Consider the following 57,671-nt stretch of genomic DNA (forward strand, 5'->3'; position numbering starts at 1 on the left):
GCGACGAATCCATCGGCTTGGTCGGATCCTGGTTGCGCATCTGCTGCGTCAGCAGGCTGAGGAAATCGGCCTGGCTCAGGGTCTTGTCCTTGCCCACGTTGGCTGCCTGCGCAGCGCTGGCACCCACGTTGGAAACATTCATGCCGCTCATGCCGTATGCCTCATAAATCGCCGCCTCACTTGCCTAGATCCAGCGTCTTCTGCATCAGCTGGCGCGTCGAATTCATCACCTCGACGTTGTTCTGGTACGAGCGCGAGGCGGAGATCATGTTGACCAGCTCGTCCACCGGGTTGACGTTGCTGGCGTAGACGTAGCCATTGGCGTCGGCCATCGGATTGCCCGGCTCGTAGTGGGCGGGGATCGCGGCCTGGCTTTCGGTGAGGCCGTTGACCTGCACGCCGGCCGTGCCGTTGTCCTGCAGCTGGCCCAGCACGCGCTGCTTGACCGCCGCGAACAGCGGCTCCTTGGCCCGATAGGCACCCTGCTCGGTGCCGGACACGCTGTCGGCGTTGGCCAGGTTGCTGGCGACGGTGTTGAGCCGCAGCGACTGCGCGGCCATGCCGGAGCCGGCGGTATCGAAAATGCCGAACATGGAGCTCATGGCGTTATCCCGTGATCGCGGTGCGCAGCATGCGGATCTGCGCGGTGATGAAGGCCAGGCTGGCCTGGTAGTGCACGCCGTTGGCGGCGAAGCTGGCCTGCTCGACCTGCTCGTCGACGGTGTTGCCGTCCATGCTCGGCTGGGTCGGGTTGCGGTAGGCAAGCTGGCCGGCCGACTGCGTCGACGGATTGATCTGGCCCGGTGCGGTGGTGGTCATTTCCAGCGCGCCCTGCCCGCCGGTGGCGTCGCTCAGGGCCTTGCGGAAGTCCACGTCGCGGGCGAGATAGCCGGGCGTGTCGGCGTTGGCCAGGTTTCCGGCCAGCACTTCGCTGCGACGCTGCCAAAGGGCCAGCGCCTGGGTATGCATGCCGAACAGATTGTCGGTGGGTACGCTCATCGCTCTCTCCGCGCCGCTGGGACCGCACGGGGCTAGAGGCAATTCGCGTGCCATGGGCTGGAAAGCCCCGCTCTACAAGGGTTTCCCGCGTGCGGCGGAATCACGCCGCGGGGGAAAAGTCGGAAAACCGACGCGGATGGTTGGGCGCGGCAGCGCAGCGATGGCGCCGGACCAGGCTGCAGGCCGCTACGCGGCGGGCAGCCCGGCTCGCGCGCGACGGCTCGCTTTCGCGGCAAGCCTCATGCCGCGGCGAGGATGAGGCGTTGCGTCAGTTGCCGGCTGCCGCGCCTCGCACCTCACTCGGTCATTCGCGCGCGGGAAATTCGGCCCACTTCGGACCACACATCAACGTGGAACCCCGCGTGCGCGGGAATGACGGCCTTGAACGGTATGGCCCCCCACCGGAATCGGCCCGAAAACGGGGACAAGCACCCCCAGCACGCTTCGTGCCGCAGGGTGTGGCGCGTCGTGTCAGCGCGTCAGTTCCAGGCTTCGCGCGTGGAGAACCAGGCGCCGGGCCGGACCCCGTACCTCCCGCCGTCATTCCCGCGCACGCGGCAATCCATCCTGCTTTGGAGGCCAGCATGAAGCGCCTTCAAGCGTGCGCGGCAGTGACAGGCTGGAACGAGCCGGGCGCGCGCCAGGATCAGCCGACGACGGGACAAGCGCCGCCAGCACCCTTCATGCCGCGGGGCGTGGAGCCTCGCGTCAAGGGTTCAGTTCCGGCCGTCGCGCGCCGCGGCGCAAGCCCGCCCGCGCATCCACGCCGTCATTCCCGCGGACGCGGGAATCCATTGGCTTTGAAGCAACGTCAACATGGACTCCCGCGTCCGCGGGAATGACGACCCCGAAGGACCTGCGCCACCGCGGCATGAAGTTCCGGGCGTGTGCCACCAAAAGCCTCAGGCCGGCAGCAGATCCAGTACCGCCTGCGCCAGCAGGTCCGGCTGGAACTTGGCAATGAAGCGGTCGGCGGCGACTTCCTTCACCATCGCCTCGTTGAAGATGCCGCTGATCGAGCTGTGCAGCACCACCTTGAGCCGGCGCAGCTGCGGCGTCTCGCGGATCGCCCGGGTCAGTGCGTAGCCGTCCAGCTGCGGCATCTCGATGTCCGACACCACCAGATTGATGCGCTCGGACGGGTCCACCTCGGCCAGTTCGACCAGCTTTTCCAGCGCCAGTGCGCCGTTCTCCACCAGCACGCACTCGATGTTCATCTGGCGGAACACGCCCTCGATCTGGCGGCGCGCCACCAGCGAGTCGTCGGCCACCAGCACCCGCCGTGGCTGCATCAGATGTGCATCCACCGCGCGCTGCATGTGCGCGGACAATTCGCCGGGCACGCCGTGGATACCGGCCAGCACCTGCTCCACGTCGACCACCGCCACCAGCGCGCCGTCGACGCGGGTGATCGCGTTGACCCGCGCGCCGAAGCCCAGCGCCACGTCCGGCGCCACCAGCGATTCGCCGGCGCAGTGCACCATGTGGCGCAGATCGGCGACCAGGAAACCCTGCACCGTGCGATTGAATTCGGTCACCAGCAGGTGTGCGCTGGCCACGTCCTTCAGCGGCGCGTAGCCGAGCGCGGCGGCCAGGTCGATCACCGCGATGGTCTGGCCGCGGTAGTCGCAGCTGCCGGCAATGAGGTCGTGCGCCCCGGGCATGCGTTCCAGCGGCGGACGGCGCAGCACCTCGCGCACCTTGAACACGTTGATGCCGAACAGCTGCGCGTCGCCGAGCCGGAACAGCAGCATGGCCACGCGGTTGTGCCCGGCCAGCCGGGTGTGTCGTTCGACGCTCTCAAGTAGCGCACCGCTCATGCCGTCTTTCCTCGAATGCGCACCGCCTGCGCGGTGGGTCAACGCCTATCGGCCGGGCATCGCGCGGCTTGAGGCCGGGGGCACCGTGCACGATGGCATGTGCCTTGCTTGCTCAAGTTCCGAGGCCGCCAGCCGATCCCGGGCTGGCCACCTGAAAAGGAAACACTTCTCCATGAGCTTCATCCGCAGTCAGCATCTGGCCGCCTTCGTCCAGGCAGCCGCCAGTGGCGACGAGGCCCAACTCGGCGCCCTGGGCCGCCGCCACCCGGCGCTGGCCCAGGCGTTGGCACCGCTGCTCAAGTTCGCTTCCGGCCGCCCACCCGCCGCGGTGGCGCTGCAGACGATCGAGCAGCAGAGCCTGCTGCTCGGCGCCGCCCAGCAGCTCGCCCGCGAGCAGGCGTCGATGGAGGAGTCCGCGCGCGAGTGCCGCGACAGCGTCGGTCGTTTGACGGACGGCAGCGCCGGTATCTCGACGGCCCTGCAACAAGTGGCCGCCGGGCTGGACAGCGCCGACCAGGCAGCACACGCCAGCGCCGGCAACGTCAGCGAGCTGGACGGCCAGCTGCGCCTGCTGCGCAGCGCGATGGCCGCCATGAGCCGCAACCAGAACAAGCTCGCCGAACAGGTCGCGCAGATCCGCAAGCTCACCGGCGTGGTGCAGGAGATCGCCCACCAGACCAACCTCGTCGCGCTCAACGCGGCGATCGAGGCGGCCCGTGCTGGCGAGGCAGGCCGCGGCTTCGCGGTGGTGGCCGACGAGGTCAAGCAGCTGGCGGAGAAGACCACCCAGACCACCACCGAAATCGAGACGGTCACCGGATCGATCGGCGAGTTCGCCCTGCAACTGGACGGCGATGTACGCCAGGGCGTGCAACGCCTGGAGCGCGCGCAGTCCGGCGTGGGCCAGGCCGACGGTTCGCTGCAGCAGGGCTCGGCCGCGCTGCAGCTGGCGCGCGAGCGCATCGGCACGCTGCGCCAGAACCACGACGCCCAGCACGTGCGCGCCACCGGTGCGCAGGCCACGCTCGGGGCGCTGCAGCGACGCAATACCGAAGCACGCCGGCAGGCCGAAGTGGTGGCGCGTTCCGCCCTGCTCTCGCAGCGGCTTGGGCTGGAGTGGCTCGAAGGGGTCAGCGGCAAGGATCCGGCCAGCCTCAGCCTGACCGTGCGCGAGTCGGCCCAGGGCATGCGCCAGGCGATGGAGCTGGCGCTGGCCGAGCCGGCCGCGCTCGATCGCCGCTGGTTCGACACCGCGGCGTTGCAGCGCGCACTGCAGCGCCTGCTCGCGCAGTACAAGGATCACCCGGCCGGCAACGAGCTGAGTGGCGCCTGCACCCGCCTGGGCGAGCGCGGCACTGCATTTGTCGGCCTGCTGTGCGAGGGCAAGAGCGCCGAGGCCGGCGAGCTCGCACCTGCGCTCGAGCGCGAGCGCGAAGCGCTGGTGAACCAGCTCGCCCTGCTGCTGGCCGAGAGCTGATGCGCCGGCACGCCGGCCCGCACTGCCTCGTGATGCTGGCGCTGTGCCTGGGCATGGCGCCGGCGTGGGCGCGGGCCGGCGGCGCCGACATCAGTGCGTTTGCCGAACAGTGGCTGATCGCGCAGTACAGCCAGCCCGGCAGCACCGTGAAGGCCCGCGCCAGCGCCGTGGACGACAGCCTCGCCCTGGCCGACTGCAGTGGCGCGATGAGCGCCAGCCTGCCGCCGAACATCCGTCCGCGCCCGCGCATGAGCGTGCAGGTGCGCTGCACCGGCACGGCCGGCTGGAGCGTGCGCGTACCGGTCAGCCTGGAGATCTTCCGCCAAGTGCTGGTCACTACCCGGCCGCTGCTGCGCGGCGACGGCCTGCAGGCCGGCGACCTGCGCAGCGAGTCGCACGACATCACCCGGCTCGGCTACGGCTATGTGGAGACCTTGCAGCAGGTGGCCGGCCGCACGCTGGCCCGCCCATTGGCCGCCGGCAGCGTGCTTACGCCCGCGGCGCTGGGCGGACGCGAGATGGTCCGGGCCGGTGACCACGTGCAGGTCGTGGCGGCGCTGGACGGAATCGAGGTGCGCGCCGAAGGTGTTGCACTGGGCAGCGGCGACAACGGCGCCCGCCTGCGGGTGCGCAACGAAGTCTCCGGGCGGGTAGTGGACGCCATGGTGGACGCGCCGGGCGTGGTGAGGGCGCTACCCTGAACAGACGACAAAACTGGGCGGATCGGCCCTAAAGTTCCCGCAGCCACTGCCGATGCAGTGGACACAGGGCCAAAACCGAATCGAGAACGGACCCATGAATACGACCATTTCCAACAACAACCTGCCCAAGCTCGCGCAGGCCAACTCCGCCCAGGGCAACGCCTCGTCGCAGGCGCCGTCCAGCGCCGGCAGCGCCGACGCCAGCGGCAGTGCCGCCGCCTCGGCCGACCGGGTCAACCTGACCGACTCGGCGCGTGCGCTGCAGGAAGCCTCCCGCGCCGGCGACTCGTCGCCGATCGACACCGCCAAGGTGGAGCGCGTGCGCCAGGCGCTGGCATCGGGCAGCTACCAGGTCAATCCCGAGCGCATCGCCGACAGCCTGCTTTCGCTGGAAGGCCAGATGGGCGGCACCAAGCCGACCCCGGGCGCTGCGTGAACGCCATGCTGCAGGTCGAACTGGACAGTGCGCTGAGCACCGTGCTGGACGACATGCAGCGCGCGGTGGACAGCTTGTCCGCCGTGCTCGCGGATGAGCGCGAGGCCCTGCTCTCGGCCGATGTGACCGCGCTGGACGCGGCCGGCTCGCGCAAGCAGGCGCTGATGCAGTTGCTCGAACAGCTCGATGCCGAGCGGCTGCAGCTCAGCCGCAGCGCGCCGCAGACGGCCAGAGAGCTCGAGCCGCGCTGGCAGGCGCTGCTGCAGGTCTTGCGCGGCTGCCGCGAAATGAACCAGCACAACGGCAGCGTGGCGAGCCAGCGACTGGGCTCGGTGCGCCGCGCACTGGCAGTGCTCACCGGCCAGGACGCCGACGGCGGCGTCTACGGCCGCAGCGGAGCGCTGCAGACCAGACCCCGGCTGCAGACGCTGGCCGAGGCCTGATTTTCGAAATCCCGCGGGGCGCGCCGCGCCCTGCACCCGCGCGAAGAACTCTCATGAACGAAGCTGCCGTTTCCGCCCCCTCCCAAGCCAAAGCGGCCAGTGCCCCGGGCAGCGAGATGCCGCTGCCGGTCGTGCGCCTGCCCATGCTCGACGCCAAGCGCCAGCTGTTCGCCTACGAGATCCTGTTTCACCGCGAAGGCATCGACGAAGCCGTGCTGATGCAGCGCGTGCTGTCGACCATTCTGGACGGCGCCCTGACCCGCCTGGTGCGCGGCAACCGCACCTTCCTGCGGCTGTCGCGCGAACTGCTGCTGGAGCAGACCGACGTGCTGCTGCACCAGCCGCGCTTCGGCGTGCTGCTGCGTCAGGAGGTCGCGCAGGACGCGCCGCTGATGGAGCGCCTGCAGCAGATGGCGCAGCGCGGCTGCCTGCTGATGCTCGACGTCACCGACACCACGCTGCAGCCGTCCGCGGCGCTGGAGTCCCTGCTGCAGATCGTGCAGTTCGTGCGCCTGGACGCCAGCGTGATGTCGCCCGAAACGTTGCGCGAGACCACCCAGACGCTGCACGACCGCGGCATCTGGGTCGTGGCCGGCCAGGTCGACGACCACGCCACCTACCAGCGCTGCCTCGAGCTGCCGCTGCAGGCGATCCAGGGCAGGTATCTGCTGATTCCGGAAACGGTGGAGGTGCCGGTGCTCACCGCCAACCGCCTGAGCATGCTGCGCCTGATGCGCGAGCTGCAGGAATCCAACCCGGGCCCGATCGAGCTGGGCGACATCATTCGCGACGACGCCATCCTCAGCTACAAGCTGCTCAGCTGCGTCAACTCGGCCTACTTCTCGCTGCCGCGGCAGTTGAAGTCGGTGCAGCAGGCGGCGATCTTCTTCGGCGTCACCCGCATGCGCAACTGGATCTACACCATGTCGCTCAGCGGCATGGACGATCGCCCGCCGGAGCTGCTGCGCGCGGCACTGATCCGCGCGCACATGTGCGAGAAGCTCGCCTCCGGTGCCGGCATGCCGCGCGACAAGCAGGAGATGGCATTCACCGCCGGCCTGTTTTCGCTGCTGGACACGCTGATGTGCGCACCGATGGAGTTCGTGCTCAGCCATCTGCCGCTGGTGCCGGAGATCGCGGAGGCGCTGGTCGGTGGCCGGGGGCCGTTCGGGCCGCTGCTGGAACAGATCTACGCGTGGGAAGCGGGCGAGCTCAGCGGCCAGCAGGCCCAGCCGCAGCGCATCCAGCGGATGGCCTCGATCTACCTCGAGGCAACGCAGTTCGCCGACCAGGTGTTTTCGCACGCCGAACCCAAGCCGAACTGACCGGATCTCCCGCGAGCCGCGCCGGCATACCTGCCCGGCCCGCCGCAGATCGGCGGCGCGCCGGCGACGCGCGTCAGCCGCCGATGCTGTCCAGCACCAGGTGCCGCCACAGCACCAGCGCGGCCATTGCCAGCATCACCAGCCAGCTCAGCACGATGCCGACGGCGCGCCCGAATGAGCGCCCGCTGTGGCGCGACAGGCCCCACGCGTGCAGCGCCCGCGCCAGCAGCAGCACGATGCCGAAACCGTGCACGAGATCCGCGCGCACCTGGTCCAGCTCGATCACCAGCAGCAACAGCAGCGCGAGCGGCAGGTACTCCACGGCATTGGCGTGCGCGCGGATGGCGCGCGCCAGCTCCGGCAGTCCGCCGTCACCCAGCGCCACCTTGCGCGCGTTGCGCAGCCAGATCACCCGGCCGGCAAGCAACAGCACCAGCAGCACGGCCAGCGCGACGTAGATTCCGGTGATATGCATGCGGTAACTCCCTTGAGAATGTGCTGAGCAAATGGGCCCTGCCCCACCGGCGGTGCCTGCCGGCAAGGCACGAGCAGCGGTGAAGACGTAGGCCGTGGGTCGAGCCAACGCTGCAGGCGCCTGGAAGAACGAAGAACCGAGCGGCCCGAAGGACGCCGTCGCATGGCGAGCCATCGCGCTTGGACCCGTCGCAGGGCAGCTTGCACGAATACCGGAGCGACGATTCGTCCCGCGCCGCGCGTTACGTGGTGCGCGGGCAGGACTGTCGATGCGCCGCCGATACGCGACTGATCGGACCGTCGCTAGTGCTTGTCGGCGTTCAAGCCGAATCCATGACGACGCCAGAGCGGCCAGGCGGCGAGCGCCAGTCCCAGCAAGGCCACGCCGAACCAGCGCAGGCTGACACCGCTGCTGCCGCCGAGCCACATGGCCCCGGCGACCGAGCCGATCACCAGCGCCGAGATGCCCAGCGGGAGCAGCACGTCGCTCACGTGCTGGCGCCGCGTCCACAGCAGTGCGAGCACGCCCAGCGCACCCAGCAACAGCGCCGCGCCGCGACGTGGCATCACCGCTTCGGGCGGCACCGGCAGGTCGGGAAACAGGTCCAGCACCGGACGATCGCCCACCTGCACCTCATAGCCCTTGCCATCGGTGGCGTCGGTGGCCGGCACCAGCGTGTCGCCATCGAGCCGCCCGACGATGGTTACCTCCTGCAGCGGCACCGTGTCCCAGCTCACCCGCAGGTCGCCCAGCCGGGGCGAGTCTGGATGTTCGCTGGTGGTGAGGTAATTGCCATTCACGCTGAAGCTGGCAGCGAGATTGGGCGGCAAGGCCGCCCCGTCGGGCACCAGCTGCCCCGCGCCCGGCAGCGCGTGCATCAGCGCGGGCGACAGCTTGAAGCCGCTGACCTGCACGTCGCTGGCATCGAAGCGGTGCCCTTCGAGCGGAAGCTTCAGCGGATTGGCATGCCCGGCCGGGTGCATGAACTGCTGCGTGTCGACCGCATGGTCGACCCAGTCCAGCTCGTAGGTGGGCTGTCCGCCGACGATGATCTCCCGCCACTGGAACATCTCCACGCGACGGGTCAACACGGGCGTGGCGCCGCTCTGGTTGAACTCGTCGTCGCGCGGTGGCGCCACCACCTGCAGCGGCCCCGCGACCCGCACCATGAAACCGTGCTGGCCGGCTTCCGGACCACTCTGGCGGCCCAGATCGAGCACGTCGCCGCCGTGCCGCTGGGCAGCCTGGCGATAGGCGAGCAGGCCGTTCTCCGTCAACGCCACGAGCCCAACGGCCGCGAGCAGAAGCAACGCGCCCAGCACCTTGAGCACGGCGTTGCCACTGGCAAGCTCACGTGGCAACCGCAACGGGCTCATGCTGCCGCTCCCGACACAGGCAACGCTCCGGCCAGCGCCGGCTGCTCGTGCGCCGTGCCGAAGCGACCGCGGGCGTCGCAGGTGACCTGGGCCAGGGCACAGTCATGGTCATGGGTGAAAAACAGGCGGACGTCGCGCTCGAGCTTGTCCTGCAGGAACTCGCGCTTTTCGTCGATCAACTTTTCCGGCCACCGGTCGTAGCCCATGGTGATCGGCAGGTGCACCCAGTGGCGGCCCGGAATCAGGTCGGCGCAGAACACCACGCCGCCCGCTTCTGCCAGCATCAGCCCCGGCGTGTGGCCGTTCGAATAGTGAAAGCGCACAGCCTCGCCGAACGTCTGCGAGTACTCGCCTTCGACCAGTTCGAGCCGCCCGCTCGCCTGCAGCAGCGCCGGCAGCTCGGGAATGAACGAGGCGCGGTCGCGCGGATGCGGCTCCTGCGCACGACGCCAGTGCTCGGCCCCAACCAGGAATCGCGCGCGGGGAAAGAGCAGGCGCGGCGCTTCGCCGTCCGACCAGGGCGCGAGCAGGCCACCGGCATGATCGAAGTGCAGGTGCGAGAGCACGACCACATCGATGTCTTCGTGGCGTACCCCGACTGCCGCCAGCGAGTCCAGCAGGACATGGCGGTCCTCCACCACCCCATAGCGTTCGCGCAGGGCGGGCTCGAAGAACGCGCCGATGCCGGTCTCGAACAGCACGGTGCGGCCGTCCAGATCCTTCACCAGCAGGCAGCGGCAGGCCAGCGGGATGCGGTTCTGCTCGTCCGGAGTGATCCAGCGCGACCACAGCGCCCTGGGTGCATTGCCGAACATGGCGCCGCCGTCGAGCCGTTGCGAATTGCCGATGATCGAGAAAAATTGCATGCGTCGGCCCTGCAGAATGAAGCGCGCCGACTCAACCGCCGTCGGCGGCGGCGGTCAGCTGGCGGTACTTGAGATCGAGCTGCACGTCGGTCTCGACGTGATCCGGGTCGGTGATGATGCATTCGACCGGGCACACCACCACGCACTGCGGCTCGTCGAAGTGCCCGTGGCACTCGGTGCACAGCGCCGGATCGATCACGTAGAACTCTTCGCCCAGCGAGATTGCCTTGTTCGGACAGGCCGGTTCGCACACGTCGCAGTTGACGCAGGTATCGAGGATCTTCAGGGACATGCGCTTCTTGCTCTGCCGTGCGGCGACCGGTGCGGCGGCGGCCAGAGCCAGCCGCCGCCCGGCCAGGGTATCCGCCGGTTCCGAGAGGCACCGGCGGATACCTGGATGGTGCCGATTACATGGCGACGAAACGAATCGTTGCGCCGGTCGGGGTCAGCACCTCGTTCACGCGCTGCTTCTCGGCCTCGTCGCCGATGAACAACACGATCACGTCCTTGAACGCGCCAGGCTTGGCACCGGCAAAGGCGGCGGTGATGAAGTCGGCGGTCTTGGCCGAGCTGGGGCCGGCGAACACCAGCATGTTGCCCGGCAGCACGCCGCGCGCCACCACGCCCTGCACCGCCTCGAGCTGGCGGGCGTACTTGGCCTGGGCGTCCTCGTCGTCGCCGGCCGGCACCAGGTAGGCGTACGGACGGTCGGCCGTCATGCCCTGCATGTTGGCGGTGACGATCTGGCCGAGGTAGGCGTTCCAGGCCTTGGTGTCGTTGGGATCGGTCGGCTTGGTGACCTTCTGGACCTGCTGGGCCGCCTGCTGGCTGTCATCCTGCTTGTTGCAGGCGGACAGCATCACGGTGCCGGCCAGGGCGAGCGTAACGGCGAGGACGAACTTACGCATGATGATCACCTTCGGTTTCGGGTTGCTTTTTATGCCAGCGCTGACGCATGGCCTGTTGCACTGCCGGATGCACGAAACCGGAGATATCGCCGCCGAGGCGGCCGATCTCGCGCACCAGCGAGGAGGAAATGAAGCTGTACTGCTCGGCCGGGGTCAGGAACAGCGTCTCGACCCGGGGGATGAGGTGCCGGTTCATGCTGGCCAGCTGGAACTCGTATTCGAAGTCCGACACCGCGCGCAGGCCGCGAATGATCACCCCGGCGCCGATCTGGTCCACGAACGACGCAAGCAGGCAATCGAAGCCGCGCACTTCCACGTTGCGCAGGTCCGCCAGTGCCAGCCGCGCAAGCGCGATGCGCTCATGCAGGCTGAAGCCCGGCCCCTTGCCCTTGTTCGGGCTTTCGGCCACGGCCACCACCACCCGGTCGAACAGCGGAGCGGCGCGCGCGACCAGGTCGGCATGACCGTTGGTGATCGGGTCGAAGGTGCCCGGATAGACCGCAAGACGCGTGTTGACCGACGGCGAAGTCACGGATGCTCGAGGCCCCATACAGTGAAGCGTTTAGCTTAACGGATGCGTCCGGGCGCGGCGATAGAGCGCGTGGCGCACTTCGCCGGCCTGTCCCTCGCGGTGCAGCAGCCATTGCGGTGGCAGCTCGGGCACCTGCCCGCGCGGCGATTCCACGTAAAGCCACGCCGACGGGCTGAGCCAGCCGCCCTCCAGCTGCCGCGCCAGCGCGCCCCACAGGTCGGCGTCAAACGGCGGGTCGAGCCAGACCACATCGAACGGCCGCGGCGGCCCGGAAAGAAAGCTGGCCGCATCGGCACCACTGAGCTGCGCATGCGGCACGTTCAGTCGCGCCAGGTTGTCCCGCAGCGCCTGCAGGGCCCGCGGCTGCGGCTCCACGAACTGCACGCTGGCGGCCCCGCGCGACAGCGCCTCGATGCCGAGCGCACCGCTGCCGGCACACAGATCGAGCCCTGAAGCCCCACCGATGACCGGAGCAAGCCAGTTGAACAGCGTTTCCCGGACCCGCTCGGGGGTCGGGCGCAAGCCCGGCAGATCCGGCACGTCCAGCCGCGAATTTCGCAAGCTGCCACCGATGACGCGCAACCGTCCGGGAGCGCCTCTCATGCCGCTGCGCCCTCAGCGGGCAGTTCGGATCGGAGTGATAGCATGCCGCCCATTGTCTTTGAATCCCCCACGCAATGCTCAAGTTCTGGAAGAAAAAGCCCGCCGATACTGCGCCGGAACATGCCCAGCAGGAGCAGGCCAAGCAGGAGCAGGCCGAGCCGGCATCGGCGGCACCGCCCCCCGAAACCGCGGCCGCCGCCGCGGCGGTCGATGCGCCGCACAGTACGACCGGCCATGTCGCGCCGGCTGCATCACCGACAGCAACGCTGGCCGAAACACCGGCCACTGAAGCTGCCGCGGGCGATCCTCCGCCCGCCAGGCGCAGCTGGCGCGAGCGCCTCAGCGGCAGCGGCTTTGCCAAAAGCCTGGGCAGCCTGTTTGTGCGCCACCCCCGGCTGGACGACGACCTCCTGGACGAGCTCGAGACTGCGCTGATCACCGCGGACGTGGGCGTCGAAGCAAGCACGCAACTGGTTGAAGCATTGCGCAAGCGCATGCACGCGCGTGAGTTCGCCAACGCCGACGGCCTGCTGGCCGCGCTTCGCCAGGCGCTGGTCGCCCAGCTGCAGCCGGTGCAGCAGCCGCTGGATGTCACCGGTCACAAGCCGTTCGTGGTGCTGACCGTTGGCATCAACGGCGTAGGCAAGACCACCACCATCGGCAAGCTCGCGCGGCGCTACCGCGACGAAGGCCGCAGCGTCTTGCTGGCTGCCGGCGATACTTTTCGCGCGGCAGCAGTGAATCAGCTCAAGACCTGGGGCGAGCGCAACCAGGTGCCGGTGATCGCCCAAGGCCAGGACGCCGATTCGGCGAGCGTGATCTTCGACGCCCTGCAGGCCGGCCGCTCGCGCGGCAGCGATGTGCTGATCGCCGACACGGCCGGGCGTCTGCACACCCAGGGCGGCCTGATGGACGAGCTGGGCAAGATCGCGCGGGTGCTGAAGAAACTCGATCCGGCAGCCCCGCACGAAGTCTTGATGGTGATCGACGGCACTACCGGGCAGAACGCGGTCAACCAGGTCAGGCAGTTCCGTCAGATCGTGGGAGTCACCGGGCTGGTGGTGACAAAGCTCGATGGCACCGCAAAAGGTGGCGTGGTGTTCGCGCTGGCGCGGGAGTTCGGGTTGCCGATTCGATTTGTCGGCCTGGGCGAGACAGCCACCGACCTGCGCACGTTCGATGCCGAAGCGTTCGTGGATGGCCTGCTGCCGGCCACCCTGGCGCAGGGCTGACGTGGCATCGCGCGACGCCGGCCCGATGAGCCGCAGATGGCGCAACGTGCTGCTTGTCGTCGCGGGGCTGGCCGCAGCCGCGCTGCTGGCCGCGGTGATCGGGGTCTACTGGCTGCTGCAACCGGATCGTTTCACCACGGCGATGCAGGCTCAGGCCAGTGCGCTGGGGCTTGAACTCAACCTCGCCAGCCCCGCCAGCCCCACGTTGTTCCCCCGCCCCGCGCTGGAGCTCCAGGGCATCACGCTGAACGAGCGCGGCGCGAGCATGCCGATCCTGCTGGCCGCGCGCGGCCGGCTCGCGCTGCCCTGGCGCACCCTGCTGGGTGGACCCACGGTGATTACCCGACTGGAAATCGATGCGCCGCGGGTCGATCTGGACGCGCTGCAGGGCTGGCTGTCCCGGCTTCCGGCCAGCGACAGCAGCCGGCCGCCGCAGATTCCCCGCATCGACACCGGCATCCTGATCAGCCGTGCCAGCCTGGTCCGCGGCAATGACATCCTGCTGGAGAATCTCGCGCTGGAAACCGGGCAGCTGATGCCCGGCGAGCCGTTCTCGCTGGACGTGACGGCGCGCGACGGCAGCGGCGACCCGGTGCTGATGCGGCTGCTCACCACGCCTCGCATGAGTGGCGCGAGCATGCAGTTCCAGAACATCGCACTGCACTTGTCGCACGGCGCCAGTGCCACCATCGATCTGCGCGGCAGCGCGCGCTGGCATGGCGCGGCGGACGCCGCCGCCGACCTCACCGGCACTCTCGACAGCGCCAACGCAGGCCGCTATGAACTGGCCATGCAGCTGACGCCAGCGACCACCCGCGATCCGTTACTGCTCCGGCTCAAGCTGGACGGCCCGGGCAACCACGCAAATCTGGAACTGCCACCGCTGGCGCTCGCCGGGTGGTGGTCGCAGCTGAGCAGCGAGAAGGGGCCGCAGCTGACGATCCCGCCCGGTCGCGGCCATGTCGAGGTAGACAAGGCCTCTTTCGGTAATGTCGCCGTGGAAGGCCTGCGCCTCGACATCGGTGATGACGTGCCTGCCGGCGCCGGCAGTAGCGCCGGCGCGCAGCAGGGTCCATGAACGAGCCATTTGCCGAACGCCTGCTGCACTGGTTCGACCAGCACGGCCGCCGGAATCTGCCCTGGCAGCTGCACGGTGCCGACGGCCGACGCGACGCCTACCGGGTGTGGCTTTCCGAGGTGATGCTGCAACAGACCCAGGTCGCGACGGTGATCCCGTACTTCCAGCGCTTCACCACCACATTGCCCACGCTCGCCGATCTTGCCCGTGCCGATGAGGACAGCGTGCTCGCGCTGTGGTCGGGCTTGGGCTACTACCGGCGCGCGCGCTTTCTGCATCAGGCGGCCAAGCGCTGCCTGGCCGAGCATGACGGTGCGCTGCCGCGCGATATCGATGCGCTGCGCAGCCTGCCCGGCATTGGCCGCTCCACCGCCGGGGCGATCTTGGCGCAAGCCCACGGGGAGCGCTTCGCGATACTCGACGGCAACGTCAAGCGCGTGCTGACCCGATATCACGGCATCCACGGTGACCCCGCGCAGGCCGCGGTGGAAAAGCAGCTGTGGCAGCTGGCCGAATCGCAGCTACCGTCGGCGCGCCTTGCCGACTACACCCAGGCGATCATGGATCTGGGCGCCACCGTATGCACCCGCGCGCAACCTGCCTGCAGCGATTGCCCCGTACGCCGTGGATGTGTAGCGCACCGGGACGGCCTCACCGACCAGTTGCCGGCCACCCGCCCGGGCAAGCGCATTCCAACTCGTCAGACGGTCATGCTGGTGCTGCGCGACAGCCAAGGGCGGGTGCTGCTTGAGCGCCGTGGGCCGCAAGGGGTCTGGTCGGGTCTGTGGAGCCTTCCCGAGGCGTCGGACCGGGACGCCGGCTGGCGACGCGCGGCGGAGTTCGCGCGGCTGGAGGATGTCCACGCGCTGCCTCCGTTCACGCACGTGTTCAGTCACTACAAGCTCGCGGTGGAGCCGTTGCTGTACGACGATGTGGCGCCACTGAGTGCAATCGCGGATCGACCGGACCTGCGCTGGAGCGATGCCTCGCAGCGCGAGGCGATGGGGCTGCCGGCCCCGGTGCGCGTGCTGCTGAACCAACTTTGATCTGTTCAGGAAATTCCATGACTCGCACCATTCACTGCAGCAAGCTGGACATCGACGCCGAGGGCCTGGAGTTCGCACCTTGGCCCGGCCCCCTGGGTCAACGCATCTATGCGGAAATTTCTAGGCCCGCCTGGCAGCAGTGGCTGGCGCACCAGACCATGCTGATCAACGAAAACCGGCTCAATCCGCTGGACCCCGCCGCCCGCGCCTTCCTCGCCGGCGAGATGGAAAAGTTCCTGTTCGGTGGCGGAGCGGCGCAGCCGCCGGGTTACGTGCCACCGGACGCGTCTTGACGCGCGCGGGTGCTTCCAGTTTAATGCGCGGCTCCACGACGCACCGGGAGCACAGCGAGGTCGCGTTGGCAGGACCCATACCCTGGCCGGGTAGCTCAGTTGGTAGAGCAGGGGATTGAAAATCCCCGTGTCGGCGGTTCGATTCCGTCCCCGGCCACCATGATGTCGAAAAGCCCGCCTGCCAAGGCGGGCTTTTTCGTTCCTGGCCCGGGGTGGCGGTTCGGGCATGTGGCGAATCACCGCTGGCCCCCTTGAGGGCGACTCCGTGATCAACGTGATGCAAATCGCGAAGCGGCTGTGAACGCTGGTGCTATGTTGGGCGCGATCTCACGATCAACGGCTGTCATCACTCACGCAAAGGGGATTCGCAATGTTCAAGAGCTCGCGGCTTCACATGCTTACGGCGGCTTTACTGACGATCGGAATGTCGACCGCAGCGATTGCCACCGATGCACCCTCCTCAGGACTCGGCCAGTCCTGGCCCAACGCCACCGACGTCAGCGCCAACCCGCACTGGCACGTGTATGTATTCGAGAAGGACGGCGTACGCTACGTGCAGGTGAACGACACCAACGGCGGCGTCCATGGCGCCATCGCCACCGCCGGCGGACAGGTGCTGGTACTGCCGATCGGCAAGGACGCGCAGAACGTCACCACGGCGACCGACCCTACCACCACCGCAACGACGTCGCCGGACACGGTCTACGCCGACGGCACGGTCACCATCAATGCGGCGGTGCAGCCCACGGGCGCCGTGCAGATGCTGGTGACGACCCCGTGCAACGACCCGGTGGAGTGCAGCACCCGGGTGCATTGACGCCACCGTGCAACCGTAGCCCTCAGTCCTGTGATCAGGGCTGGGGGTCGCGGATGATCATGCTGATGCGCCGGCGTTCCACACCTTCGCGGAATTTCACCCGGCCAGAGAATGTCGACACGCGATCCATCACCGCATCGATGCCCAGGCCGCTGGAGGGAAGCCACAGGGCCAGCTCCGATCGCGGCAGAGGTACCGCCTTGCCACCGAACGATGCGGTGACCGCAATCGCGACCCAGCGCTGCCCGGCACGCGAGACGCCGGCGCGCAGTGCCACGGAAACCGCGCTCACCGGGCGCTCGCAGCACAGCTCGAACATCACGTCGCAGACCAGGCGATAGGCCGAGATCGACAGCGCGTCGGAGACATCCTCCAGCGAGCGTTCGCGGATGTCGCACCAGTAGGCCACGCCGCTTTCCGACATCGCCCGGGCAATGGCTCCTTGACGCAAGGCCGCGGCCAGCCCCGAGGCGCGCCGGACCACCGGATTCAGGCTGTCGGCCAGGCGAAACAGCTGCTGCTGGGTCACCGCGACCTTCTTGCGGCAGTCGCGGTCATCCTGGTCGGGCAGCAGGTACTGCAGGCGCGCCAGCAGCTGGCCGTAAGTGCCCTGCACCGCCTCGCGCACGTGCTCCAGCGCCTCCGATGTCTGACGCAGGTGCAGCTCGCCCATGAACATGTTTTTCTGCGCCAGCACCATCGCGCTGTGCAGCTCTTCCTTTTCCCTGCGACCGATGGAATCGAGCGAAGCGATCCGCTCACCGAGCAGCAGCATGGTGGTGATCGCGAACGCGATGAACACCTGGGCCTGCATCGTGTCGGGGTCGGCGATTGCGGGCATGGTCGCAACCACACCGATGCTGGCGAGCGTTCCGCCAATGGCTGCCCCGTGCCAACCATGCTTCATGGCCAGCCACACCACCGGCAGGAACATCGCCATCCGGGCGCTCTGGCGCAGGCTTTCGCTCGAGGCGAACCGCCCCACCAGCACCAGGGCCACCAGGGAGCCGAGCACCATCGCGCAGGCGCCGAGCGACCCTCCCTGCAGGAACGAACGGACCGCCGCACGCCCCGGCTTGCGCTGCACCAGTTCGCGCACGCTCAGCACCAGCGGGGCGACGGTAAGTACGCCCAGAAAGTTGCCGACGAACCAGCGGCCCAAGATGGCGGGGTAAACCAACGGCGCGGCATCGGCGGGCAGCCGGGCCAGCGACAGCACGGCGAGATTGAAGAAGCTCCACAGCACCGCCGCAAACAACGTGCACAACAACAACGGCCGGATACTGACCGACCCGGTCCGGGGCAGGATCACCAACCGCTCGCGCCCCCATCGCACGACCGGTGCGGCAAGGATGATCGGAGGAAATGCGGCCAGCATCGACCAGGCCAGGCCGTACGTGTCCAGGCAGCTGAAGCTGGTCAGCGCAGCCGGACCAAGTTCACCGATGAACAACGCCGGCCAGTACTTGTACGGAGCCAGCAAAAGCACACAGAAACGCAGGCCGGCGAAAAGCACCCAGTGGGAGAAGGACACCTCGCGCAGCGCCAGAAAAACGAGCGCATAGGCCAGCGCGACGGCCACATGCGGCGACCGCTCACGCCACCAACTTCCCTGCTTTTGCATCGTGCCACTCCCCCTGCGCTGGATACTTCCGCTGTACGTCCCCGGCAGACTGACGGCGAGCGACTCGCCGCGAATTAACTGCCAGATCATGGTACGCGCCGCGGTCAAACACAAGCAGCCGCAGCACGTCAAGGTACACGCTTGAGTCCGCTGCATACGCACCGCAAGAAGCCCCTCCCGGACGCTCCCGCGGCACCGCCGATCGCTGGCGCATTCTTGCGCGGGCCGCCCGCTGGCACTGCGACCGCCCGCACGTTCCCGATCACCGCCGCGATACCGTCTCCGGGCCCGCTCCCGCGCCTCTTCCGTAGGGCAGCTGAACCGTTATCGGCCGGAAGATCGTGCGACTTGAGCGCGCCCTGCCCAACGGCGCGGCGCGGCCCCAGAATCACGCTTTCGCCGAGCAACGCCGAACATGCAAAAGAATCCCGTCTTCTACGATCCGAGCGGCAGGCGTGCCAGCCGGCTGTCGCGCGCGGGCCTGGCGGTCGCGGTGATCAGCACCCTGTTCGTGATTGCCTTCGTGCTGAGCCTGTTCATCGGCCCGAACATGCAGGGCCTGCGGCTGGGCCACCACGGACGGAGCCTGCACGCCCTGAGCGGCGTCAAAATGGTGGCTCCCGCGCTCGCCCGTCCGGCGGCGCAACTGGCGGCACAGGTGCGCTCACATCACCGGCGGGCGCGGCTCGCCGGCTCGCACGGCATGGCGCATCCGGCACCGGTTTCGCTGGCCAAGCCGGCCGGCCGCGCGTTGGCGCTCGGCTTCTACGTGAACTGGGACGACAGCAGCTATCCGTCCCTGAAGCGGGCCCTGCCGACGCTGGACTGGGTCATTCCTAGTTGGATGAGCGTCAGTGGCCCTGACATGGCGCTCAAGACCAGCGTTGATGCCAAGGCGCTGGACCTGATCCGCCGCGAGAAGCCTTCCACACCGATCCTGCCGCTGCTGCAGAACGCGGCAAATACGCAGTGGGACGGCCCGGGGCTGGCGAAGATGCTCGCCGATCCCGACCTGCGCCACGAGCGCATCGCGCAGATCGTGGCCTTCCTCGACGCCAACCGGTTCCAGGGCGTCACCGTGGATTTCGAGGAGGTGCCCGACAGCGCGCAGGGCGACCTGAAACTGTTCCTGGGCGAGCTAACCGACGCGTTCGCTCCGCACGGCTGGGGCATCGTGCTGTCGGTGCCGTTCGATGACGAGGCGTGGGATTACGCTGGCTTCGCCAAGATCGTCGATTTCGAGCTGCTGATGGCCTACGACCAGCACTGGGCCGGCAAGGACGCGGGCAGCGTTGCGGCGCAGGACTGGTTCGAGAGCACGCTCGACAAGCGCATGAAGGAGCTCGATCCCGATCAGACCATCGTGGCGCTGGGCAGCTACGGCTACGACTGGGCGCATGGGCAGAATGCCGAAGCGGTGACGTTCCAGGACGCGATGGATCGCGCCGCCGATGCGCAAGCCACCATCGACTTCGACGACGACACGCAGAACCCGCACTTTTCCTACAGCGAGGACAACGGCACCGTCCACGACCTGTGGTTCCTCGACGCCGCCACCGCCTACAACCAGATTCACGACGCCGACGGCTACCAGCCGTACGGTTACGCCGTGTGGCGACTCGGCTCGGAGGATCCGTCGATCTGGTCGGTGATCGGCCGGCCCTATGGCGCGCCCGCACCTGATGATTTGCGCACCATCGGCCAGGGCCAAGACATCGACATCGAGGGCCAGGGCGAAATCCTGCAGATCGCCTCCAAGCCCCAGCCCGGCGCGCGCACGTTCAGCGTCGACAAGGACAGCGGCGAGATCGATGGCGAGCAGTACACCGCGCTGCCCACCTCGTACGTGATCCAGCGCGTGGGCATCCAGCCGGGCAAGATCGCGCTCACCTTCGACGACGGTCCGGACCCGGACTGGACGCCGAAGATCCTCGACATCCTCAAGGCCAAGCACGCGCCGGCCACGTTCTTCATCATCGGCGAGAACGCCGAGGCGTCGCCGCGGCTCGTCCAGCGCATGGTGAACGAAGGTCACGACGTGGGTAACCACACCTTCACCCACCCCAACCTGGGCGAGACCTCGCCGGGCATCACCGCATTGGAACTCAACGCCACGCAGCGCCTGTTCGAAGCGCTCACCGGGCGCTCGATGCGGCTGTTCCGTGCGCCCTACTTCGGCGACGCCGAACCCACCACGTCCGACGAACTGGTGCCGATCGAGCAGGCGCAGGCGATGGGCTACATCGCCGTGGGCCTGCACATCGATCCGGACGACTGGCAGCGCCCGCCGCCCGACAAGATCGTGCAGAGCGTGCTCGACCAGGTGCATCACCAGAGCCCGGATCGCCAGAGTCGCGTGGTGCTGCTGCACGACGGCGGCGGCAACCGCGCCAACACGATCGTCGCGCTACCGCAGATCATCGACGCGCTGCGCGCCGAGGGCTACGAGTTTGTCACCGTCTCCGAGCTGGCCGGCCTCACCCGCGACCAGGGCATGCCACCGCTCACCATCGGCTCGCTGTCGCAGTGGGCGGATCGTTCGGTATTCCTCACCCTCGGCTGGTTCGGCCACTTCCTCAACGCGCTGTTTCTGACCGCCATCTGGCTGGGCGTGGCGCGGCTGCTCCTGCTGGGCGGGCTGGGCCTGCTTAACTGGTATCGCGACCGCCGCCGCGTGGCGCCGACGCTGGACCATCCGCCGCCGCTGGTCTCCGTGCTGATCCCGGCGTTCAACGAGGAAAAGGTGATCGCCAGCGCGATCGGCCGCATCCTCAAGAGCCGCTACGAGTCGCTGGAGGTGATCGTGGTGGACGACGGCTCCACCGACGCCACCGCCGAGGTGGTGCGCGCGCAGTACGCCGATGATCCCCGCGTGCAGCTGATCAGCATCCCCAACGGCGGCAAGGCGAACGCGGTGAACACGGCGCTGCGCGCCTCCCACGGAAAGGTGATCGTGGCGCTCGACGCCGACACCCAGTTCGAGCCGCACACCATCGCGCGTCTGGTGCGCTGGTTCGCCGACCCGGCCATCGGCGCCGTCGCCGGTAATGCCAAGGTCGGCAATCGCATCAACCTCATCACCACCTGGCAGGCACTGGAGTACATCACGGCGCAGAACCTCGAACGCCGCGCGCTGGCCGCGCTGGGCGCAATTACCGTGGTGCCCGGCGCCGTCGGCGCCTGGCGGCGCGAGGCGCTGGAGCAGCTCGGCGGCTTCCCCGGCGACACGCTGGCCGAAGACCAGGACCTCACCATCGCGATCCAGAAGGCTGGCTACAAGACCCTGTTCGATGCCGAGGCGATTGCGTGGACCGAGGCGCCCGACACCGCGCGCGGCCTGGCACGACAGCGTTTCCGCTGGGCCTACGGCACGCTGCAATGCCTGTGGAAGCACCGCGACGCCACCTTCCGCGCCCGCTACGGCGCACTGGGCACCATCGCGCTGCCGCAAGTGTGGCTGTTCCAGATCGTGTTCTCGGTGGTCTCGCCGCTGGTCGATCTGCTGCTGCTGTGGCAGGTGATCGCCACCGGGCTGGACTACCTGCAGCACCGCGGCCAGTTCAACTCGACCAACCTGATCACGATGGCGGCGTTCTACGCGCTGTTCATGGCGGTGGACCTGGGCGCCGGCGTGCTGGCCTTCGCAATAGAAAAGCGCGAGCGCTGGAGCCTGCTGTGGTGGCTGGTGCTGCAACGCTTCGGCTACCGGCAGCTGATGTACTACGTGGTGGTGCGCTCGGTGTCCACCGCCCTGCGCGGACCGTCTGTCGGCTGGGGCCGGCAGGAGCGCAAGGCCACGGTGAACAGGAGCGACGAGGAGGAACCTACCGCGCCCGCGCCGTGAGGCCGTATGGCGGGAAGCAGCCACAGGCTGCCCCGCCCGCCTGCCCCGGCCGCCGCGCCGCAGCCATCACACGCCTTGCAGCGTGTCCGCGGCATCATGCAGCGACACGGTGCGCAGCCTCTGCGCCCGACACCCGAAGGAGGATGCATGGATATCGGCATGATCGGCCTCGGCCGGATGGGCGGCAACATGGCGCAGCGCTTGCTGCAACAAGGCCATCGCGTCATCGGCTTCGACCCGAACGAGAGCGCCCGCCGTGCGCTCGCCGACCACGGCGCCGGCACCGCAACCTCGCTGGAGGAACTGGTCAGCCAGCTGCCCGCCCCGCGGGCGCTCTGGCTGATGGTGCCGGCCGGCGACATCACCGAGCAGACGGTGGCGCGACTGCAACCGCTGCTCGCCGCCGGCGATACCGTCATCGACGGCGGCAACGCGTTCTACAAGGACACCGTGCGCCGGGCCGAAGCGCTCGCGGCGCAGGGGGTGCACATGGTCGACTGCGGCACCAGCGGCGGCGTCTGGGGCCTGACCGAGGGCTACAGCATGATGGTCGGCGGCGACGCGGACGTCGTGGAGCGTCTGCGCCCGGTCTTCGAGGCACTGGCACCCGCAGCAGGCAAGGGCTGGGGCCGCGTGGGCCCGGCCGGCGCCGGCCATTTCACCAAGATGGTCCACAACGGCATCGAGTACGGGCTGATGCAGGCCTACGCCGAGGGCTTCTCGATCCTCCAGCACAAGCGCGAGTTCGCGCTGGATCTGCACCAGGTGGCCGAGATCTGGCGCACCGGCAGCGTGGTGCGGTCCTGGCTGCTCGATCTGACCGCCGATGCACTGGGCAAGAATCCGTCGATGGAGGGCATCGCACCGTTCGTGGCGGACTCCGGCGAAGGCCGCTGGACCGTCGCCGAGGCGATCGACCTGAACGTCGCTGCGCCGGTGATCTCGATGTCGCTGCTGGAGCGGCTGCGCTCGCGCGACGCCGACTCGTTCTCCGACAAGCTGCTGGCCGCCATGCGCAACCAGTTCGGCGGCCACGCGATCAAGCCGGAATGACCGCCGCGTTCCATCCCCGCTCCACCAGGAGAACGCCATGACGCGCAGCAAACGCTCATCCGCCCGCTCAGCCGGCAGCCCGCGCCAGGCGGGCCTCGCCACGCTGGCCATCGACGTGGGTGGCAGCGGGCTGAAGGCGGCGATACTCGACGAAGACGGCGTGATGCTGACGGAGCGCGTGCGCGTGGCCACGCCCGAGGGCGTCGCGCCCGAAACAATGGTCGATGCGCTGGCCGCCCTGGTGGCGCCGCTGCCGGCATTCGACCGCGTCTCGATCGGCTTTCCCGGGGTGGTGCGCGGCGACCGGGTGATCACCGCGCCGCACTTCGGCAACGAGCCGTGGCACGACTTTCCGCTCGCCGAGGCGCTCGGCCGGCGCCTCGGTGACAAGCCGGTGCGCCTGCTCAACGATGCCGACGTGCAGGGCTACGGCGTCATCGAGGGCACGGGGCTGGAGCTGGTGCTCACGCTCGGCACCGGCATGGGTTCGTCGCTGTTCTGCGATGGCCGCCGGCTGCCGCACATGGAATTTGCCCAGTTTCCCTTCCACAAGAAGAAAACCTTCAACCGCTACGTGGGCAACGCTGCGCGGCACAAGGTCGGCAACGCCAAGTGGAACCGGAGGGTGGAGAAGTGCATCGAGGCCTTCCGCACCCTGCTGCAGTTCGACCGGCTCTACCTGGGCGGCGGCAACGCCAGCAAGCTCACGCTCAGCCTGCCGCCGGATGTGCGCATCGTGGCGAACGAGGCCGGCTTGACCGGCGGCATCAAGCTCTGGCAGGACGCAGCGCCCTGAGCGCGCGCGCCTACGCTTCGGCGGGCGCGTAGCTCAATCGACCGTCGATCACCCGTGCCGGCGCGGTCATCGGGTGCGGCCTGGCCTGGCGCGCGTCGACGACGTGCCGCACGGTCCAGCCGCGCACGCAGAGCAGGTCGGCGATCATCGAGCGGTGGCAGCGCCACCACACGGCTTCGGCGCACATCATCGCGGTCGGCTGCGCCGCGGCGATCGCCACCAGCTCGGCCAGGCCCTCGGCGAATTCGGCGCTGGCCATGTGGTCGGCGTAACCCTGGAACGAGGCGTTGCGCCAGCTGGTGTTGGGCGAGTCCGGCTGCACCTTGCGTCGCCCGCCCAGCTGCGGCAGCCAGCGATAGGCAACCCCGTGCGCCGGCAGGCTGCGCTCCAGTGCCTCGCTCATGTAATGCGGATAGCGGCGCGAGCCGGGAAAACGCCGCACATCCACCACCGCGGTGACGCCCCAGTGCGCCAGCAGTGCCAGCAACTCCTCCCACGTGCGGGTGGAGTGGCCGATGGTCCAGAAGGTGCGGGCATCACCGGCATACTGCGCCGCGGCCGCCACCGCTCAGCCGACCTTATGCAGTGCGCTGCCCTTGTGCAGGGCGACGTGGTCGGTACGATCGCTGGCGATCTCGTACTGCGGATCGTCCGGCGTGCAGCGATGGGTGTGGCCCTTGTAGTCCACGTCGTGGGTGTGCACCTTGGTGATGCGGCCGCTGACGTGGCCGGCCTCGGAGTTCCAGCGAACGTGGTCGCCCACGTGGAAGGCGTGGCTCATGCATGCGCTCCGGCTCAGTGGATGGCGATGCATTGAAGCGCGCCGCCCCTCATGCGGCCGTGAAGCGCGGGTGCTGCCCGCCCGGCTCAGCCGGCGACGCCGAAAAGCATGCCGACGCCCGTGGTCAGCGCCATCGCCAATGCCCCCCAGAAGGTGATCCGCATGACGCCCACACGCACCGGCGAGCCGCCGGTGCGTGCGGCCAGGCCGCCGAGCACCGCAAGAAACACCAGCGAGGTGAGAAACACCGACCACAGCAGGATGCCGGCCGGAAACAGCGCCACTACCAGCAGCGGAAGCACGGCGCCGAGAGCGAAGCTCAGCGCCGACGCGCCGGCCGCCTGCAGCGGACGTGCCTTGAGCGTATCGGTGATGCCGAGCTCGTCGCGCATGTGCGCACCCAGCGCATCGTGCTTCATCAGCTGCTCGGCCACCTGACGCGCCAGCGACGGATCCAGTCCGCGGCCGACATAGATCGCGGCCAGCTCCTTGTGCTCGCCGTCGACGTCGGTCTCGAGCTCCTTGCGCTCGCGTTCCAGCTCGGCCGACTCGCTGTCCGCCTGCGAGTGCACGGAAACATATTCGCCAGCCGCCATCGACATGGCGCCAGCCACCAGGCCGGCCGTGCCGGCCACCAGGATGCTCTGCGTGCCCGCATGCGCGGCCGCCACGCCCAGCACCAGGCTGGAGGTGGAAACGATGCCGTCGTTGGCACCCAGCACGGCGGCGCGCAGCCAGCCCATGCGCCCGGTCAGATGGCGCTCGTTGTCCCGATAATGCATTTGCCTTTTCCCCTGCCTGTCGGCCGAACGCGATGCATCCGGCGTTGCGTGTCGCGATGGACTCAGAGCATGCGGCGCAGCGTGTTGTCGCGACGCCCGAAGTGGTGCCACAGCGCAGCGGCGATGTGCAGGCCGATCACGTAGTAGAACACCTCGCCGATGGTGCCGTGGATGTCTTCCCATTGATGGGAAAGCGCGCGATCCCCTGCGCCGAACCGCGGCGGCAACACGGTGAACCCGAACAGCGAGATGGCCTTGCCGCCCACCTGCAGCGTGATCAGCCCCAGGACCGGCTGCACCAGCAGGAACAGGTACAGCGCCACGTGGGTGACCTTCGACAGCACGGCCATCCAGCGATCCAGCGGCGGGCGCACCGGCGGGTCGACGTGCCCCAGCCGCACCGCCAGCCGGGGCAGCACCAGCAACAGCACCGCGAGGCCGGCCAGGAAGTGGGCCGCGAGCACATTGCCGCGCGTGGCGCTGCCGCGCGGGAACAGCTCGAACAGGTTGATGAACACGTACGCCAGCAGCACCAGCGCGAAGATGCTCCAGTGCAGCCAGCGCAGCGAGGCCGCGTAGCGATCGGGCGGCGTGGTCGAGGTCATGCATGGCTCCCTTGTGGCCGGAAGGCGTCGATGCGGCATCTCCGGCGGAGCATGGGATCAGCCGTCGGCGAGCGCCTGGTCCACTATCTTATTCGCCTCGGCCAGCAGGCTCTGCAAATGCTTCTCGTCCTTGAAGCTCTCGGCGTAGATCTTGTAGATCGCCTCGGTACCGGACGGCCGTGCGGCAAACCATCCGTGTTCGGTAGCGACCTTGATGCCGCCGATCGGCGCGTCGTTGGCCGGTGCACGGTCGAGCACGCGGGTGATCGGATCCCCGGCCAGCGTGGTGCCGCGGATCTGCTGCGGTGACAGCCTGGCCAGCTTCGCCCGCTGCGCGTCATCGGCCGGCGCGTCGACCCGATCGGAATGCGGCGCGCCCAGGTCGGCCGTGATGTCGGCATACAGTTCGGCTGGGTCGCGGCCGTGCCGCGCGGTCATCTCCGCCGACAGCAACCCCGGCACGATGCCGTCCTTGTCGGTGGACCACACGGTGCCATCCATGCGCAGCAGCGACGCGCCGGCACTTTCCTCGCCGCCGAAACCCAGCGAGCCGTCGAACAGGCCCGGCGCAAACCACTTGAACCCCACCGGCACCTCGTACAGGCGCCGCTGCAGCCGCGCAGCCACGCGATCAATCAACGAGGTACTGACCACGGTCTTGCCCACCGCGGCATCGGCGCGCCAGTGCGGACGATGGCGGAACAGATAGTCGATCAACGTGGCCAGGTAATGGTTGGGCAGCATCAGCCCGGCGCTGCGGGTCACGATGCCGTGGCGATCGTGGTCGGTGTCGCAGGCGAAGGAGACGTCGAAGCGGTCCTTCATCGCGATCAGGCTGGCCATGGCGTGCTTCGAGGACGGGTCCATGCGGATCTTGCCGTCCCAGTCCACGCTCATGAAGCCGAACTGCGGATCGACCACCTCGCGCACTACCGTGAGGTCGACCCGATAGCGCTCGGCGATCGGGCCCCAGTAGTGCACTCCCGCGCCACCGAGCGGGTCCACGCCCATGCGCACGCCCGCGGCCCGGATCAGGTCGAAATCGATGATGGCCCCGAGATCGCCCACGTAGCTGCTCACGTAGTCGTGTTCGTGCACGCACGAGGCGCGTCGCGCCTGCGCATAGGGCATGCGCCGCACCTCGCGCAGGCCGCCTTCCAGCAGCGCATTGGCACGGTTCTGGATCCAGCCGGTGACATCGCTGTCGGCCGGGCCGCCGTTGGGCGGGTTGTACTTGTAGCCGCCGTCGGCGGGCGGATTGTGCGACGGCGTGATCACCACGCCGTCGGCCAGGTGGTCCGTGCGGCCGCGGTTGTAGGAGAGGATCGCGTGCGACAGCGCCGGCGTGGGCGTGAACTCGCTGCCGGCGGAGATCATCGTGGTGACGCCGTGGGCGGCGAACACCTCCAGCGCATCCTCGAAGGCCGGGCGCGACAGCGCGTGGCTGTCCATCGCCACGAACAGCGGCCCGTCGATGCCTTTCATTGCGCGGTATTCGCAGATCGCCTGGCTGACCGCCAGTACATGGGCCCGGTTGAAGCTGCGGCTGGTCGAGGACCCGCGGTGGCCGGAGGTCCCGAACGCCACCCGCTGCGCGGGCACCGCCGGATCGGGTGCAAGGTCGGCATATGCGGCCAGCAGCTGCGGTACGTCAACGAGGATCGAGGCGGGTGCGGGCTTGCCGGCAAGCGGGCTGAGGTTGGGGCTCATGGTGTCTCGGCTGAGGTCATAAAACATGTATTGGCGCACGCGGAACGTGTACGCGCCGCCTCGGTGGCACGCCAAGGTGCCGCACGCGAATGCGCTACCGCGCTGGCGACTTCGCGCGGTCGCGCAACGTCCGGTAGCGCCGGATCAGTGCGTTGGTGGAACTGTCGTGGCGCAGTTCGGGCTCGTCCGCGCTGGTGATTTCCGCCGCCGTGCGCTTGGCCAGCGCCTTGCCCAGCTCCACGCCCCACTGGTCGAACGAGTCGATATTCCAGATCACGCCCTGCACGAAGGTGCTGTGCTCGTACAGCGCCACCAGTGCGCCGAGCGTGCGCGGCGTCAGGCGCTCGGCCAGCAGCGTGGTGCTGGGCCGGTTGCCCTGGAAGGTCTTGTGCGGCACCAGCGCCTCGGGAGCGCCCTCGGCGCGCACTTCTTCGCCGGTCTTGCCGAACGCCAGCGCCTCGCTCTGCGCCAGCATGTTGGCGATCAGCAGGTCGTGCTGGTCGCCGCCCTGCGCATGGGCCAGCGGCACCAGCGGCTGGCCGAAGCCGATGAAGTCGCACGGGATCAGGCGCGTGCCCTGGTGGATCAACTGGTAGAAAGAGTGCTGGCCGTTGGTGCCCGGCTCGCCCCAGTAGATCGCGCTGGTGGCGTAGTCGACGGTGTCGCCCTCCAGCGTCACATGCTTGCCGTTGCTCTCCATGGTGAGCTGCTGCAGGTACGCCGGGAAGCGCTTCAGGTACTGCTCGTAGGGGAGCACCGCAACGGTTTCCGCGCCCAGGAAATTGGTGTTCCAGATGCCGATCAACCCCATCAGCGTCGGCAGGTTCCGCTCCAGCGGCGCGCTGCGGAAATGCTCGTCCATGGCGTGGAAGCCGGCGAGCATGTCGCCGAAGCCGTCCGGCCCGATCGCCAGCATGGTGGACAGGCCGATCGCCGAATCCATCGAATAGCGCCCGCCCACCCAGTCCCAGAAGCCGAACATGTTGGCAGTGTCGATGCCAAACCTGGCCACCTCCTTCTCGTTGGTGGAAACGGCCACAAAGTGCCGCGCGATCGCCGCCTCGTCCTGCAACGCCGCCAGGCTCCAGGCACGCGCTGCCTGCGCGTTGGCCAGCGTTTCCAGCGTGGTGAAGGTCTTGGAGCAGACGATGAACAGCGTCTCGGCCGGATCGAGGTCGTGTGTGGCCTCTACGAAGTCGATGCCGTCCACGTTGGACACGAAGCGGAAGGTGAGCTCGCGGCGGCTGTAGTGGCGCAGCGCTTCATACGCCATCACCGGGCCGAGGTCGGAGCCACCGATGCCGATGTTCACCACGTTGCGGATCGGCTTGCCCGTGTGGCCGAGCCACGTGCCGCCACGCACCTGCTCGGCAAACGCGGACATCCGCTTGAGCACCGCGTGCACCTCGGGCACCACGTTCTCGCCATCGGTGCTGATCCGGGCGTGCGCCGGCGCGCGCAGTGCTGTGTGCAGCACCGCCCGGCCTTCGGTGCGGTTGATCTTCTCGCCGTCGAACATCGCGGCCGTGCGGGCTTTCAGGTCGCACGCCTCGGCGAGCTTGCGCAGCAGATGCAGGGTTTCGTCATCCAGCCGCTGCTTGGAGTAGTCCATGTACAACCCGGCCGCCTCGGCGGTGAGCCGCTCGCCACGCTCGCGATCGGCCGCGAACAGCTCGCGCAGATGGCGCCCCTTGAAGCGCTCGGCGTGTGCGTGCAGTGCCTGCCACTCGGGCCGCTGGGTCAGGTCGGATATGCGGGATGGGGTCACGGGAAAGATCCGTCATGGAAGAAAAAGGAAAGAGCGCCAGGCCCGGTGTTCGATCGGCGGCGCCGTGCCACGCGTGCAGCGGCACGGTCGCCAAGAGTAACGGCGTTCAGCCGACGCCGGGCGGGGTCGTGGCGTTCTCCGGAATGGGCTCGGGTGCGGGGTCGTGCCAGCCCTCGAGCTCGGTGACCACGCCCGCGGCCGCGGCCGGCCCCCAGCTGCCGGGGGCATAGGGGAGCACCGGCATATCCAGGTCCAGCACCGGATCGACCACCGCCCAGGCAGCCTCCACGCTCTCGTCCGAGGTGAACAGCGAGGCATCGCCGCGCAGCGCGTCGCCAAGCAGGCGCTCGTAAGGTGTCTGCTGATCGGTGATGTCGCGCCGCGCGACCAGTTCCACCGACTGCCCGCGCATGTCCTCGCCCGGGCGCTTCACCCTGGCACCGGTCGAAAGCACCACCTCCGGGCTGAGCCGGAAGCGAAAGTAATTCGACTGTGGCGGCTCGATGGTGTCGAAGATCGCCAGCGGCGGCACCTTCAGGTCGACCAGGATTTCCGTGGCCGTGACCGGCAGCGATTTGCCCGCGCGGATGTAGAACGGCACGCCCGCCCAGCGCCAGGTATCGATATGCAGGCGCAGTGCGGCGAACGTTTCCACGTTGGAATCCTTCGCCACGCCCGGCTCGTCGCGGTAACCGTCGAACTGGCCACGCACCACGTCGTCCGGGCGCAGCGGGCGCATGCCGCGGAACAGGCGCAGTTTTTCCGCCCGCAGCGAGGCGGCGTCGTGGCCGACCGGCGCGTCCATCGCCAGCAGCGCGGTCACCTGCAGCAGATGGTTTTGCACCACGTCGCGAAGCGCGCCGGTTTCCTCGTAGAAACCGCCCCGTCCCTGCACGCCGAAGTCCTCCGCCATGGTGATCTGCACGCTCTGCACGTAGTCGCGGTTCCACACCGGCTCCAGGAACGTGTTGGCGAAGCGGAAGTACAAGAGGTTCTGCACCGCCTCCTTGCCCAGGTAGTGGTCGATGCGGAAGATCGACGACTCCTCGAACGCCCCGTGCAGCACGCGGTTAAGTGCCCGCGCCGAGGCCAAGTCGCGCCCGAACGGTTTCTCCACCACCACCCGCGCGTCGCGGGCGCAGCCGGATTCGGCCAGCTGCTTGATCACGCTCGGAAACAGGCTCGGCGGGATCGCAAGGTAGTGCAGCGGGTGCATCGCGCCGGCGAGTGCCTTGCCCAGCTTGCGAAAGGTATCCGGGTCGGCGTAGTCGCCGTCGATGTAATGCAGCCGGCGACACAACTGCGCGTAGGCCTGCTCGTCCACCTCGCCGGCATGTTCGAGCGATTCACGCGCACGCTGGCGCAGCTGCTCCAGCGTCCAGCCGGCCTTGGCAATGCCGATGACCGGCATGTCCAGCTCGCCGCGGCGGATCAGCGCCTGCAGCGCGGGAAAGATCTTCTTGTAGGCAAGGTCGCCGGTGGCGCCAAAGAACACGAAAGCGTCGGAGCTGTGCGAAGCGGGTGTCATCCGTGGCCTCGTGGCAGGGAAACGGGAGCGGATGTGAGCATCCGTCCGCGCACTATCCACGGCACGCGCATAGATCGCGTTAACACGGGCCGTTGTCGGGACGTCGTTCCGCGTCAGCGCGGCACGGGCAACCGCGGCGCCACGTCGCCCCCTACCGTCCACGCGCGCCCGCCTCGTCAAGGCGATGTAACCGGAGCGGCTGATGCGGCGAATGGTCGCCGGGCCCGCACCCCGCACGCGCGGGGGCGTGCATCGCGTCCGGCGTGGCGACAGGATCGCCGGGCACTTCGACACCAGAGGGTTGCACCATGGTCGCCATCACGCGGCGCTACACTGCCGCTTCCGCTTGTCCTTTCAGCCTGCTCGTGGGGAACGCATGACTGTCGACCAGCAAGACGTGGCCGTTCCGGCCGCTGACGCCGGCGGGGCACCGCCAGCCGCCGCAACGGCATCCACTCGCCTGGTGTACCGGCACACGTGGCCGATCCGGCTGATGCACTGGATCAACGTGATCGCGCTGTCGATCATGTTCTTCAGCGGCCTGCAGATCTTCAACGCGCATCCCAGCCTTTCGTGGGGCATCCGCACCGACCCCGGCAAGGAGATTCTTTCCATGGGCGCGCGGATGGATCCGAACGGACAGCTCGTCGGCGTCACCCGGGTCGGCCAGCACGAGTTCATCACCACCGGGCTGTTCGGCGTGTCCGACGGACCGAACGGCGAGCCGCAGGTGCGCGGCTTCCCCTCCTGGCTCACCGTACCCAGCGCGCGCTGGCTGGCGATGGGGCGGCAGTGGCACTTCTTCTTTGCCTGGGTGTTCGTGCTGAACGGCCTGTGTTACCTGGCTTACTCGGTCGCGAAGAAGCACCTGCAGCGCGACCTCATTCCCACCCGGGCCGACTGGCGCGGCATCGGTCGCTCGATCGTCGACCACGTGAAGTTCAAGCACCCGCATGGCGAGGAAGCGCTGCGCTACAACATCCTGCAGCGGCTGGCCTACCTCACGGTGATCTTCGTGTTCGGCATCGGCGTAGTGCTGATGGGGCTGGCGATGTCGCCGCGACTGGATGCGGTGCTGTCGCCGCTGGTCGAGGTGGTGGGCGGCCGGCAGTCGGCCCGCACGATCCACTTCATCATCGCGTGGGGCTTCGTCGCCTTCGTGCTGATCCACGTGTTCGAGGTGCTGATCAGCGGCGCGTTCAACCAGCTGCGCGGCATGATCACCGGCTGGTACAAGATCGATCTGGCGCCGCCCGCTGCCAAGCGTGCCGCCGAGGCGGAGAAGAACCATGACTGATCGGCGCTCGTTCATCCGCATGGCGATCATGGGTACCGCCGGCGTCATCGTCGCCGGCTGCGACAAGATCTCGCAAAGCGACTGGGGCCCGAAGGTGCTGAACAAGGCACAGGGTCTCAACCGCCGGGTGCAGGCACTGCTGGCGCCGTCCAGCGCGATGGCCAAGGAGTACACCGAGGCGGACCTCTCGCCCGTATTCCGCTCCAACGGCACCGCCATGCCCACCACCGACGCCTACCAGACGCTGCTGGCCAACGGTTTCCGCGATTACCGGTTGCAGGTGGGCGGACTGGTCGATCGACCGCTGTCGTTCTCCATCGACGACCTCAAGCAGATCGAGCAGGTGGCGCAGATCACCCGCCACGACTGCGTGGAGGGCTGGAGCGCGATCGGCAAGTGGCACGGCGTGCGGCTGTCGCACGTGCTGGACAAGGTGGGAGTGAAGTCGAATGCGCGCTACGTGGTGTTCCACTGCTACGACGAGATGGACCCCGGCGAGCCTTATTACGAGAGCGTCGACATACCCGAGGCACGCCACCCGCAGACGCTGCTGGCATGGGGCCTCAACAACCAGCCGCTGCCGATCAAGAACGGCGCCCCGCTGCGCCTGCGCGTGAGCCGCCAGCTCGGCTACAAGCAGGCCAAGTACATCGCCCGCATCGAACTGGTCGACTCGTTCGCCCACATCGCCGGCGGCAAGGGCGGCTACTGGGAAGACTACGGCTACGAGTGGTACGCAGGGATCTGAACGGTCTGCGGGCCTGCGCAAGCGCGGCCCCGTGTCCTCGCTAGCTTCATGACACGGCCGCTAGAGCAGCCGCGTCATGAAGCAGCTGTACGGGTCGTCCACGTAGCCGGCAAACGGCGCGCAGGGGACGAACCCGGCCGCGGCGTACAACCGCCGCGCCGGCGCGAATGCCTCTGCGGTACCCGTCTCCAGGCTCAGCCGGCGATAGCCGCGGCGGCGCGCCTCATCCACGATGTGCGCCAGCATGGCGCGCCCGGCGCCCCTGCGCAGGTGCGCCGAGGCGGTGCGCATGGATTTCAGTTCACCGTGCTCGCGATCGAGTTCCTTCAGTGCGCCGCAAGCGAGCAGCGCGTGGCCCTCCCACAGCGTCCAGAAGCGGATGCCGGGCGCGCGCAGGGCGTCAAGGTCCAGCGCATGAATGCTTTCGGGCGGCGAGTGCAGCGCGACCGCGGCCAGATGCTCGCGCAGCAGCTCCCGCACCGCATCGCCGCGCAGGTCGTCGCGGCGGATCGCGAAGCCCATCAACCGATCCGCGCGTACATCACCGCATGTGCCGGCAACTGCAGCGTGCCGCCGGCAAGCGTGCCCGAGGCAAGCCCGTGGCCATCCACGGTCGCGAGTTTGCCCAGCGCCGAAACGTCTACCGACACCGACTGCGCACCCAGGTTGAATGCGGCAAATACGGTCTCGCCATGCAGCGTGCGGGTGAATGCCAGCACCGGCTCGGGCGCCTCGACAAAGCGGATGTTGCCCCAGCACAGCGCCGGCTGCGTCCGCCGCCAGTGCATGAAGGCGCGAAAACCCTTGAGCGCGGACGACGGATCGCCCTCCTGGTGCTGCACCGAGCGCGCGGCATGGTCGGCTGGCACCGGCAGCCACGGCGCGACGCTGCTGAATCCGGCGTGGGGGCGATCGTTCCACGGCATCGGCGTGCGGCAGCCGTCGCGGCCTTTGAAGGTGGGCCAGAAGGCGATGCCGTAGGGATCGCGCAGCGCCTCGTAGGGCACCTCGGCCTCGGTCAGTGCGAGCTCCTCACCCTGGTAGACGCACACCGAGCCGCGCAGCGAACAGACCATCGCCGTGAGTAGATTGGCCAGCCGCGGCGAGGCATCGCCGTTGCCCCAGCGCGACAGCACGCGCTGCACGTCGTGGTTGGAGATGGCCCAGCACGGCCAGCCCTCGGTCATCTGCGCTTCCAGCCGCTCGACCGTGCCGCGGATGTAGGCGGCGCTGAAATCGTCGGTCAGCAACTCGAAGCTGTAGCCCATGTGCAGGCGCTTGCCGGCCGTGTACTCGGCCATGGTGGCGAGCGAATCTTCCGAGGAGATCTCGCCCAGCGCCGCGGCGTCGGGGTACTCATCCAGCAATGCACGCAGCTGTTCCAGGAACGGCAGGTTTTCCGGCTGCGTGTTGTTGTACCAGTGCCGCTGGAACGCGTACGGGTTGTCCGGGCTGAAGCCACGGCCCACCCGCTCGTGTGGCGGCTTGGGCGGGTTGTCGCGCAGCTGCGCGTCGTGGAAACAGAAGTTGATCGCGTCCAGCCGCAGCCCGTCGACGCCGCGGTCCAGCCAGAACTTCACGCTGTCCAGGATCGCCTGACGCACGGCCGCGTTGTGGAAGTTGAGATCCGGCTGCGAGGTCAGGAAATTGTGCAGGTAGTACTGCTGGCGACGCGACTCCCACTGCCAGGCGCACCCGCCGAACAGCGACAGCCAGTTGTTCGGCGGCGTGCCGTCCTCTTTCGCGTCGGCCCAGACATACCAGTCGGCCTTCGGGTTGTCCCGGCTCTGCCGGCTCTCATGGAACCAGGCATGGTCGATCGAGGTGTGGCTGAGCACCTGATCGATCATCACCTTCAGCCCCAGGCCGTGGGCCTTGGCCAGCAGACGGTCGAAATCATCCAGCGTGCCGAACAGCGGATCGACATCACGGTAGTCGGCGATGTCGTAGCCGAAGTCGGCCATCGGCGACTTGAAGAACGGCGCGATCCAGATCGCCTCCACGCCAAGCCCCGCAATGTAATCGAGCCGCTCGATGATGCCCGGCAGGTCGCCCACGCCGTCTGCATTAGTGTCCAGAAAACTGCGCGGATAAATCTGGTAGATGACGGCGCCGCGCCACCACGGTTGGTTCTGCATGCATAGATCCCGACGTGCGCGCCGACGCCCCCTGTTGGGCCGCGCGTGCTGCCCGAAGGCGGCGATGGCGGGCAGCTTAATCGCCCATCCGGTTGCTTCCGACGGCTCTGCATACGTATTCATCCGCGGCACCGATCCCGCGCAGGCGTTGCGGCACTTGGTGCGGCGCCGCATGTACCGCGCTGCTCGGACTGCACGCCGACGCCATGCGTCTCGACACCGGCGTCTCATGCAGCACTGTTACGACTGGCACCGAGATGGCTTCCGCACGAGCAGGCAAGCCGGCGCCAGGCAAGTGCGCGCGACAACGATCCGAACGTTTGGACGTCCATACGTTTGGACCTTCCGACGCGTGGCGCAACGATGCGGGGGTGCACCATCTCGTGATCGACGGAACCGCCGCCCGGTGCGCTCGATGCCGCATCCGCCGGCGGCGCAGCATGAGGCCGCCGGCGGATGCGCAATGCAAATGCGGCAACGCACCAAGTCTTCCAGGCCCGTGGCCGCATCGCTGGAAACGTTTTCGCGCGCACATCCATATTGCGATGCGTCAGAAAAATTTCCAGCGCCGACAAGGCGATAGCCGCGCTGGCCGCCGTTATGAATACGTATGCAGGTTTGCGCTGCATGCCTAAACGCAGGACTAACATCCCGGCCCGACGACACACCAACTTACGTCGTTCGCAACGGGCAGGTCGACGGGCATCCAACGACACTCCCGGCGAAATCAAAATCGATTTTCCAAGGGGAGGCGTACATGTTGAATCTCAAGCGCAATCTGCTCAGTGCAGCGCTGGCATCGGCCATGTTCATGGTGGCGAACCAGGCGGCAGCCCAGGCGAGCGGCCAGGATCAGTCGCAGCAGGACACCAGCCAGGACACCTCGGCCGCGCCGGCCAACAAGAACGACAAGACCAAGAAGCCGACCGAGCTGGGCGTGGTCACCGTCAGCGGCTTTGCACAGAGCCTGCAGAGCGCGGTCGACGCCAAGCAGTCCTCCAACGAGATCATCGAGGCGATTTCCGCCGAAGACATCGGCAAGCTGCCCGACGTGAGCATCGCCGAATCGATCGCGCGCCTGCCGGGCGTATCCGCCCAGCGTGTGGCCGGACGTGCGCAGGTCATCAGCGTGCGCGGCCTCTCGCCCGACTTCGCCACCACGTTGCTCAATGGCCGTGAAATGGTCAGCACCGGCGACAACCGCAGCGTCGAGTTCGATCAGTATCCGTCCGAGCTGGTCAGCGGCGTGACCGTCTACAAGACGCCCAAGGCGAGCCTGATCGGCCAGGGCCTGTCCGGCACGCTCGACATGCACACCGTGCGTCCGCTGGACTACAAGAAGGACGTGTTCGTGGTGGGCATCCGCGGTCAGCACAACTCGCTGGGCCGCGCCGCCGACAAGAGCGCCTTCGGCAATCGCTTCAATGCCAGCTACATCGGCCAGTTCATGGACAACACGCTGGGCGTGGTGATCGGCTACGCGCACCAGCAGACCCCGATCCAGGAAAACCAGGTGGGCCTGTACGAGCCGTGGCAGCAGGTGGGCGACGGCTGGCGTCCGGGCGTACCGGCCGGCACGTACTTCTCCGACGGCATCAAGGCGCTGCGCCGCACCGGCTACACCAAGCGTGACGGCGTGATGGCCACGGTGGAATGGCGTCCCACCGACACCTGGACCAGCACGCTGGACCTGTTCCACACCAAGGCCGTGCAAAAGGACACCGCCAACCAGTTCGAGGTGAACCTGGGCGACTACAACGGTGGCTACGGCCGCCTGGATGTCACCAATCCCACCATCAACAGCAATGGCACCTTCACCGGCGGCACCGCCGGCAATGTCTACCCGCTGGTGCGCGGCATGTACAACAGCCGCCACGACACCATCAACGCCTACGGCTGGAAGAACGAGTTCAGTGTGGGTGAGGTCTCGCTGGTGGCCGACCTCAGCTACTCCAAGGCCAGGCGTCGCGAGCTGAACCTTGAGAACAACACCCAGCTGTTGCCCGCGCCGCAGCTCGACTCGCTGAACCTGCAGTATTCCGGCAGCGACTTCTCGCAGCTCAACCCGGGCCTGGACTACTCCGACTCGAGCAAGCTGTTCCTCACCAACACCATCTACGGCTCCGGCTACGGCAAGGTGCCGCGGATCAGCGATGAGCTCAAGAGCGCCAAGCTTGGCGCGATCATCCCGAGCCCGGACGCGCTCAGCAGCGTCATCACCGACTTCGAAGTGGGCGTCAACTACGCCGATCGCTTCAAGGAAAAGCACCAGCCCGAGGGCAACATCAACGTGGGCGCCCAGGGCGACACGGCGATCGGCTCGGACCTGCAGTACGGCCTGGTGGACCTCGGCTTTGCCGGCGTCGGCAAGATCCCGTCCTGGTACGTGCCCGGCGCGGTGGCGCGCTACATGACCTTTGCCCCGAACGAGGACGCCTCCTACCTGGTGTCCAAGGCGTGGGAGCTGTCGGAGAAGATCACCACCGCCTACGCGATGGCCGACATCGACACGGTGTGGGGCGTGCCAGTGCGCGGCAACGTGGGCGTGCAGGTGCAGCGCGCCGACCAGTCCTCCTCGGCCAACGTGTTCGAGGCGGCGCAGCCGGTGGGAAGCCAGATCCAGCGCTTCACCAACGGCAAGAAGTACACCGACGTCCTGCCCAGCCTGAACCTGGCCTTCTCGCTCACCGACAGCCAGACCCTGCGCGTGGCACTGGCCAAGCAGGTGGCGCGTCCGCGCATGGACGACCTGCGCGCCTCGCTGGAGTTCGGGGTGGACAACGCCACCGGCAAGCCGGGCGCCAGCGGCGGCAACCCGCAGCTCGATCCGTGGCGCGCCAATGCGTTCGACCTGTCGTGGGAGAAGTACTTCGGCGGCACCGGTTATGTGGCTGCGGCGTTCTTCTACAAGGACCTCACCAGCTACATCTACAACCAGACCCGCGACAACTACGACTACTCCGACCTGGTCGCCAACTACCCGCCGCTGGACAGCGGTCGCCCGATCCTCACCCAGGGCACCTTGAGCGGCCCGTTCAACGGCAAGGGCGGCAACCTGAAGGGTCTGGAGCTGTCCGCCTCGCTGCCGCTGAACATGCTGACCCCGGCACTGGACGGCTTCGGCATCCTCGGCAGCGCCAGCTTCACCGACAGCAGCGTCACCATCCGCTCGCCGGAGAACGCCTCCAGCGTCGGTAACGGTCCGATCAACCTGCCGGGCCTGTCCAAGCGGGTCTACAACGTCACCGCGTACTACGAGAAGAACGGTTTCGGCGCCCGCATCAGCGAGCGCAAGCGGTCGGACTTCATCGGCGAGATCGGCAACTTCAACGGCGCACGCACCCTGCGCTACGTGGTGGGCGAGAAGATCATCGACGCGCAGCTGGACTACACCTTCGGCGAGAACACCAGCCTGCATGGCCTGAGCGTGCAGCTGCAGGCCAGCAACCTGACCAATGCGCCGTACCGCACCTACGCCGGCACCAAGGATCGCCCGCTCGAGCACATCGAGTGGGGCCGCACCTACCTGCTGGGCGCCACCTACAAGTTCTAACATCGATTCGCTGCAACCTCCCCACCCCGCCGGCATGCGCCGGCGGGGTTTTTTTTGCCCCACTCGCACCGCCGGTGGCGCAGCACGCGTGCCGCAACGCACCACGGAAAACCGCGCAGCCGTGCGGATGAATACGTATGCAGCATGCGGCCCGGGTGGCGCTCGCGGCCTACCATCGACCGGGTCGTCCGGTGCCTTGGCGGTACCGGTCGGGGACGCCGTTCCAGCCCTCTCGCCATCGCGATAGCTAGCGATGCCGGGGTCCCATCCGTCGATCCGGAGCCTCCCGTGACACGCCGCATCCTCCTCGCTGTGCTTGCTACCTCGACCCTGCTGGCCAGTGCCTGCAGCCATGCGCCGCCACGCGCCACGCCGGTCGCCGCACCCACCGCGGCGGTGCCAGCCGGCGGACGCGATACGCCGGCCAGCGGCGTGTACTACGAGATCTTCGTGCGCAGCTGGTACGACACCGATGGCGACGGCGTCGGTGACCTCAACGGTGTCACCGCGAAGCTCGACTACCTCAAGTCGCTCGGTGTCAGCGGTATCTGGCTGATGCCGATCAACCCCTCGCCGAGCTACCACGGCTACGACGTCACCGACTACGAGGCGATCAACCCGCAGTACGGCTCCATGGCCGACTTCGAGCGCCTGCTGGCCGAGGCGCACAAGCGCGGCATCAAGGTGATCATCGACCTGGTGATCAACCACACCAGCAGCCGGCATCCCTGGTTCGTCGCCGCGCAGGACCCGCGCGACCCGCATCACGCGTGGTACCGCTGGGCCGGCCCCGACACCGACCTGAGCGCCCGCAGCGCCGCGGGCGACACCGCCTGGCAGACGCTGCCGGACGGCCGCCATTACCTGGGGATCTTTTCGCGCGGCATGCCAGACCTCGATTACGACCATCCGGCGGTGCGCCAGGCGATGGTCGGCATCGGCCAGTTCTGGCTGCGCAAGGGCGTGGACGGCTTTCGGCTGGATGCGGCCCGCCACATCTACCTCGACTTCAAGTCGCAGGAGGGCGATCGAACGATCCTGGCCAGGAATCTGGCGTGGTGGGGGCAGTTCATGCGCGGCGTCCACGCGGTGAAGCCCGAGGCCTACGTGATCGGCGAAGTCACCGACGACCGTTGGCAGCAGCTCGCTCCGTGGTACGGCGCGCTCAGCGCGGTGTTCGACTTTCCGCTCGCCACCCGGCTGATCGATGCGGCACGGGACGAACGCGCGGGAGACCTCGGGGACCTGCTGCAGCAGCGCTACGCGGGGTTTGCGGCCGCGGCCGGCAAGCCGGGCAGCAATGCGCCGTTCCTGTCCAACCACGACCAGAACCGCGTGATGAGCCAGCTCGGCGCAGACGCCGCGCACATGCGCACCGCGGCGGCGATGCTGCTCACCCTGCCCGGCCACCCGTTCGTCTACTACGGCGAGGAGCTGGGCATGCGCGCGGTGAAGCCGGACCCGGACCTGCGCGAACCGATGCGCTGGGAGCGCAGCCCGCGCGCCGCGGGCGAGACGCGCTGGAAACAGCCCACGGCCCGCGACGGCGCCGAGGTGTCGGTGCAGGCCGAGCTGGCCGATCCCGGTTCGCTGCTCGCCCGTTATCTGATGCTGATCCACTGGCGCGAGCAGATCCCCGCCCTGCGCGACGGCACGCTCAGCGCATTCGCCAGCGGCAACCCGCACGTCGCCGGCTGGCGGTTGCGCGACGACCGCTCGCGCGTGCTGGTGCTGCACAACCTCTCCGGGCAGGCGCAGACCCTGGCGCTCGGCGAGCACGCGCCGGCGTTCTCGACCATCGCCCGGCAGACCGGGCCCGGTGCCACGCTGGCCGGATCACGCCTCGTGCTGCCGCCCTACACCTCGGTGATCCTGCAGTGATGCAGGCACACCGGATCTCCCGTTCCCGATGCAAGGTCTTCGCATGCCCCACATCACACCACGTCACCTGCTGCTTGCCTTCGGCCTCTGCCTGGGCACGGCCCTGACTCCGGCCTCCGCTGCCACGGTCGACGCTGCGTTCACCGCCCGGGTGGCGCACGGCGGCCTCACCCTTGTGCGCGGCGACGACCGTATCGCGATCGGCTTCGTCACGCCGAACGCGGTGCGCGTGCACGCCCTGCCGAACGGCGAGAGCAGCCCGGCCTCGATCGTGATCGATCCGACCGCGATGCATGCCGCGCCCACCGACGTGAAGACCCAAATCGCCGGCGGCATCACCACCGTGTCCACCGCCGCGGCCACGCTGCGCTGGAATGCGCGCGACGGCAGCCTGCAGTTTTCCGACGCCGCCGGGCACGTGCTGCTGACCCAGCGCGATGTGCCCGCGCTCATCAAGCGCGCGCTGGCGCTGGATCACGCTCCCGCTGATCCGCTCTACGGCATCGGCGGTTACGACGCCACCGAAGATGCCGGCGCCGGGCTGCTGCGCACGGGCACGCAGCCGATCACCGCCGGCGAACAGGGCCACGCCGGCGCGCCGCTGGTGTGGAGCACGGCCGGCTACGGCGTCCTGGTCGACACCGTCGGCGGCACGTTCACCCTCGCCGACGGCCGCATCGCCGCCAGCGGCACCTCGCGCAAGGATCTGGATGTCTATCTGATCGCCGGCAGCCCGGCGCAGATCTTCGGCGCCGTGGCCGCGATCAGCGGCCGCACGCCCCTGTTCCCGAAGTGGGCGATGGGCTTCACCAACAGCCAGTGGAACATCGACGAGAAGGAGCTGCTGCAAATCATCGACACCTACCGCGCCAGGCACATCCCGATCGACAACTTCACGCTCGACTTCGACTGGAAGGACTGGGGCAACGACTGGGGCGAGTTCACCTGGAACACCAGCAAGTTCCCCGACGGCCCCGGCGGCAAGCTCAAGCAGATGCTGGATGCGCGCGGCATCAAGCTCACCGGCATCATGAAGCCGCGCGTGCACATCAACACCGTGGAGGGCCGCGAGGCCGCCGAGAAGGGTTACTTCCTCAAGGGCAACAAGCCGGCCAAGGATTACTTCTCCGGCAAGCTGGTGCGCGAGATCGACTTCGCCAACCCGCAGGCACGCACGTGGTTCTTCGACCACATGAAGACTGCCTTCGAGTCCGGCATCGTCGGCTGGTGGAACGACGAGGCCGACAACGTCGACATCGACACCCAGCACCTGGACATGCAGCGCGCGATCTACGACGGCCAGCGCGCCATCACCAACCAGCGCGTGTGGTCGATCAGCCGCAACTTCTATCTCGGCGCGCAGCGCTATGCCTACGGCATGTGGTCGGGCGACATCCACACCGGCTTTGCCAGCATGGCCGGCCAGCGCGCGCGCATGCTGAGCGCGATCGACGTGGGCGCGATGCAGTGGGGGATGGACACCGGCGGCTTCACCAAGGGCACGCCGAGCCCGGAGAACTATGCCCGCTGGATCCAGTTCGGCGCGTTCGTGCCGGTGTTCCGCGTGCACGGCGACTCCACCCAGAAGCGCCAGCCATGGCTGTTCGGGCCGGTTGCGGAACAGGCCGCCACGGACGCGATCCGCCTGCGCTACCACTTGCTGCCGTACATCTACAGCTACGAGGATGTCCGCCGCCGCACCGGCGTGGGCCTGGTGCGACCGCTCACCTTCGGCTGGCCGGACGACCCGACCGTGCGCAACACCGTGGCCAGCTGGATGTTCGGCGACAGCCTGCTGGTCTCGCCGGTGGTCGAGCAGGGCCAGAAAGCCAAGTCGATCTATCTCCCCGCCGGCCAGTGGACCGATTGGTTCAGCGGCAAGCGCCACGACGGCGGCCGCGCGGTGACGCTGGCGATCGATGCAACGCACTGGAGCGACATCCCGCTGTTCGTGCGCGACGGCGCCATCATCCCGACCCAGCCGGTGATGGACTACGTGGGCCAGCATCCGGTGACGCAGGTGGACGTGGAAATGTTCCCCGCTGCCCGGCCGACGTCGTTCAACTACTACGACGATGACGGCACCACCTACGACTACGAGCACGGCGCGTACTTTCGCCAGCCGCTGTCGATGCAACGCACCGTCGACGGCGTGCGGCTGCAGACCGGCGCGGTCGAGGGCACCTACAAGCCGGCGCTCTCGTTCTACCTCTTCAAGGTGCACGGTAGCGCCGCCCGCACTGTCAGCACCGATGGCCATGCCCTGGCGCGCGCCACGAACCTCGATGCGCTCGCGCGAGGCAACGCCGAAGGCTGGGCCACCGGCAGCGATCGATTCGGGCCGGTCACGTACGTCCGGGTGAGCGCCGCGCAGGCGCGCTCGCTCGCGCTGGTCTGGGGGCACGCGCCCATGTAAGGCGCGCACGCCCCCTCGGAGGGAGCTGTCGACATGCCACGCGCGGCCAGGGGGGCCGCGCGGCGGGCTCGCTTGCTCCCGATTTGCCCGCGCCATGCCGGCACGGGCCATCACTGCAGGAGAAAGTCGATGTTCGCCAGCAAGGAGTTTTCACCCAAAGGGCTTCAGCACCGCACCAGCGCGCGCCGCGCACTCTGTCTCGCCTTGGCCGCCACCCTGGCGGCCGGCGCCCTGCCGCTCACGGCACGCGCCGCCAGCAACGACAACAACGTGGAGTGGAACGGCCTGTTCCACGACCAGGGACCGCTGTTCGACAACCACATCGAGCCGACGTCGAGCCAGGCGATTACGCTGACCTTCCGCACCTTCAAGGGCGACATCACCAGCGCCACGATCAAGTACTACGACAGCGGCGACAGCGCCTTCCACAGCGTGCCGATGAGCTGGTCGTCGAACGACGCCACCGGCACCTTCGACTACTGGCGGGGCACCATCCCCGCCAGCGCCTCGGAGAAGTACTACCGCTTCCGGATCACCGACGGCAGCGCCAGCGCCTGGTACAACGCCGCCGGCATCAGTTCGTCCGAACCGAGCTCGGGCGATTTCTTCGTCATCCCCGGCTTCAGCACACCTGCGTGGATGAAGAACGGCGTGATGTACCAGATCTTCCCGGACCGCTTCTACAACGGCGACACCGCCAACGACGTGCAGACCGGGCAGTACTGCTACAAGGGCCACTGCACCGAGAAGCACGCATGGGGCAGCACCGTCTATGCCTCCGGCGGCGACAACAACCTGGTGTTCTTCGGCGGCGACCTGGCCGGCGTCGACCAGAAGCTCGGCTACATCAAGAACACTGTCGGCGCGAACATCGTCTACCTCAATCCGATCTTCAGCGCGCCCAGCGTGCACAAGTACGACACCGCCGACTACAGCACGGTAGACCCGGCGTTCGGCAGCAATGCCACGCTGCAGACGCTGCTCGGCGACCTGCATTCCACCGGCAACGGCCCGCACGGTTACCTGATGCTCGACGGCGTGTTCAACCACACCGGCGACGCGCACAAGTGGTTCGACAAGTACAACAACTTCAGCAGCGCCGGTGCCTACGAGTCGCAGCAGAGCGTCTGGTACGGCTATTACGACTTCCAGCAGTGGCCGGGCACCTACGCGTCCTTCCTGGGCTTCGACACCCTGCCCAAGCTCGACTACGGCGCCAGCGGCTCGGCGGTGCGCAGCGCCATCTACGGCTCATCCAGTTCGGTGGTGAAGACATATCTCAAGGCGCCCTACGGCATCGACGGCTGGCGACTGGACGCGGCGCAGTACATCGATGCCGGCGGCAACAACGGCAGCGACGCCACCAACCACCAGATCCTCGCCGAGCTGCGCACGGCGGTGAAGTCGGTCAATCCGAACGCCGACATCCTCGGCGAATACTTCGGCAACGCCGGCCCGTGGACTACCAGCGGCAACCAGTGGGACGGCGCCATGAACTACGACGGCTTCACCCAGCCGGTGTCGGAGTGGATCACCGGGCGTGACTACGGCAACGGCGCGGCCAGCATCAGCGCGTCGCAGTTCGACGCATGGCTGCACGGCACCCGGGCGAATTACCCCGGGCCAGTGCAGCAGGTGATGGCGAACTTCCTCTCCAGCCACGACATCACCCGCTTCGGCACCCGCGCCGCCGGCGACATCTGGAAGACCTATCTCGCGCTGATCTTCCAGATGACCTACGTCGGCACGCCCACGATCTACTACGGCGACGAGTACGGCATGCAGGGCGGCGCCGACCCGGACAACCGCCGCACGTTCGACTGGAACACCGGCACCAGCACCAACAGTGCGGTGGCGCTCACCGGCAAGCTCACCGCCATCCGCAACGCCTATCCGGCACTGCGCACCGGCTCGTTCATCAGCCTGCTCACCGACGACAGCAACAAGCTCTATGCCTACGGCCGCTTCGACGCCAGCAACCGCATCGCGGTGGCACTCAACAACGACAGCACCAGCCACACGGTCACCGTGCCGGTGTGGCAGCTGAGCATGACCAACGGCAGCACCGTCACCGACCTGCTCTCGGGCGCGCACTACACCGTGCAGAACGGCAGCGTGAGCGTGAGCGTCAACGGTCACTACGGCGCGATCCTGGCGCAGTAAAGGGGCTGTCGATCACGAGAAGGGCCGCCTGGCCGGCCCTTCTCGTCAGCCGTGTACGGATGGGTGCTGCGCTGTATCCGGCGTTTCGCACCCGGCCCAGATGCTGTTGGGGTCGCCCTCGCGCGCACGGCGCGCGCTTGCGCGGGCCAGCCACAGGAAAACCAGCGCCAGCAGCAACCCGGTCAGATCCACGCCCAGCACCGCGCCATGCGCCCCCGTCCAGGGATTGCGCACCCACGGACCCGCGTTGCGCGCCAGGTCCAGTAGCGCGGGCAGTGCCGTCATGGCGCTGCAGGCGAGCAGCAGATGGCGCACGGCTGTGGCCAGCGGCCGGATCGACACGTACGTACACGACACGGCGAACATGCCGTAGGCAGCCGCGCGCTGAAGCGTGTCCAGCGGCCACGCCCGTCCCTCGCCCAGCAGCGTGGCGAGGAACGCCGCCGAAATTCCCAGGCAACTGCCCAGACACACGCCGACCGTGGCGCGGCCCATCCAGAGCGTGCGGCGCGGCTGATCGCGGTGGCGTCGCTTGCGGCGCGACTCCACCCACAACAGGTTGCCCGAATAGAACAAGAACGCTCCCGCCAGGCCGAGCCCGAAATACATCCACTGCACCGCACGCCCCCCGAAACTGCCGAAGTGCAGCGCATACATCGACGAGTTGATGCTGCCATTGGCGCTGTAGGCGGGACCCACATGCACCTGGAGCACGCGACCGCTCTGTCCGTCCAGTGCCACCGTGCCGTAGGTGGCCAAGGTGCGCTGGGAGAGCCCACGCACCTCGACCACCGCGTGGCGATCGCCATAGTTGGAGAAGTGCACGTAGTCCGGCTCGAACTCGTCGACACCGGTTGCCAGCGCATGCGCGCGCGCGCGCGTCAGCAGCGCATCGACCGGCAGCATCGGCGCCGCCTCGCCGGCAGCTTCCCGTGGCGGCGCAGTCGCGATCGCCTGGGCGAACATCGTCGGCAGCGCGCCTTCGAATGCCACCGTGTTGAGCAATGCCAGCACCAGCGTGAACAGGCACATCAGCGCGCCGGTGACGGCAAAGATCATATGGAACGGCAGGCTCAGCACGCCGATGACATTGTGTGCATCCAGCCACAATCGCTTGAGGTTGTGACCCGGCCGCAACGCGAACAGGCCCTTCACCAGTCCCGGCAGGTGGATGACGATGCCCGAGACCAGGGCCAGCCCGTAAAGCATGCTGACCAGGCCCATCAGGTAAAGGCCCACCACCGGGATGCCGAGCGAGTCGTGCAGGGCGTAAATGAAATCGGCCAGGCTGCCGGCCGTGGGAGCGTCGGTGTCGCGCTCGAGCGCGTCGGCGGTCGCGAAGTGTTCCTCGCCATCGGCGGGCCAGTACATGTACGGCGGCTGCGCCGTGCCCGGTGGCGGCAGCACCAACCCGAAGTCGGCGCGCGCCTCCGGATGCACGGCAAGGAAGCGGTCGATCAGCGACTGCCGGCTCTCCACCGGCGACGCCGCACTGCGCCACGGCGGGTGCTGCCATGTCGCGATGTCGCCATGAAACACGGTGAGCGCGCCGGCGTAGAACGCCACGAACAGGAAGAACCCGGCCATCACGCCGGTCCACGTATGCACGAGCTGGAACGTGCGCAGCGTCGCTGCCTTCATGGGCCGCTCCAGCTCAGGCGTACGCCTTGCAGCAGCGCAAACGCGGCCGCATTCGCCAGGCCGAGCACCAGCCATGCACGCGCGCCCGACCGGAACAGATAACTCGCCGCCATCACGCCGGTCCACAGCGGAAAGAACGCGATCAGCGCCGCGATCACCCAGCCGGCACCCCGCGCCGGCGACAACGCCATGGCCAGCGCCAGCGTCATCGCGCTGAGCGGGAAGCCGAGCAGCACACCGGCGAGGCAGCGGCCGATCATCGTGCGCTCCGCGCCGCATCGCGCCGTCCGAGCCACCAGCCCAGATAGGGCGCCAGCACCCAGGCCAGCATCACCAGCGTGATGAATGCGGCGATTCCGGCGCCGACGCCCAGGATGCGACACCAGAGCATCACCGACAGCGCCAGCAGGAGTGCGCCGCTCCGCCGCGGCAACCGGGCAAGCGGCGCCCGGAGCCAGTTCTGCGCCGGGCTCCCCAGGTAGATCAGCCACGCGCCGGCTAGCACCAGCGCGGTTGCGCCGAGCAGGCTCATGGCGCGCCCCGTCGGCCGCGCCCGAGCGGGCAGTGGAACGTGCGCTTCGAAGATGACCGGCGGCGCACGGCTCAGAACCGCCAGTCGACGCGAAGCATGGCGCTGGCTGGGGCGCCGTAGTAGCCCTGCGCCCAGTACAGGCTGTTGATGTATTTCCGGCCGGTGACGTTGTCCAGGTTCAGCGTGGCGCTCCACGCCTGGTTGAAGTCGTAACGCGCCATCAGCCCCACCAGCGCGTAGCTGCCCTGGCGCGTGTAGATCTCGTTGCCGGCGGGGTCGAGCGCGGCCTGGTCGCGCGAGATCGCGCTCTGCCAACGCAACGAACCGCCGACCTTGAGTCCGTCGACCGCCGCGACCCGCACGCTGCTCGAAACGCGCAGCGTGCGCCGCGGCACGTAGGTGCGGGCGTCGGCACCCTCGGGGGTGTCGATCTGCAGTTGGGTGTAGCCGGCGCTGAGTTCCCAGTTGCGCGTCAGGCTGCCGGCGACGTCCAGCTCCCAGCCCTTGGCGATGGCGTCGGTGCCGCGGTAGTACGACTGGCCGGTGTCCGCGTGGAAGCCCGCGTATTCGGCGAAATTGTTCTGTCGCGTCCGGAACACCGCAGCGGTCGCGTTGAGGCGCTGGTCGAACCACGCGCCCTTGATGCCCGCTTCGACGTTGGAGCCGGTAATCGGATCGAGCACGCGGTGACCGGCATCGGTTTCGGTCTGTGGATTGAAGATGGCCGCGTAGCTCGCATAGGCGGAATAGTGCGCGCCCAGGTCGTAGACCAGCCCCGCGTAGGGCGTCGAGCGCGTCTGCTGGTAGGCGTGTGCCACGCCGTAGCTCAACCCGTCGCTGTGGATGCGGGTGATGCTGTCCCCGGTGATCAGGGTGAGCGGCTCGCCCAGGCTCCAGCGCGCCGTGACATAGGCGGACTGGCGGCGCGTGCGGAAGTGCGAGCCGTCGCTGTAGGCGTCGAACGCCGGCCGTGGATAGTTGCCGGTCCAGCGATCGATGTCCGGCAGCGGTGTGCCGATGTCGGCGCTGTAGTCGGAGCGTTCCTGATTGGTGTCGCGGGCCCAGTTGGCGCCGATCACCAGCTGGTGGGTGCGGCCGCCAAGCGAAAACGGGCCGCTGGCAAAGAGGTCGGCGTAGTCCTGGCGTTCGACACCGGTGTAGCGCGAGGGGTAGCTGAACAGGCCCAGCCCGGTCCCGGCGTCTGGAGTGCCGTAGATGTAGAACAGCTCGCTGGCGTTGCTCAGGCGGCGATGGTTGAGAGCTGCTTTCAGGTGCCAGTCGTTGCCCAGGCCCTGATCCAGCTGTACGAAGCTGCGGGTGTCGTCGATGTTCCAGTAGGACCAGTCGGCGGCAGGATTGGTTGCGCGATCGTAGTGGGTCGGCGAGCCGTCGGTGTTGTACAGCGCCAGCGCCCCCCACATCGGGTCTTTCGACTTGTCACGCTGCCAGGTGATGCCGGCGGTGAGCATGGTGTCGTCGGCGAGGTCGGCCTCCGCGATGCCCGAAAGCACGTGCTTGTGCGTGGTGTAGCGGTCCAGATAGCTGTCGCTGTCCTGATCGACCGCAACGAAGCGCCCGCGCACGCTGGCCGAGCGGTTCATTGCGCCGGACAGGTCCAGGTCGACCCGCCGGTGGTTCCAGCTGCCCACGGTCACGCCGACATTGCCCTGCAGCTCCGCCGTCGGCCGCTTGCGCACGAAGTTGACCGTGGCCGAAGGATTGCCCGTGAACGACAGCAACCCGTTGGCCCCCCGCAGCACTTCGATGTGGTCGTAGACGGCGGTGTCGATGTCACCCTGCTGGCCGCCACTGGTGAACGGCAGGCCCAGTCCGTCGACCAGGAAGTTGGTGATGTCGAAGCCGCGTGCGCTGTAGTAGGTCCGGTCGGTCTCGATCTTTTCCACGTTGATGCCGGTGGTCCGGGCGAGCACGTCATTGGCGCTGTCGAGGCCGAAATCGTCCATCTGCGCACGGGTGATCACGCTCACCGACTGAGGCGTTTCGCGGATCGACAGCGGCAGGCGCGTGGCGCTGGTCTGCGCCGCGGTGGTGTAGGAGCCGGTGCCTTCGGTGGAGAGGCTGTCGATGGTGGCGGTGGTCAGCACGCCCGGCAGTTCCTTGGCGTCGGCCACACGGGCCCCGCCCGGCACCAGCCGATAGTGTGCAGCGCCCAGCCGTACCGCCTGCCAGCCGGTTCCCGCGAGCAACCGGTAGAGCGCTTCGGCGGTGCGGAACTCACCGCGCAGGCCAGACGAGGACAGATCCGCCGGTACGCGATCCAGCCCGTCCAGTTGCACCCGGCTTTGCCGCGCAAAGGCATCCAGTGCGCCGCGCAGCGAATCGGCCTGCAGCCGGAAACCCTGCACCCGCACAGCGCCGTCGCCCGTCGCCGGTGTCCGGTCGGCTGCCATCGCCGCGCTGGTCGACAGCGACAGACACAGCACCACCGCCAGGGTCACAGCGCGGCGGCGCGAGCTTGCCGGCAAGCGGGATGGGCCGGACAGGTGCGCGGCGAACGGGTCGGACATGGACATGCAAGGGTTCCCTGTAACTGGCGAGAAGGTGACAAATGCGTTGGGCGCGAGTGCGGCGGCGACTGCGCGGCAGAGGCGCAACGGCCAAGGCTTGCTGCGCACGCAAATGATAATTACTCGCATTCAAACATGCAAAGGCGGGCCGCCCTTTCGACCGGCACCGCGGTCCTTACAACGAGGATCCGACTTCGGATCGCCGCATCAGCGAATCACGCCCTGCCGCGCAACCGGTACATCCACAGTCCGATGTACTCGTGCAGGCAGCGCGAGGTCAGCCATAGCGCGCTGCGGCGCGGGTGCCACTCCGGCTGCACGCGGTGGTAGCCCGTCTCGTGGCCGATCGACGGCGCCTCGATGACCTCCAGCCCCTGCCGCCGGAAGCTCGCCGCGGCGCGGGTCATGTGCATCGGCGAGGTCACCAGCAGCACGCGCTGCCAACCTTCGCGGCGTGCAATGGCCGCGGAGTAGCGGGCGTTCTGGTACGTGGTGGCGCTATCCGGCTCGAGCACCAGCGCCGCCGGCGGCACGCCCTGCTCTGCCAGTTCGCGGGCCATGTGCCGCGCCGCGCCATGGCCGCCGGAAAGAAGCACGTGGGGCGCCCTGCCCGTGCGGTACAACTGCAGGCCGAAGCCGACACGCGTGCCCTCTGTGTCGGCCGGGTCTTCGACCCAGTCGCGGTCGTTGGGCATGGCGCCGCCGCCGAGCACCACGATGGCATCAGCCTTGGGATACTCGCCTGCCGCTTTATCCGGGTAGCTGGCCGTCAGGCCTCGCTGCAGCATCAGGGCGAAGTTCGGCGACGCGCACAACACGAACCAGAACGCGCCGGCCGCCAGCAGCACGGCACCGGTGCGATAGCGTCGAATGAGTACGAAGAGCAGGCCGCCTGCCGCCACGAATGCGGCCTGATTCCATGGCCTGCTGAGGCGTTCGAGAACTTCGATGAGGATCATCGCCCTGAGGATCGGGCACGCCTTGCTGTCGCGCAAGACGTGCCGCGTCCGCCGTCACCGGACCGTTCATCCACAGCCATCCATCGCGATCGAGCAGCAGCCGGCATGCAATGGGTCAGCAAGCCGCGTGGATCGGTGCACTCGTGCCCCACGGCTGCGCAGGGTCGCGGACGCCTGCTTCTGCTGAACAAGACTTCAGGGCATCCGGCGGAGGCAGCGGGGCGATCGAGTGCAACAGGTGCTCGCTAGCCTTTCCGCCCTGTGCCACGATCCGTTGGGTCAAAGGGGAAATGCGATATGCCACGCGCCCGCATGCTCGATGTGTGCCGTCCGCCAGGAGTACTGGCGGTCACGCCGACGGGTTGCCATCGCCATGAATGATGCGCCAAGGATCGACCGGTTCATGTCCTTCATCCGCGAGCATCACTGGCGCCGCGGGATCAGCTGGTTCCTCGCCGAATTCGTGGTGGTGGTAGCCGGCGTGCTGGTGGCGCTGGCAGTCAGCGCGTGGTGGCAGGGTCGTCTGGATCGAGAGAACGAGAACGAGTACCTGCAACAGCTGGACGCCGATCTGCTGGCCACCGAAAACGACATGGAGCACGCCCAGGCGGTCCTTAACAAGAGGGCGCTTGCCGCCCATGTGATCACTCATGCGTTCTGGGGAGAGCGTCCTGCCAATGAGGCCGAACTGCTGCGGGATCTCGGCGCGCCATGGAGGTCGGCCCGGTACCGCCCCGTGCTGGGCAATATCGAGGCGCTGATCGCCACGGGCGACATCCATGTGATCCGCGCCGCCGCCCTGCGCACCGAACTGGTGGCCTATGACGAGTGGGCCAAGGCCAGGCTGGAAGACATCAGCCGCTACGACGAGACCTACTATCGCCCCGGCATCAACGCGCTGCTGACGCGGGCGGACCCGGCCAGCGCAAACGTGGACGCGTACCGCAAGAGGCTTGCAGGCAGACCGCACGCGTTCGACCTCACGCCAGCGGCCGCCACGGGAAGCGCGCCGTTTCCGATGGACCTGACGGCGCTGTTCAAGGACCGGGTCGTCTACAACGCCTACATGCAGATCGGGCTCGCCCATCGCAACCAGGCGGCCGAGTACGGCTTGATCCTGGAGCGCGCGCGACACCTGCATGCCGAGGTCTACCAGGCATTGCACGGAGTGGCCGAGCCGGGCAATTGCCAGCTGGTGCGCCGCGGCAACAGCGATGATTTCGTCGGTAGTTGCGGCAGCGCCTTCGCGGCGGCGTCCGGCGCCGACGGCGAGCTGACTCTTACGCTTCATCCGGTAGCAGCGATTGGCAGCGGCCGCTGGAAGCGCGACGACTTGCCGGCTGACGTCTGGGCCGGCGGCATGACAACCCGTTCTCCGGGCGAGGCCGCCATCGAGCTGGAAAGCTCGATTCTGAAGGAAGGCGTCCTGCGCACCCAGCTCGGGTGGTTTCGCGTACACGGCGTGGAGCAGGATCAGGACTACACGCGAGACCAGGGCAGCAGCCGCTTGAGCTTCCGCCTGGATACCCGCAGCGAGGTTCCGCCGAACGCCATGGATGTCGCCATCCTGCGCAAGGCCAAAGCGTTGCTTGCCGATGCGAGCCGCTGGGACCGCGAGGACGATCGTCAATGCACCCCCGCCAAGACGATGCTCAGCCTTTACTGCGCGATGCAGCAGGCCAGCATCAGCGAGAGCGGCGGGTTCCAGCACCGTCGCCCCGCGCTGCAAATCGTGAGGCGGCTGGTGGACGAACGCAGCGTCGGACGTGACTACAGCCACCGCATGCGCGACTACAACAACGACCCGCGCACCAGCCTCACGGATCTACAGACCCTGTTCGACGAAGCGATTGCCCGCGCGCAACGCCCAAGGGCGGAGCAAGGCGCGTCGGATGTGGAGCCATGATGCCGCGACCCTCTGCGCGCAGAGCGTCCGGCAAGCAAGGCCACTTCATCTGCTGCCCGTGAGGACACCCGCCACGGCCCGGTTTGCACCGGCCCGGGAGCTTTCGCCCGAGCCGATGAGGGGCTGGAGCCGTTGATCGGGCCGCCTGCGCACGATGCTCTCGTTGGATGAAGAACGCATCTGGCCGTTGTTGATTTACACGGGGGTGTCCGCCGCGGCCACGCGCTGCTTCCGGCTGGCCAACCGGGCAGGCGCGATCTAAACCAAGCAGATATTGCCGATGCAGGGGACCGCTGCAGGGTGAAACCGTCAGCGGCCTGCTGGCCGGCCGAAAGCTACTCGGCGCGAGCAGGTGGCGGATAAAGCGGCCGGCGAAACCGGGCAAGGCATCGAGCGGCGGCAGCGCCACCTGCCGGCCCTGCGTGATCTTGCCGCGATAACCGCCAGGTGCACGAGTTGCTGCACTGTCTCCAGCAAACTCGACGGCGCACCGTCGCGCAGCAGCGCTACCGTGCGCGAGCTTGCCGGCCGCATCGAGACCTTGGCGATGTTCGTCGAACCGCGCAAGCGCGTTCATCAGGCCGGCCTGCGGTGGCTGCCGCCATGGCGGCAAGAAAGGCACCTCGGCTCTGCGTCACGTCCACAACCACCATGGATGATCATCAGTCGACATGGCCGACTCTTCGTCGACCATCTGGTCGAGCGGCAGGTGTCCCGGCCCGGCATCGTCATGGCCGCGCCTGCACGGATGCAGGCAGGTCTGGACTGCTGGCAGGCGCGGCTACTTCTGCAACATCTGGCGGAATGCCGCCGTACTCATCGGCCGGCCGAGAAAATGCTCGATGAGTGCATCGGCGGGCTGCGAGCCGCCGGGGTCGAGCACGGCCTTGCGATAGGCCAGCGCCACCTGCGGGCTGCGCATGCCTTCGGCCCGGAAGCGGGTGAACAGATCCAGCGCGATCGCCTTGGACCAGACGTAGGTGTAATAAAACGAGCCGTAGTCCTCCAGGGCACCGAATGCCGCATAGGCATGCGCGCCTTCTGGCGTGGGCACCGGTCCGTAAGGGTCGTACAGCTGGAGCCACATCGGCGCCAGGGCGAAGCCGGCTGGCCGGTCGTGGAAGCCCAGCGAGACGTTGGCCAGCCCCAGCTGCCGGCGCCAGAAACTGGCTTCGCCAAAGTGGCGCGCGGCATTCATCCTGGCCACCAGCGCCACCGGAATCGGTTCGCCCTTCGCGTTGGTCGCAAAGCGCCGCAGGGTGTCGGCGTCCCAGATCCATTCCTCCAGCAGCTGCGACGGCGCCTCGATGAAGTCCCACTGCAGGGTCATCATGCTTTGGGAAACGTACTGCTGGTGGCCCGAATACAGCACGTGCAGCAGATGGCCAAACTCGTGCAGGAAGGTCCTCACGCCGGCGTGGTCGATCGGACCGGTCGCCGCCAGATTGCAGACCAGCCCGGCCAGCGGGATCTGCCCGCTGGAAAGGCCCATTCGCACGGCCGCGGTTTTCGCGTGCTGGAATTTCCCCGCGCGCGAATGCATGTCCAGGAAGAACCGGCCCACGAGCTTGCCGTGGTCGTACAGCTCGTAGCCCTCCACGTCGCTCGACCAGAAGTGCGCCCCCTTCCACGGCCGGATGTCGGCGCCGAAGAGGTCGTGCACCAGCGCGAACACGCCATCGCGCGTCTTGGTGTAGCTGAAGTACTGCCGTACCTGTGTTTCATCCAGGCCGTATTCGCGCCGGGTCACGATGTCGGTGAGGTAGCTGGTGTTCCATGGCTGCAGGGTGGTCTCACCTGGCATCAGCCGCTTCTGTTCGGCCAGCAGCACCGCGTTGTCGCGTTCCGATCCGGCGATTGCCGCGGCGGCAATGCTGTCGAGGAATGCCTTCACGTGCTGCGGCGTGCCGACCATCTTGTCGGCGGTATCCAGCGCGGCGAAGCTCGGATAGCCCAGCAGGCGGGCCAGTTCGGCGCGTCTGGCCAGCAGCGTCTCGAGGGTTGCCTCGTTGGCGGGCCAGGCGCGGTTGGCGAAACGCAGGTACATCTGCTTGCGCACCGCCTCGTGGTCGGCGAACTCGATCAGCGGATTGGCATCCAGCGCCACGGTGCGAATGTGGATCAGGCCATCGGCCGATGGCTTGTGCGCGTCGATGTAGTCCTGCGGCATGCCGGCCAGGTCGTCCACCGACGCGAGGGTGATCTCGCTCTTGTCCTCGGCGAGGTTGCGCTGGAACGCGAGGCCGGCCTCGGCGATCTGCTTTTTCAGCACAGCGACCCGGGTGCGCGTCGCTGCGTCCTTGTCGACGCCGGCCAGTCGGTAGTTGCGCAGGATCTTCTGCAGCGCGTACGCCGCCGCTGGCGCCAGCCCCGCCGTGGGAATGGCCGCAAGGCGGTCATAGATCGGCCGGGACAACGACACGCCGGCCGCCTTCTCCGCCAGCTTGCCGGCACAGGCCCGGGCGGCATCCCGGACCGCGTGGTCCGGATGCGTCGCGCCCACCAGATCCATCTCCAGCGCGCCCACCATCATCACGTTGGCCAGCTCGTCGTAGGCCTGGAAGTCCTGCGCCATTCCGGCCGGGCCGGTACGCGCCTCCAGCGACGCGCGCAGAGCATCTTCCAGCTGCAACGACCGGCTGCAGCGCCGCTGCACGGCATCGGCCGAGGCCGGAGCCAGCAAAGGCGTCGCCACGAAAGATGCGGCCTCAGACGGCGCCGCGGCCGCCTGCGCGGATGGCGCAAGCCCAGCCAGGCCCACGGTGAAAAACACCGAAACCATCCACTTCATCTGCGCTTCCCCGTCGTGTGATGGAAAGCACCGACGCGTCGTTCGGCGTGATCGGGATCTCCTGGCCGCACCTTAACAACAAACCCGGCCGACACCGACATGCGCCGCGTCGCGTGGGCGAGGCGGCGCAAGCGCCCGCACCATGCCGGGCGCGCGCCGGGCGCAACGCATCCCGAGGGGCGTGCAGCGGGTGGATTGCACGCGATGGCCCGGGCGCGGCCCGACACGCGCCCCCAAAGGTGACGGCCGGCGCGGCGGCTCGCGGGCACCCGGAGCCGATGAATACGTATGCAGACGCTGGTTGCTGCACTGCGATGCTGCCTAGCATCGGTGGGCTCGCGCCGCGGCGGCGCGGGTGCGTGTTGCGCTCGCAGCATGCGGGGGTTGGCGCGGCGTGACATAACGGGCGCCGGTATCGCTTGAGGAGACACACCATGACCATCGCCGCTTCCACCGCCGTCGACGCGGTGCGCCCATGCTGAGCGCGCTGCTGGCCGCCGCCATGGTGACCACGCCACCCGCGGCACCACCGGTCTGGCGTGACGGACTGGACTGGCACGGCGTGCACGTCAGCGTGAGTACCGACGCCTCCGGCGCGACCACCGTGGCCTGGCCCTACGGCCAGCGCGTGATCGACAAGCAGCCGCTGGCCACCGACACCGCGAGCGCGCTCTTCAACGGCCTGTTCGCCATGGCGCAGGACGATCTGACGCAGGATTCGGTCACCGCCATTCGCGACGGCGCCTTCGACCACGGCCAGCCGATTCCCTGCCACTGCTTCGAGACCGGCCTGAAGTGGCCGTATGTGTGGACCCGCGATCTCGCCTACGCCATCGACCTGGGGCTGTGGCGGTTCGATGCCGCGCGCGCCCGCAACGGCCTGAAGTTCAAGCTGTCGGAGGTGCGCGGCCCCACGGCGGGGCAGGAGCCCGTTTCGGACCAGCGCATCGTGATGCAGGACACCGGCTCGGGCGGCAGCTGGCCAATCAGCACCGACCGCGTAGTGTGGTTCCTGGGCGCGAAGCATCTGCTCGACGAGCCCGCGTTTGCCGCGGACGTGACCCGCGCGCTGGGCGATACGCTGGCGCAGGATCGCCGTTATGCGTTCGACGACACCTTTGGCCTGTACCGCGGCGAGACCTCGTTCCTGGACTGGCGCGAGCAGACCTATCCGGACTGGACCGCCGACTCGGTCGGCTTCATCGCCCAGTCGTTCTCGCTCTCCACCAACGTGCTGCACTACCAGGCGCTGGCGATGGCGGCCAAGCTTGCAGACAAGCGCGGTGACTCCGCCGCAGCACGCGGTTACCGCGACCAGGCCGACGCGCTGAAGCGCTCGATCAACACCCATTTCTGGCGCGCGGACCGCGGCCTGTACATGAGCTACCTGGGCGGCGACGGCCTGCCCGTGGAAAGCTACGACCTGCTCGGCATCGCGCTGGCGATCACCAGCGGCGTGGCCGAGGGCAAGCGTGCGGCGCAGGCCTTGGCCAACTACCCGACCTGGCCCGCCGGCAGCCCGGTGATCTGGCCGGAACGGCCCGACCAGCCGATCTACCACAACCGTGCCATCTGGCCGTTCGTCAGCGCCTACGCGCTGCGCGCGGCGCGGGCGGTGGACCAGCCCACTCGGATTGCCCACGAGATCACCTCGGTGATGCGCGGCGCAGCGCTGTACGGCTCCAACATGGAGAACTACGAGCTGCTCACCCAGGGCCAGCACGTGGATGAAGGCAAGCTCAGCGGGCCGGTGGTCAACTCGCCACGCCAGCTGTGGTCGGTGGGCGCGTACCTCGCCATCGTCACCGAGGGCGTGTTCGGCCTGAACCCGGACGGCTCGGTGCAGCCGAAGCTGCCCGTTTCGCTGGTGCCGATGCTGTTCGGCGATCGCGACAGCATCTCGATCACCCTGCCCGACCGCACCATCACGCTGCAGCTCCCCGCGCAGCGCAGCGGCAACCTGCTGGTGGCCGACCGCGTGTCCACCCGCGGCAACGCCACCACGGTATTGCTCAAGGCGATCAACGTGAAGGACGTGCCGCTGCGCACCGATGCGCCGCTGTACGCGCCCGCGGCGCCGTCGGCGCCTTCCGTCACCCACGGCAAGAACGGCTGGGCGGTTACCACCGACGGCCCCGTGCAGCTTTACGTCAACGGGCACCGCGCGCAGACGGTGGACGGCAGCGGTTCGCTCGCCGCC

The 57,671-nt window shown here is 68.1% G+C and carries 48 protein-coding genes and 1 tRNA gene (1 of these 49 running past the window's edge); 22 read left to right on the forward strand and 27 right to left on the reverse strand.

The window, feature by feature from the left end; all coding sequences use genetic code 11:
- From VFG40_RS15490 to VFG40_RS15505, 4 genes are all read right to left on the reverse strand, one after another.
- The coding region (locus VFG40_RS15490; protein WP_324899220.1) for a flagellar hook capping FlgD N-terminal domain-containing protein at positions 1-151 on the reverse strand (151 nt) is incomplete at its 3' end.
- Positions 152-176: 25 nt separating this feature from the next.
- On the reverse strand, positions 177-602 hold the full coding sequence (flgC, locus tag VFG40_RS15495) for a flagellar basal body rod protein FlgC (RefSeq protein WP_324899117.1): 426 nt from the start codon (positions 600-602) through the stop codon (positions 177-179).
- 4 nt (positions 603-606) lie between these two features.
- The gene (gene flgB / locus VFG40_RS15500; RefSeq protein ID WP_324899119.1) at positions 607-999 is read right to left on the reverse strand and encodes a flagellar basal body rod protein FlgB; all 393 of its coding nucleotides are present in this window, start codon (positions 997-999) and stop codon (positions 607-609) included.
- Positions 1,000-1,901: 902 nt separating this feature from the next.
- A complete protein-coding gene (locus VFG40_RS15505) occupies positions 1,902-2,819 on the reverse strand; it encodes a chemotaxis protein (protein ID WP_324899120.1) in 918 nt (305 codons plus the stop codon).
- Between the two features lie 172 nt (positions 2,820-2,991).
- On the opposite strand from VFG40_RS15505, the gene VFG40_RS15510 reads away from it, so the two are divergent.
- From VFG40_RS15510 to VFG40_RS15530, 5 genes are all read left to right on the forward strand, one after another.
- A complete protein-coding gene (locus VFG40_RS15510; RefSeq protein ID WP_324899122.1) occupies positions 2,992-4,296 on the forward strand; it encodes a methyl-accepting chemotaxis protein in 1,305 nt (434 codons plus the stop codon).
- On the forward strand, positions 4,296-4,997 hold the full coding sequence (gene flgA, locus VFG40_RS15515) for a flagellar basal body P-ring formation chaperone FlgA (RefSeq protein WP_324899124.1): 702 nt from the start codon (positions 4,296-4,298) through the stop codon (positions 4,995-4,997). Before VFG40_RS15510 ends, flgA begins: the two co-directional genes overlap by 1 nt.
- Before the next feature lie 94 nt (positions 4,998-5,091).
- On the forward strand, positions 5,092-5,433 hold the full coding sequence (gene flgM / locus VFG40_RS15520; protein ID WP_324899126.1) for a flagellar biosynthesis anti-sigma factor FlgM: 342 nt from the start codon (positions 5,092-5,094) through the stop codon (positions 5,431-5,433).
- 5 nt (positions 5,434-5,438) lie between these two features.
- A complete protein-coding gene (locus VFG40_RS15525; RefSeq protein ID WP_324899222.1) occupies positions 5,439-5,876 on the forward strand; it encodes a flagellar protein FlgN in 438 nt (145 codons plus the stop codon).
- Positions 5,877-5,929: 53 nt separating this feature from the next.
- Entirely contained in the window at positions 5,930-7,201 is a 1,272-nt protein-coding gene (locus VFG40_RS15530) for an EAL and HDOD domain-containing protein (protein ID WP_324899128.1), read from the forward strand.
- A gap of 73 nt (positions 7,202-7,274) precedes the next feature.
- Here VFG40_RS15530 and VFG40_RS15535 read toward each other — a convergent pair whose 3' ends face one another.
- The 7 genes from VFG40_RS15535 to rsmD all read right to left on the reverse strand — a co-directional run bounded on the left by VFG40_RS15535 (position 7,275) and on the right by rsmD (position 11,961).
- Entirely contained in the window at positions 7,275-7,676 is a 402-nt protein-coding gene (locus VFG40_RS15535) for an MAPEG family protein (RefSeq protein ID WP_324899131.1), read from the reverse strand.
- 302 nt (positions 7,677-7,978) lie between these two features.
- The gene (locus VFG40_RS15540; RefSeq protein ID WP_324899133.1) at positions 7,979-9,052 is read right to left on the reverse strand and encodes a TMEM43 family protein; all 1,074 of its coding nucleotides are present in this window, start codon (positions 9,050-9,052) and stop codon (positions 7,979-7,981) included.
- Positions 9,049-9,918 carry an MBL fold metallo-hydrolase gene (locus VFG40_RS15545; protein ID WP_324899135.1) on the reverse strand — a complete coding sequence of 290 codons (870 nt, stop codon included), beginning with the start codon at positions 9,916-9,918 and terminating at the stop codon, positions 9,049-9,051. Before VFG40_RS15545 ends, VFG40_RS15540 begins: the two co-directional genes overlap by 4 nt.
- 31 nt (positions 9,919-9,949) lie before the next feature.
- A complete protein-coding gene (locus tag VFG40_RS15550) occupies positions 9,950-10,210 on the reverse strand; it encodes a YfhL family 4Fe-4S dicluster ferredoxin (protein WP_324899138.1) in 261 nt (86 codons plus the stop codon).
- Between the two features lie 115 nt (positions 10,211-10,325).
- Complete coding sequence (locus VFG40_RS15555; protein ID WP_324899140.1) at positions 10,326-10,826, reverse strand: hypothetical protein; 501 nt, start codon at positions 10,824-10,826, stop codon at positions 10,326-10,328.
- Complete coding sequence (coaD, locus tag VFG40_RS15560; RefSeq protein ID WP_324899143.1) at positions 10,819-11,376, reverse strand: pantetheine-phosphate adenylyltransferase; 558 nt, start codon at positions 11,374-11,376, stop codon at positions 10,819-10,821. Before coaD ends, VFG40_RS15555 begins: the two co-directional genes overlap by 8 nt.
- Positions 11,377-11,388: 12 nt before the next feature.
- Complete coding sequence (rsmD, locus tag VFG40_RS15565) at positions 11,389-11,961, reverse strand: 16S rRNA (guanine(966)-N(2))-methyltransferase RsmD (protein WP_324899145.1); 573 nt, start codon at positions 11,959-11,961, stop codon at positions 11,389-11,391.
- A gap of 74 nt (positions 11,962-12,035) precedes the next feature.
- Here rsmD and ftsY point away from each other — a divergent pair, with 74 nt between their 5' ends.
- From ftsY to VFG40_RS15595, 6 genes are all read left to right on the forward strand, one after another.
- Positions 12,036-13,193 carry a signal recognition particle-docking protein FtsY gene (ftsY, locus tag VFG40_RS15570; protein ID WP_324899147.1) on the forward strand — a complete coding sequence of 386 codons (1,158 nt, stop codon included), beginning with the start codon at positions 12,036-12,038 and terminating at the stop codon, positions 13,191-13,193.
- Positions 13,194-13,218: 25 nt separating this feature from the next.
- The gene (locus tag VFG40_RS15575) at positions 13,219-14,271 is read left to right on the forward strand and encodes an AsmA family protein (RefSeq protein ID WP_324899150.1); all 1,053 of its coding nucleotides are present in this window, start codon (positions 13,219-13,221) and stop codon (positions 14,269-14,271) included.
- Positions 14,268-15,317, forward strand: coding sequence for an A/G-specific adenine glycosylase (gene mutY, locus VFG40_RS15580; protein ID WP_324899152.1), 1,050 nt, complete (start codon positions 14,268-14,270; stop codon positions 15,315-15,317). Before VFG40_RS15575 ends, mutY begins: the two co-directional genes overlap by 4 nt.
- 17 nt (positions 15,318-15,334) lie before the next feature.
- Positions 15,335-15,610: an oxidative damage protection protein gene (locus VFG40_RS15585; protein WP_324899154.1), complete on the forward strand. Its 276-nt coding sequence runs from the start codon at positions 15,335-15,337 to the stop codon at positions 15,608-15,610.
- Positions 15,611-15,694: 84 nt separating this feature from the next.
- A tRNA-Phe gene (locus VFG40_RS15590) sits at positions 15,695-15,770 on the forward strand.
- A 264-nt stretch (positions 15,771-16,034) separates the two neighbouring features.
- Positions 16,035-16,427: a hypothetical protein gene (locus VFG40_RS15595; protein WP_324899156.1), complete on the forward strand. Its 393-nt coding sequence runs from the start codon at positions 16,035-16,037 to the stop codon at positions 16,425-16,427.
- A gap of 34 nt (positions 16,428-16,461) precedes the next feature.
- Here the strand turns inward: VFG40_RS15595 and VFG40_RS15600 are convergent, their stop codons facing one another.
- Entirely contained in the window at positions 16,462-18,159 is a 1,698-nt protein-coding gene (locus tag VFG40_RS15600) for an MASE1 domain-containing protein (RefSeq protein ID WP_324899158.1), read from the reverse strand.
- Positions 18,160-18,466: 307 nt separating this feature from the next.
- Here VFG40_RS15600 and VFG40_RS15605 point away from each other — a divergent pair, with 307 nt between their 5' ends.
- The 3 genes from VFG40_RS15605 (at position 18,467) to VFG40_RS15615 (ending at position 23,744) form a co-directional block, all read left to right on the forward strand.
- On the forward strand, positions 18,467-21,895 hold the full coding sequence (locus VFG40_RS15605; protein ID WP_324899160.1) for a trifunctional glycoside hydrolase family 18/polysaccharide deacetylase/glycosyltransferase family 2 protein: 3,429 nt from the start codon (positions 18,467-18,469) through the stop codon (positions 21,893-21,895).
- A gap of 147 nt (positions 21,896-22,042) precedes the next feature.
- Positions 22,043-22,948 (forward strand): phosphogluconate dehydrogenase (NAD(+)-dependent, decarboxylating), encoded by a 906-nt coding sequence (gene gnd, locus VFG40_RS15610; protein ID WP_324899162.1) that lies wholly within the window; start codon positions 22,043-22,045, stop codon positions 22,946-22,948.
- Between the two features lie 37 nt (positions 22,949-22,985).
- Positions 22,986-23,744 carry an ROK family protein gene (locus VFG40_RS15615; protein ID WP_324899164.1) on the forward strand — a complete coding sequence of 253 codons (759 nt, stop codon included), beginning with the start codon at positions 22,986-22,988 and terminating at the stop codon, positions 23,742-23,744.
- A gap of 10 nt (positions 23,745-23,754) precedes the next feature.
- Here VFG40_RS15615 and VFG40_RS15620 read toward each other — a convergent pair whose 3' ends face one another.
- The 7 genes from VFG40_RS15620 to zwf all read right to left on the reverse strand — a co-directional run bounded on the left by VFG40_RS15620 (position 23,755) and on the right by zwf (position 30,918).
- Entirely contained in the window at positions 23,755-24,309 is a 555-nt protein-coding gene (locus VFG40_RS15620) for a DUF488 domain-containing protein (RefSeq protein ID WP_324899166.1), read from the reverse strand.
- 3 nt (positions 24,310-24,312) lie between these two features.
- Positions 24,313-24,525, reverse strand: coding sequence for a hypervirulence associated TUDOR domain-containing protein (locus tag VFG40_RS15625; protein ID WP_324899168.1), 213 nt, complete (start codon positions 24,523-24,525; stop codon positions 24,313-24,315).
- An 86-nt stretch (positions 24,526-24,611) separates the two neighbouring features.
- Complete coding sequence (locus VFG40_RS15630) at positions 24,612-25,307, reverse strand: VIT1/CCC1 transporter family protein (protein ID WP_324899170.1); 696 nt, start codon at positions 25,305-25,307, stop codon at positions 24,612-24,614.
- Between the two features lie 62 nt (positions 25,308-25,369).
- Positions 25,370-25,912 (reverse strand): cytochrome b, encoded by a 543-nt coding sequence (locus tag VFG40_RS15635; RefSeq protein WP_324899172.1) that lies wholly within the window; start codon positions 25,910-25,912, stop codon positions 25,370-25,372.
- Positions 25,913-25,969: 57 nt separating this feature from the next.
- Positions 25,970-27,622 (reverse strand): phosphoglucomutase (alpha-D-glucose-1,6-bisphosphate-dependent), encoded by a 1,653-nt coding sequence (pgm, locus tag VFG40_RS15640; RefSeq protein WP_324899174.1) that lies wholly within the window; start codon positions 27,620-27,622, stop codon positions 25,970-25,972.
- Positions 27,623-27,716: 94 nt separating this feature from the next.
- Entirely contained in the window at positions 27,717-29,390 is a 1,674-nt protein-coding gene (gene pgi, locus VFG40_RS15645; protein WP_324899176.1) for a glucose-6-phosphate isomerase, read from the reverse strand.
- A gap of 106 nt (positions 29,391-29,496) precedes the next feature.
- The gene (zwf, locus tag VFG40_RS15650) at positions 29,497-30,918 is read right to left on the reverse strand and encodes a glucose-6-phosphate dehydrogenase (protein ID WP_324899178.1); all 1,422 of its coding nucleotides are present in this window, start codon (positions 30,916-30,918) and stop codon (positions 29,497-29,499) included.
- Between the two features lie 376 nt (positions 30,919-31,294).
- Between zwf and VFG40_RS15655 the strand changes: the two genes are divergently transcribed.
- Both VFG40_RS15655 and VFG40_RS15660 read left to right on the forward strand, forming a co-directional pair.
- Positions 31,295-32,215, forward strand: a complete 921-nt coding sequence (locus VFG40_RS15655; protein WP_324899180.1) for a cytochrome b/b6 domain-containing protein — start codon at positions 31,295-31,297, stop codon at positions 32,213-32,215.
- Positions 32,208-32,963 (forward strand): molybdopterin-binding protein, encoded by a 756-nt coding sequence (locus tag VFG40_RS15660; RefSeq protein ID WP_324899182.1) that lies wholly within the window; start codon positions 32,208-32,210, stop codon positions 32,961-32,963. Before VFG40_RS15655 ends, VFG40_RS15660 begins: the two co-directional genes overlap by 8 nt.
- A gap of 60 nt (positions 32,964-33,023) precedes the next feature.
- Here VFG40_RS15660 and VFG40_RS15665 read toward each other — a convergent pair whose 3' ends face one another.
- Positions 33,024-33,485: a GNAT family N-acetyltransferase gene (locus VFG40_RS15665; protein WP_324899184.1), complete on the reverse strand. Its 462-nt coding sequence runs from the start codon at positions 33,483-33,485 to the stop codon at positions 33,024-33,026.
- Complete coding sequence (locus VFG40_RS15670) at positions 33,485-35,101, reverse strand: alpha-glucosidase family protein (RefSeq protein ID WP_324899186.1); 1,617 nt, start codon at positions 35,099-35,101, stop codon at positions 33,485-33,487. The genes VFG40_RS15665 and VFG40_RS15670 overlap by 1 nt, the downstream gene beginning before the upstream one ends.
- A 757-nt stretch (positions 35,102-35,858) precedes the next feature.
- Between VFG40_RS15670 and VFG40_RS15675 the strand changes: the two genes are divergently transcribed.
- From VFG40_RS15675 to VFG40_RS15690, 4 genes are all read left to right on the forward strand, one after another.
- A complete protein-coding gene (locus VFG40_RS15675) occupies positions 35,859-38,654 on the forward strand; it encodes a TonB-dependent receptor (RefSeq protein ID WP_324899188.1) in 2,796 nt (931 codons plus the stop codon).
- Between the two features lie 288 nt (positions 38,655-38,942).
- On the forward strand, positions 38,943-40,535 hold the full coding sequence (locus tag VFG40_RS15680; RefSeq protein ID WP_324899190.1) for an alpha-amylase family glycosyl hydrolase: 1,593 nt from the start codon (positions 38,943-38,945) through the stop codon (positions 40,533-40,535).
- A 43-nt stretch (positions 40,536-40,578) separates the two neighbouring features.
- Positions 40,579-42,951 (forward strand): glycoside hydrolase family 31 protein, encoded by a 2,373-nt coding sequence (locus tag VFG40_RS15685; RefSeq protein ID WP_324899192.1) that lies wholly within the window; start codon positions 40,579-40,581, stop codon positions 42,949-42,951.
- A 129-nt stretch (positions 42,952-43,080) separates the two neighbouring features.
- Complete coding sequence (locus VFG40_RS15690; protein WP_324899194.1) at positions 43,081-45,114, forward strand: glycoside hydrolase family 13 protein; 2,034 nt, start codon at positions 43,081-43,083, stop codon at positions 45,112-45,114.
- 45 nt (positions 45,115-45,159) lie between these two features.
- Here VFG40_RS15690 and VFG40_RS15695 read toward each other — a convergent pair whose 3' ends face one another.
- The 5 genes from VFG40_RS15695 to VFG40_RS15715 form a co-directional block, all read right to left on the reverse strand.
- Positions 45,160-46,755, reverse strand: a complete 1,596-nt coding sequence (locus VFG40_RS15695) for a PepSY-associated TM helix domain-containing protein (RefSeq protein WP_324899196.1) — start codon at positions 46,753-46,755, stop codon at positions 45,160-45,162.
- Complete coding sequence (locus tag VFG40_RS15700; protein ID WP_324899198.1) at positions 46,752-47,015, reverse strand: hypothetical protein; 264 nt, start codon at positions 47,013-47,015, stop codon at positions 46,752-46,754. Before VFG40_RS15700 ends, VFG40_RS15695 begins: the two co-directional genes overlap by 4 nt.
- Positions 47,012-47,287: a hypothetical protein gene (locus VFG40_RS15705; protein WP_324899200.1), complete on the reverse strand. Its 276-nt coding sequence runs from the start codon at positions 47,285-47,287 to the stop codon at positions 47,012-47,014. Before VFG40_RS15705 ends, VFG40_RS15700 begins: the two co-directional genes overlap by 4 nt.
- Positions 47,288-47,358: 71 nt before the next feature.
- Positions 47,359-49,821, reverse strand: coding sequence for a TonB-dependent siderophore receptor (locus tag VFG40_RS15710; protein ID WP_324899202.1), 2,463 nt, complete (start codon positions 49,819-49,821; stop codon positions 47,359-47,361).
- Positions 49,822-50,030: 209 nt separating this feature from the next.
- Positions 50,031-50,774 (reverse strand): YdcF family protein, encoded by a 744-nt coding sequence (locus tag VFG40_RS15715; protein WP_324899204.1) that lies wholly within the window; start codon positions 50,772-50,774, stop codon positions 50,031-50,033.
- 403 nt (positions 50,775-51,177) lie between these two features.
- Here VFG40_RS15715 and VFG40_RS15720 point away from each other — a divergent pair, with 403 nt between their 5' ends.
- On the forward strand, positions 51,178-52,680 hold the full coding sequence (locus VFG40_RS15720; RefSeq protein WP_324899206.1) for a DUF6197 family protein: 1,503 nt from the start codon (positions 51,178-51,180) through the stop codon (positions 52,678-52,680).
- 781 nt (positions 52,681-53,461) lie between these two features.
- Here the strand turns inward: VFG40_RS15720 and VFG40_RS15725 are convergent.
- The gene (locus VFG40_RS15725; protein ID WP_324899209.1) at positions 53,462-55,375 is read right to left on the reverse strand and encodes a M3 family metallopeptidase; all 1,914 of its coding nucleotides are present in this window, start codon (positions 55,373-55,375) and stop codon (positions 53,462-53,464) included.
- A gap of 571 nt (positions 55,376-55,946) precedes the next feature.
- On the opposite strand from VFG40_RS15725, the gene VFG40_RS15730 reads away from it, so the two are divergent.
- On the forward strand, positions 55,947-57,671 hold the 5' portion of the coding sequence (locus tag VFG40_RS15730) for a glucosidase family protein (protein WP_324899211.1). 498 nt of this gene lie beyond the right edge of the window; the window shows 1,725 of its 2,223 coding nt (coding positions 1-1,725); its start codon is at positions 55,947-55,949; its stop codon lies off the right edge, out of view.

Origin of the sequence: Dyella sp. (assembly GCF_035685805.1) — a bacterium.
GTDB lineage: Bacteria > Pseudomonadota > Gammaproteobacteria > Xanthomonadales > Rhodanobacteraceae > Dyella_A.

Excerpts from the sequence above, each read along its gene's own strand:
- flgC (WP_324899117.1), bottom strand. The coding sequence starts at position 602 with ATGAGCTCCATGTTCGGCATTTTCGATACCGCCGGCTCCGGCATGGCC.
- flgB (WP_324899119.1), bottom strand. The coding sequence starts at position 999 with ATGAGCGTACCCACCGACAATCTGTTCGGCATGCATACCCAGGCGCTG.
- VFG40_RS15505 (WP_324899120.1), bottom strand. The coding sequence starts at position 2,819 with ATGAGCGGTGCGCTACTTGAGAGCGTCGAACGACACACCCGGCTGGCC.
- VFG40_RS15510 (WP_324899122.1), top strand. The coding sequence starts at position 2,992 with ATGAGCTTCATCCGCAGTCAGCATCTGGCCGCCTTCGTCCAGGCAGCC.
- flgA (WP_324899124.1), top strand. The coding sequence starts at position 4,296 with ATGCGCCGGCACGCCGGCCCGCACTGCCTCGTGATGCTGGCGCTGTGC.
- flgM (WP_324899126.1), top strand. The coding sequence starts at position 5,092 with ATGAATACGACCATTTCCAACAACAACCTGCCCAAGCTCGCGCAGGCC.
- VFG40_RS15525 (WP_324899222.1), top strand. The coding sequence starts at position 5,439 with ATGCTGCAGGTCGAACTGGACAGTGCGCTGAGCACCGTGCTGGACGAC.
- VFG40_RS15530 (WP_324899128.1), top strand. The coding sequence starts at position 5,930 with ATGAACGAAGCTGCCGTTTCCGCCCCCTCCCAAGCCAAAGCGGCCAGT.
- VFG40_RS15535 (WP_324899131.1), bottom strand. The coding sequence starts at position 7,676 with ATGCATATCACCGGAATCTACGTCGCGCTGGCCGTGCTGCTGGTGCTG.
- VFG40_RS15540 (WP_324899133.1), bottom strand. The coding sequence starts at position 9,052 with ATGAGCCCGTTGCGGTTGCCACGTGAGCTTGCCAGTGGCAACGCCGTG.
- VFG40_RS15545 (WP_324899135.1), bottom strand. The coding sequence starts at position 9,918 with ATGCAATTTTTCTCGATCATCGGCAATTCGCAACGGCTCGACGGCGGC.
- VFG40_RS15550 (WP_324899138.1), bottom strand. The coding sequence starts at position 10,210 with ATGTCCCTGAAGATCCTCGATACCTGCGTCAACTGCGACGTGTGCGAA.
- VFG40_RS15555 (WP_324899140.1), bottom strand. The coding sequence starts at position 10,826 with ATGCGTAAGTTCGTCCTCGCCGTTACGCTCGCCCTGGCCGGCACCGTG.
- coaD (WP_324899143.1), bottom strand. The coding sequence starts at position 11,376 with ATGGGGCCTCGAGCATCCGTGACTTCGCCGTCGGTCAACACGCGTCTT.
- rsmD (WP_324899145.1), bottom strand. The coding sequence starts at position 11,961 with ATGAGAGGCGCTCCCGGACGGTTGCGCGTCATCGGTGGCAGCTTGCGA.
- ftsY (WP_324899147.1), top strand. The coding sequence starts at position 12,036 with ATGCTCAAGTTCTGGAAGAAAAAGCCCGCCGATACTGCGCCGGAACAT.
- VFG40_RS15575 (WP_324899150.1), top strand. The coding sequence starts at position 13,219 with ATGAGCCGCAGATGGCGCAACGTGCTGCTTGTCGTCGCGGGGCTGGCC.
- mutY (WP_324899152.1), top strand. The coding sequence starts at position 14,268 with ATGAACGAGCCATTTGCCGAACGCCTGCTGCACTGGTTCGACCAGCAC.
- VFG40_RS15585 (WP_324899154.1), top strand. The coding sequence starts at position 15,335 with ATGACTCGCACCATTCACTGCAGCAAGCTGGACATCGACGCCGAGGGC.
- VFG40_RS15595 (WP_324899156.1), top strand. The coding sequence starts at position 16,035 with ATGTCGACCGCAGCGATTGCCACCGATGCACCCTCCTCAGGACTCGGC.
- VFG40_RS15605 (WP_324899160.1), top strand. The coding sequence starts at position 18,467 with ATGCAAAAGAATCCCGTCTTCTACGATCCGAGCGGCAGGCGTGCCAGC.
- gnd (WP_324899162.1), top strand. The coding sequence starts at position 22,043 with ATGGATATCGGCATGATCGGCCTCGGCCGGATGGGCGGCAACATGGCG.
- VFG40_RS15615 (WP_324899164.1), top strand. The coding sequence starts at position 22,986 with ATGACGCGCAGCAAACGCTCATCCGCCCGCTCAGCCGGCAGCCCGCGC.
- VFG40_RS15625 (WP_324899168.1), bottom strand. The coding sequence starts at position 24,525 with ATGAGCCACGCCTTCCACGTGGGCGACCACGTTCGCTGGAACTCCGAG.
- VFG40_RS15630 (WP_324899170.1), bottom strand. The coding sequence starts at position 25,307 with ATGCATTATCGGGACAACGAGCGCCATCTGACCGGGCGCATGGGCTGG.
- VFG40_RS15635 (WP_324899172.1), bottom strand. The coding sequence starts at position 25,912 with ATGACCTCGACCACGCCGCCCGATCGCTACGCGGCCTCGCTGCGCTGG.
- pgm (WP_324899174.1), bottom strand. The coding sequence starts at position 27,622 with ATGAGCCCCAACCTCAGCCCGCTTGCCGGCAAGCCCGCACCCGCCTCG.
- zwf (WP_324899178.1), bottom strand. The coding sequence starts at position 30,918 with ATGACACCCGCTTCGCACAGCTCCGACGCTTTCGTGTTCTTTGGCGCC.
- VFG40_RS15655 (WP_324899180.1), top strand. The coding sequence starts at position 31,295 with ATGACTGTCGACCAGCAAGACGTGGCCGTTCCGGCCGCTGACGCCGGC.
- VFG40_RS15660 (WP_324899182.1), top strand. The coding sequence starts at position 32,208 with ATGACTGATCGGCGCTCGTTCATCCGCATGGCGATCATGGGTACCGCC.
- VFG40_RS15665 (WP_324899184.1), bottom strand. The coding sequence starts at position 33,485 with ATGGGCTTCGCGATCCGCCGCGACGACCTGCGCGGCGATGCGGTGCGG.
- VFG40_RS15670 (WP_324899186.1), bottom strand. The coding sequence starts at position 35,101 with ATGCAGAACCAACCGTGGTGGCGCGGCGCCGTCATCTACCAGATTTAT.
- VFG40_RS15675 (WP_324899188.1), top strand. The coding sequence starts at position 35,859 with ATGTTGAATCTCAAGCGCAATCTGCTCAGTGCAGCGCTGGCATCGGCC.
- VFG40_RS15685 (WP_324899192.1), top strand. The coding sequence starts at position 40,579 with ATGCCCCACATCACACCACGTCACCTGCTGCTTGCCTTCGGCCTCTGC.
- VFG40_RS15690 (WP_324899194.1), top strand. The coding sequence starts at position 43,081 with ATGTTCGCCAGCAAGGAGTTTTCACCCAAAGGGCTTCAGCACCGCACC.
- VFG40_RS15695 (WP_324899196.1), bottom strand. The coding sequence starts at position 46,755 with ATGAAGGCAGCGACGCTGCGCACGTTCCAGCTCGTGCATACGTGGACC.
- VFG40_RS15700 (WP_324899198.1), bottom strand. The coding sequence starts at position 47,015 with ATGATCGGCCGCTGCCTCGCCGGTGTGCTGCTCGGCTTCCCGCTCAGC.
- VFG40_RS15705 (WP_324899200.1), bottom strand. The coding sequence starts at position 47,287 with ATGAGCCTGCTCGGCGCAACCGCGCTGGTGCTAGCCGGCGCGTGGCTG.
- VFG40_RS15710 (WP_324899202.1), bottom strand. The coding sequence starts at position 49,821 with ATGTCCATGTCCGACCCGTTCGCCGCGCACCTGTCCGGCCCATCCCGC.
- VFG40_RS15715 (WP_324899204.1), bottom strand. The coding sequence starts at position 50,774 with ATGATCCTCATCGAAGTTCTCGAACGCCTCAGCAGGCCATGGAATCAG.
- VFG40_RS15720 (WP_324899206.1), top strand. The coding sequence starts at position 51,178 with ATGTCCTTCATCCGCGAGCATCACTGGCGCCGCGGGATCAGCTGGTTC.